The sequence below is a fragment of the Spirosoma lituiforme genome, assembly GCF_054776635.1.
This window is the reverse complement of record NZ_BAAHBO010000010.1, coordinates 57,672-115,342: the sequence shown is the minus strand read 5'-3', so window position 1 is coordinate 115,342 and position 57,671 is coordinate 57,672. Positions and strand designations below refer to the sequence as shown.

General features: G+C 51.6%; 49 protein-coding genes and 2 tRNA genes (2 of these 51 cut by a window edge). 27 read left to right on the top strand and 24 right to left on the bottom strand.

Annotated elements, in window-relative coordinates; genetic code table 11:
* Positions 1 to 945, top strand: partial view of a DASH family cryptochrome gene (locus ACYU87_RS24850; RefSeq protein ID WP_461136713.1) — the 3' portion only. 525 nt of this gene lie to the left of the window's left edge; 945 of the gene's 1,470 nt are visible here — the last part of the coding sequence; the start codon falls outside the window, past its left edge; the stop codon is at positions 943 to 945.
* A gap of 96 nt (positions 946 to 1,041) precedes the next feature.
* Here ACYU87_RS24850 and ACYU87_RS24845 read toward each other — a convergent pair whose 3' ends face one another.
* From ACYU87_RS24845 to ACYU87_RS24835, 3 genes are all read right to left on the bottom strand, one after another.
* Positions 1,042 to 3,243, bottom strand: a complete 2,202-nt coding sequence (locus tag ACYU87_RS24845; RefSeq protein WP_461136712.1) for a S9 family peptidase — start codon at positions 3,241 to 3,243, stop codon at positions 1,042 to 1,044.
* Positions 3,244 to 3,338: 95 nt separating this feature from the next.
* On the bottom strand, positions 3,339 to 3,923 hold the full coding sequence (locus tag ACYU87_RS24840) for a YcxB family protein (RefSeq protein ID WP_461136711.1): 585 nt from the start codon (positions 3,921 to 3,923) through the stop codon (positions 3,339 to 3,341).
* A gap of 99 nt (positions 3,924 to 4,022) precedes the next feature.
* A complete protein-coding gene (locus tag ACYU87_RS24835) occupies positions 4,023 to 4,427 on the bottom strand; it encodes a DUF4783 domain-containing protein (protein WP_461136710.1) in 405 nt (134 codons plus the stop codon).
* Positions 4,428 to 4,562: 135 nt separating this feature from the next.
* Here ACYU87_RS24835 and ACYU87_RS24830 point away from each other — a divergent pair, with 135 nt between their 5' ends.
* Positions 4,563 to 5,075 (top strand): phosphoribosyltransferase family protein, encoded by a 513-nt coding sequence (locus tag ACYU87_RS24830; RefSeq protein WP_461136709.1) that lies wholly within the window; start codon positions 4,563 to 4,565, stop codon positions 5,073 to 5,075.
* Between the two features lie 169 nt (positions 5,076 to 5,244).
* Here the strand turns inward: ACYU87_RS24830 and ACYU87_RS24825 are convergent, their stop codons facing one another.
* The 6 genes from ACYU87_RS24825 to ACYU87_RS24800 all read right to left on the bottom strand — a co-directional run bounded on the left by ACYU87_RS24825 (position 5,245) and on the right by ACYU87_RS24800 (position 12,548).
* Complete coding sequence (locus ACYU87_RS24825) at positions 5,245 to 5,421, bottom strand: hypothetical protein (protein WP_461136708.1); 177 nt, start codon at positions 5,419 to 5,421, stop codon at positions 5,245 to 5,247.
* Between the two features lie 93 nt (positions 5,422 to 5,514).
* The gene (locus ACYU87_RS24820; RefSeq protein WP_461136707.1) at positions 5,515 to 8,526 is read right to left on the bottom strand and encodes a DEAD/DEAH box helicase; all 3,012 of its coding nucleotides are present in this window, start codon (positions 8,524 to 8,526) and stop codon (positions 5,515 to 5,517) included.
* Between the two features lie 630 nt (positions 8,527 to 9,156).
* Positions 9,157 to 9,241: transfer RNA gene (locus ACYU87_RS24815), tRNA-Leu, on the bottom strand.
* A 67-nt stretch (positions 9,242 to 9,308) separates the two neighbouring features.
* Positions 9,309 to 9,381: transfer RNA gene (locus tag ACYU87_RS24810), tRNA-Gly, on the bottom strand.
* A 144-nt stretch (positions 9,382 to 9,525) separates the two neighbouring features.
* On the bottom strand, positions 9,526 to 11,277 hold the full coding sequence (locus tag ACYU87_RS24805; RefSeq protein WP_461136706.1) for a hypothetical protein: 1,752 nt from the start codon (positions 11,275 to 11,277) through the stop codon (positions 9,526 to 9,528).
* A 26-nt stretch (positions 11,278 to 11,303) separates the two neighbouring features.
* Entirely contained in the window at positions 11,304 to 12,548 is a 1,245-nt protein-coding gene (locus ACYU87_RS24800; protein ID WP_461136705.1) for a hypothetical protein, read from the bottom strand.
* 273 nt (positions 12,549 to 12,821) lie between these two features.
* On the opposite strand from ACYU87_RS24800, the gene ACYU87_RS24795 reads away from it, so the two are divergent.
* From ACYU87_RS24795 to ACYU87_RS24780, 4 genes are all read left to right on the top strand, one after another.
* Positions 12,822 to 13,448: a hypothetical protein gene (locus tag ACYU87_RS24795; protein WP_461136704.1), complete on the top strand. Its 627-nt coding sequence runs from the start codon at positions 12,822 to 12,824 to the stop codon at positions 13,446 to 13,448.
* 109 nt (positions 13,449 to 13,557) lie between these two features.
* The gene (gene nfi / locus ACYU87_RS24790; protein WP_461136703.1) at positions 13,558 to 14,241 is read left to right on the top strand and encodes a deoxyribonuclease V; all 684 of its coding nucleotides are present in this window, start codon (positions 13,558 to 13,560) and stop codon (positions 14,239 to 14,241) included.
* 140 nt (positions 14,242 to 14,381) lie between these two features.
* Positions 14,382 to 16,424 (top strand): hypothetical protein, encoded by a 2,043-nt coding sequence (locus ACYU87_RS24785; protein WP_461136702.1) that lies wholly within the window; start codon positions 14,382 to 14,384, stop codon positions 16,422 to 16,424.
* Between the two features lie 45 nt (positions 16,425 to 16,469).
* Entirely contained in the window at positions 16,470 to 16,814 is a 345-nt protein-coding gene (locus ACYU87_RS24780; RefSeq protein WP_461136701.1) for a winged helix-turn-helix domain-containing protein, read from the top strand.
* 23 nt (positions 16,815 to 16,837) lie between these two features.
* Here ACYU87_RS24780 and ACYU87_RS24775 read toward each other — a convergent pair whose 3' ends face one another.
* Entirely contained in the window at positions 16,838 to 17,347 is a 510-nt protein-coding gene (locus tag ACYU87_RS24775; RefSeq protein ID WP_461136700.1) for a hypothetical protein, read from the bottom strand.
* Between the two features lie 264 nt (positions 17,348 to 17,611).
* Between ACYU87_RS24775 and ACYU87_RS24770 the strand changes: the two genes are divergently transcribed.
* Positions 17,612 to 20,191 (top strand): TonB-dependent receptor, encoded by a 2,580-nt coding sequence (locus ACYU87_RS24770; protein WP_461136699.1) that lies wholly within the window; start codon positions 17,612 to 17,614, stop codon positions 20,189 to 20,191.
* Between the two features lie 18 nt (positions 20,192 to 20,209).
* Here the strand turns inward: ACYU87_RS24770 and ACYU87_RS24765 are convergent, their stop codons facing one another.
* Both ACYU87_RS24765 and ACYU87_RS24760 read right to left on the bottom strand, forming a co-directional pair.
* Positions 20,210 to 21,868 carry a hypothetical protein gene (locus ACYU87_RS24765; RefSeq protein ID WP_461136698.1) on the bottom strand — a complete coding sequence of 553 codons (1,659 nt, stop codon included), beginning with the start codon at positions 21,866 to 21,868 and terminating at the stop codon, positions 20,210 to 20,212.
* Between the two features lie 139 nt (positions 21,869 to 22,007).
* Complete coding sequence (locus ACYU87_RS24760; protein ID WP_461136697.1) at positions 22,008 to 23,381, bottom strand: PQQ-dependent sugar dehydrogenase; 1,374 nt, start codon at positions 23,379 to 23,381, stop codon at positions 22,008 to 22,010.
* Between the two features lie 297 nt (positions 23,382 to 23,678).
* Between ACYU87_RS24760 and ACYU87_RS24755 the strand changes: the two genes are divergently transcribed.
* The 11 genes from ACYU87_RS24755 to ACYU87_RS24705 all read left to right on the top strand — a co-directional run bounded on the left by ACYU87_RS24755 (position 23,679) and on the right by ACYU87_RS24705 (position 37,149).
* Positions 23,679 to 24,020, top strand: coding sequence for a tRNA-binding protein (locus ACYU87_RS24755; protein WP_461136696.1), 342 nt, complete (start codon positions 23,679 to 23,681; stop codon positions 24,018 to 24,020).
* A 143-nt stretch (positions 24,021 to 24,163) separates the two neighbouring features.
* A complete protein-coding gene (locus ACYU87_RS24750) occupies positions 24,164 to 24,697 on the top strand; it encodes a hypothetical protein (RefSeq protein WP_461136695.1) in 534 nt (177 codons plus the stop codon).
* Between the two features lie 313 nt (positions 24,698 to 25,010).
* Positions 25,011 to 26,339, top strand: coding sequence for a M28 family metallopeptidase (locus ACYU87_RS24745; protein ID WP_461136787.1), 1,329 nt, complete (start codon positions 25,011 to 25,013; stop codon positions 26,337 to 26,339).
* 38 nt (positions 26,340 to 26,377) lie between these two features.
* On the top strand, positions 26,378 to 27,646 hold the full coding sequence (locus tag ACYU87_RS24740; protein WP_461136694.1) for an aminotransferase class V-fold PLP-dependent enzyme: 1,269 nt from the start codon (positions 26,378 to 26,380) through the stop codon (positions 27,644 to 27,646).
* 40 nt (positions 27,647 to 27,686) lie between these two features.
* Positions 27,687 to 29,684 carry a S9 family peptidase gene (locus ACYU87_RS24735; protein WP_461136693.1) on the top strand — a complete coding sequence of 666 codons (1,998 nt, stop codon included), beginning with the start codon at positions 27,687 to 27,689 and terminating at the stop codon, positions 29,682 to 29,684.
* A gap of 147 nt (positions 29,685 to 29,831) precedes the next feature.
* The gene (locus ACYU87_RS24730; protein ID WP_461136692.1) at positions 29,832 to 30,293 is read left to right on the top strand and encodes a hypothetical protein; all 462 of its coding nucleotides are present in this window, start codon (positions 29,832 to 29,834) and stop codon (positions 30,291 to 30,293) included.
* A gap of 126 nt (positions 30,294 to 30,419) precedes the next feature.
* Complete coding sequence (locus tag ACYU87_RS24725; RefSeq protein ID WP_461136691.1) at positions 30,420 to 31,604, top strand: glycoside hydrolase family 172 protein; 1,185 nt, start codon at positions 30,420 to 30,422, stop codon at positions 31,602 to 31,604.
* A gap of 208 nt (positions 31,605 to 31,812) precedes the next feature.
* Positions 31,813 to 32,985 (top strand): pyridoxal phosphate-dependent aminotransferase, encoded by a 1,173-nt coding sequence (locus ACYU87_RS24720; RefSeq protein ID WP_461136690.1) that lies wholly within the window; start codon positions 31,813 to 31,815, stop codon positions 32,983 to 32,985.
* Between the two features lie 105 nt (positions 32,986 to 33,090).
* Complete coding sequence (locus ACYU87_RS24715) at positions 33,091 to 34,680, top strand: flavin monoamine oxidase family protein (protein ID WP_461136689.1); 1,590 nt, start codon at positions 33,091 to 33,093, stop codon at positions 34,678 to 34,680.
* Between the two features lies 1 nt (position 34,681).
* Positions 34,682 to 35,689, top strand: a complete 1,008-nt coding sequence (locus tag ACYU87_RS24710; RefSeq protein WP_461136688.1) for a Hint domain-containing protein — start codon at positions 34,682 to 34,684, stop codon at positions 35,687 to 35,689.
* A gap of 251 nt (positions 35,690 to 35,940) precedes the next feature.
* Complete coding sequence (locus tag ACYU87_RS24705; RefSeq protein ID WP_461136687.1) at positions 35,941 to 37,149, top strand: acetyl-CoA C-acetyltransferase; 1,209 nt, start codon at positions 35,941 to 35,943, stop codon at positions 37,147 to 37,149.
* A 4-nt stretch (positions 37,150 to 37,153) separates the two neighbouring features.
* Here the strand turns inward: ACYU87_RS24705 and ACYU87_RS24700 are convergent, their stop codons facing one another.
* Entirely contained in the window at positions 37,154 to 37,495 is a 342-nt protein-coding gene (locus ACYU87_RS24700) for a PIN domain-containing protein (protein ID WP_461136686.1), read from the bottom strand.
* A 334-nt stretch (positions 37,496 to 37,829) separates the two neighbouring features.
* On the opposite strand from ACYU87_RS24700, the gene ACYU87_RS24695 reads away from it, so the two are divergent.
* On the top strand, positions 37,830 to 39,998 hold the full coding sequence (locus ACYU87_RS24695; RefSeq protein ID WP_461136685.1) for a 3-hydroxyacyl-CoA dehydrogenase NAD-binding domain-containing protein: 2,169 nt from the start codon (positions 37,830 to 37,832) through the stop codon (positions 39,996 to 39,998).
* A 220-nt stretch (positions 39,999 to 40,218) separates the two neighbouring features.
* Here the strand turns inward: ACYU87_RS24695 and ACYU87_RS24690 are convergent, their stop codons facing one another.
* From ACYU87_RS24690 to ACYU87_RS24665, 6 genes are all read right to left on the bottom strand, one after another.
* Positions 40,219 to 40,545, bottom strand: a complete 327-nt coding sequence (locus ACYU87_RS24690; RefSeq protein ID WP_461136684.1) for a hypothetical protein — start codon at positions 40,543 to 40,545, stop codon at positions 40,219 to 40,221.
* Complete coding sequence (locus tag ACYU87_RS24685; protein ID WP_461136683.1) at positions 40,542 to 40,760, bottom strand: hypothetical protein; 219 nt, start codon at positions 40,758 to 40,760, stop codon at positions 40,542 to 40,544. Before ACYU87_RS24685 ends, ACYU87_RS24690 begins: the two co-directional genes overlap by 4 nt.
* 58 nt (positions 40,761 to 40,818) lie before the next feature.
* Entirely contained in the window at positions 40,819 to 41,394 is a 576-nt protein-coding gene (locus tag ACYU87_RS24680; RefSeq protein WP_461136682.1) for a ribonuclease HII, read from the bottom strand.
* Between the two features lie 98 nt (positions 41,395 to 41,492).
* Positions 41,493 to 42,572 (bottom strand): VWA domain-containing protein, encoded by a 1,080-nt coding sequence (locus ACYU87_RS24675; protein ID WP_461136681.1) that lies wholly within the window; start codon positions 42,570 to 42,572, stop codon positions 41,493 to 41,495.
* A 3-nt stretch (positions 42,573 to 42,575) separates the two neighbouring features.
* Positions 42,576 to 43,592, bottom strand: a complete 1,017-nt coding sequence (locus tag ACYU87_RS24670; RefSeq protein ID WP_461136680.1) for a hypothetical protein — start codon at positions 43,590 to 43,592, stop codon at positions 42,576 to 42,578.
* Positions 43,592 to 44,455, bottom strand: a complete 864-nt coding sequence (locus ACYU87_RS24665; protein ID WP_461136679.1) for a DUF58 domain-containing protein — start codon at positions 44,453 to 44,455, stop codon at positions 43,592 to 43,594. Before ACYU87_RS24665 ends, ACYU87_RS24670 begins: the two co-directional genes overlap by 1 nt.
* A gap of 84 nt (positions 44,456 to 44,539) precedes the next feature.
* On the opposite strand from ACYU87_RS24665, the gene ACYU87_RS24660 reads away from it, so the two are divergent.
* The 4 genes from ACYU87_RS24660 to ACYU87_RS24645 all read left to right on the top strand — a co-directional run bounded on the left by ACYU87_RS24660 (position 44,540) and on the right by ACYU87_RS24645 (position 49,955).
* A complete protein-coding gene (locus ACYU87_RS24660; RefSeq protein WP_461136678.1) occupies positions 44,540 to 44,914 on the top strand; it encodes a DUF4296 domain-containing protein in 375 nt (124 codons plus the stop codon).
* Complete coding sequence (hemG, locus tag ACYU87_RS24655; RefSeq protein ID WP_461136677.1) at positions 44,911 to 46,287, top strand: protoporphyrinogen oxidase; 1,377 nt, start codon at positions 44,911 to 44,913, stop codon at positions 46,285 to 46,287. Before ACYU87_RS24660 ends, hemG begins: the two co-directional genes overlap by 4 nt.
* Positions 46,288 to 46,359: 72 nt before the next feature.
* Entirely contained in the window at positions 46,360 to 47,175 is an 816-nt protein-coding gene (locus tag ACYU87_RS24650) for a polyprenol monophosphomannose synthase (protein ID WP_461136676.1), read from the top strand.
* Between the two features lie 380 nt (positions 47,176 to 47,555).
* Complete coding sequence (locus ACYU87_RS24645; RefSeq protein ID WP_461136675.1) at positions 47,556 to 49,955, top strand: mechanosensitive ion channel family protein; 2,400 nt, start codon at positions 47,556 to 47,558, stop codon at positions 49,953 to 49,955.
* A 20-nt stretch (positions 49,956 to 49,975) separates the two neighbouring features.
* On the opposite strand, the gene ACYU87_RS24640 is transcribed toward ACYU87_RS24645, so the two are convergent.
* The 4 genes from ACYU87_RS24640 to ACYU87_RS24625 all read right to left on the bottom strand — a co-directional run bounded on the left by ACYU87_RS24640 (position 49,976) and on the right by ACYU87_RS24625 (position 52,637).
* Positions 49,976 to 50,239 (bottom strand): DUF167 domain-containing protein, encoded by a 264-nt coding sequence (locus tag ACYU87_RS24640; RefSeq protein ID WP_461136674.1) that lies wholly within the window; start codon positions 50,237 to 50,239, stop codon positions 49,976 to 49,978.
* Positions 50,240 to 50,263: 24 nt separating this feature from the next.
* Positions 50,264 to 51,163, bottom strand: coding sequence for an SDR family oxidoreductase (locus tag ACYU87_RS24635; RefSeq protein WP_461136673.1), 900 nt, complete (start codon positions 51,161 to 51,163; stop codon positions 50,264 to 50,266).
* Between the two features lie 89 nt (positions 51,164 to 51,252).
* Positions 51,253 to 51,957, bottom strand: a complete 705-nt coding sequence (locus ACYU87_RS24630) for a peptidylprolyl isomerase (protein WP_461136672.1) — start codon at positions 51,955 to 51,957, stop codon at positions 51,253 to 51,255.
* Positions 51,958 to 52,010: 53 nt separating this feature from the next.
* Positions 52,011 to 52,637 carry an ATP-binding cassette domain-containing protein gene (locus ACYU87_RS24625; protein WP_461136671.1) on the bottom strand — a complete coding sequence of 209 codons (627 nt, stop codon included), beginning with the start codon at positions 52,635 to 52,637 and terminating at the stop codon, positions 52,011 to 52,013.
* Between the two features lie 115 nt (positions 52,638 to 52,752).
* Between ACYU87_RS24625 and purN the strand changes: the two genes are divergently transcribed.
* Both purN and ACYU87_RS24615 read left to right on the top strand, forming a co-directional pair.
* Positions 52,753 to 53,337: a phosphoribosylglycinamide formyltransferase gene (gene purN, locus ACYU87_RS24620; RefSeq protein ID WP_461136670.1), complete on the top strand. Its 585-nt coding sequence runs from the start codon at positions 52,753 to 52,755 to the stop codon at positions 53,335 to 53,337.
* Entirely contained in the window at positions 53,334 to 53,714 is a 381-nt protein-coding gene (locus ACYU87_RS24615) for a hypothetical protein (protein ID WP_461136669.1), read from the top strand. Before purN ends, ACYU87_RS24615 begins: the two co-directional genes overlap by 4 nt.
* A gap of 315 nt (positions 53,715 to 54,029) precedes the next feature.
* Here ACYU87_RS24615 and ACYU87_RS24610 read toward each other — a convergent pair whose 3' ends face one another.
* The gene (locus tag ACYU87_RS24610) at positions 54,030 to 54,860 is read right to left on the bottom strand and encodes a sugar phosphate isomerase/epimerase family protein (protein ID WP_461136668.1); all 831 of its coding nucleotides are present in this window, start codon (positions 54,858 to 54,860) and stop codon (positions 54,030 to 54,032) included.
* 148 nt (positions 54,861 to 55,008) lie between these two features.
* Between ACYU87_RS24610 and ACYU87_RS24605 the strand changes: the two genes are divergently transcribed.
* The gene (locus tag ACYU87_RS24605) at positions 55,009 to 55,407 is read left to right on the top strand and encodes a hypothetical protein (protein WP_164044055.1); all 399 of its coding nucleotides are present in this window, start codon (positions 55,009 to 55,011) and stop codon (positions 55,405 to 55,407) included.
* Positions 55,408 to 55,502: 95 nt separating this feature from the next.
* Positions 55,503 to 57,671 carry the beginning of a CusA/CzcA family heavy metal efflux RND transporter gene (locus ACYU87_RS24600; RefSeq protein WP_461136667.1) on the top strand. It continues 2,193 nt past the right edge of the window, so the window shows 2,169 of its 4,362 coding nt (coding positions 1–2,169); it begins with the start codon at positions 55,503 to 55,505; the stop codon falls past the right edge of the window.

Genomic DNA, 57,671 nt, shown 5'->3' with positions numbered 1-57,671 from the left:
GCGGTATCATTTGTGCCCGATGTGTTGCCCGGCGATATGCCCACGCTGGCAACACTTGGGTTTAGTAACGAAGCCCGTCAACAGATCGAACAGCCGGACTCCCGACGGGCAGTGGCATTTACCGGGGGCGAACACGCTGCGCTCGAAAGGCTCAATCATTACCTGTGGCAAACCGATCTGATCACCACGTATAAAGAAACCCGCAACGGGCTCCTCGGCGACGATTTTTCGAGCAAATTTTCGGCCTGGCTGGCCAACGGATGCCTGTCGCCCCGATTTATTTATACCGAACTAAAGCGTTATGAAAACGAGCGGGTTCAGAATGAGTCGACCTACTGGATGATTTTTGAGTTGATGTGGCGCGACTTTTTTCGTTTCGTTGCCTTGCGGTTTGGTACCCGCATCTTTAAAAGTAGTGGCATCAAACATGACCTCAACCGAAAATTCATCCAGGACGAAACGCTGTTTCAGCGTTGGACGGATGGACAGACCGGCATTCCGTTTATTGACGCCAACATGCGCGAACTGAATGCCACCGGATTTATGAGCAACCGGGGCCGACAAAATGTAGCCAGCTTCCTGGTCAGCGACCTTGGGCTTGACTGGACCTGGGGAGCCGCTTATTTCGAAAGCAAACTCATTGACTACGACCCATGCAGTAACTGGGGTAACTGGAATTACGTGGCCGGCGTGGGCAATGATCCACGCCAATTCAGCAACGGGCAACCTCGCTATTTCAACATATACAGCCAGGCCGTGCGGTACGACGAGTCAGGTGACTACGTTAAACACTGGCTACCGGAACTAGCTCAGGTGCCTTCGGATCAGGTGCATCTGGTATCGAGCCTGAATGCTGCCCAGCAGGAACAGTCCGGCGTGGAGTTGGGTACCGACTATCCGTTACCGGTTATCGATCCGACAAAATGGCTGACAAAGCCTTTGTAACAGTCGTCGGGTCAAGAAAAATAGGTTTTTGTATCCTCGTTCGTATCCTAACTGTCCGGCCAGCAAATCTGGCTGACCGCAACGGCGATGTGCCCGCTACAGATTTTTCTCGATGAAATTGGTCATCATCTGGTAGAGATGGAGCCGGGTGTTGCCGCCGTAGATACCATGATTGCGATTCGGATAATAAAAGGACTGGAACTGTTTGCCAGCAGTAATGAGCGCATCTTCGAAAGCAACGGAGTTCTGGAAATGCACGTTATCGTCGCCGGTGCCGTGGATGAGCAGATACGGCCCGCTTAGTTTGGCCGCATGCGTGACTGGCGAATTATCATCGTAACCCGATGCGTTTTCCTGTGGACGTTTCAGGTAACGCTCGGTGTAAATCGTGTCGTAGAAGCGCCAGTTCGTGACGGGAGCTACCGATATACCCGCTTTGAATACATCAGCGCCCAATGTCATGCAGAGCGCACTCATGTAGCCACCATAACTCCAGCCCCAGATACCAACCCGGGCCGGATCGACGAAGGACAGGCTTTTTAGATAACGCGCTGCGGCAATCTGATCGTCGGTTTCAAGTTTACCAAGCTGGGCGTAGGTGGCCGTACGAAAGGCTGCCCCCCGCGCCCCGGTACCGCGCCCATCCACCGATACGATGATGTATCCTTTTTGGGCCAGTGTCTGGTACCAAAAGAAATCGCGGTTGTCCCACTCGTTTTTAACCGTTTGCGAACCGGGACCACCGTAAACAAACATCAGAACCGGGTATTTTTTCGCGCCAGTACTATCGAAATTCACTGGCCGGATCATCCAGCCATTTACGGGTGTACCATCGGCCGCTTTGGTTTGAAAAAACTGCTTCGGGGCCAGCGCGTAGGTCGTCAGACGCGTTTTCAGGGCATCGTTCGATTCCAGTACACGCTGGTCTTTACTCGTTTGGGTATTCCGTAACCGAACCGTTACAGGGGCATTGGCCGCCGTGTGGTAGAGCAGGTAGTAGGCAAAATCAGGGCTGAAATTGGCCGTGTACGTACCCGCATCGCCCGTGAGCCGTTGCTTATCTTTCCCATCCAGTCCAATACGGTACAACTGGCGGTCGAGTGGCGAAGCCTCCGTTGAGGTAAAGAAAATGGTGCCCGTCTTTTCGTCAACGCCCGACACGGTGGCTACCTCAAAATTACCCCAAGTAATGGGCTGAATAAGCTTGCCAGCCATGTCATAACGATACAAATGCTTGTAGCCGCTCCGTTCGCTACTCCACAGGAATGAGTTACCGTCGTTCAGGTACGTCAGGTCGTCCGTAAATTCCAGATCAACGTAGGTCGTGCTGGTTTCGGTCAGGATCGTTGCCGCCTGCCCGGTGGTGGCGTTAACATGCAATAGGTCAAGCTTGTTCTGCAAGCGATTCATCCGCCGAATGGAGAGCAGATCAGCGTTTTTTGTCCATTGAATCCGGGGCAGGTAGCCGTCCGTTTCGCTACCCGTTTGTGCCTGTACTTTTTTACCCGTCAGCACATTGGCTAGCCAGACCGTTACAATCGAATTTGCTTCGCCTGCTTTCGGATATTTGAACCGGTACTCGATCGGATACAAGTTACCCCAGAGCTGCATATCGTATTCGGGAACGCGACGTTCGTCAAACCGTATCCAGGCCAGGCGCTTGCTGTCCGGAGACCATTCGAAGGCGCGCGCCATGCTGAACTCTTCTTCGTAAACCCAGTCGGCTCCACCGTTAATGATGGCATTCTGTTTTCCGTCGGTGGTTAGTCTGGTCTCCTTTCGGGTGCCAAGGTCAACGACAAACAGGTTGTTTTCGCGCATGAACGCAACCCGCTTCCCATCGGGTGAAAAAACCGCATACTGCTGTTTACCTCCCTTACTTAAGGCCACTAGTTGTTTAGTGCCGAGATCATATACATAATAGGCGGCCTTGCTCGATCGGCGGTAGATAGGCTCTTCCTGCGTAGTAATGAGCATTTTCTGCTCGTCCGCCGAAAGCTGGTATCCATCTACCGTAATTTTTTGGCTACTGCCCAACACGGTTGCCTGCTGAGCATCAAAAAGCGTTTCGACCGCTGTGCCGGTGGTAATGGCGAACTTAACGACCTTACCCCCATCGAGCGTAGTATAAAACCCACCGGTTTTCATCCAGTTAACCGCGTCTACCGTCCGCGGGCTAAACACACCCTGATTGCGCCCCCAAACGTCATCGAGCGAAACGGTTTTCAGTGCCTGACTGCTGGCAGGGAACACGGTAAAAAAAAGGGTAAAGCTCGTCAGGAGAAGCCGGATGGTCATACTGTTGACTGTTGATGATGGGCGACAAAAAGAGCGGTTCGCCGTTGCCCTAGCGAACCAGGGCTGCGACGAACCGCTCTATACTATACTATTTTTTATTTTACCGTTTCGGCGGGAACGCTGCCCGGCAAGAGACCCTTCCGTTTCAGCAGGGCATCGGTAAAGCGCAGGTCGTTGTCGCTGGTAAAAATATTGAATGGCAGGTACAAAAACTGCGCTTTCGAGAGGCCTTTCGTAACGGTTCTGGCAATCCAGTTGGCCTTCACGTTGGCCATGGCTTCGGCATTATCCAGGAACAGGATGTAGGCGTCTTTATCTTTGATGACGCTGTCGATCTGACTCCATTTCAAAATACCACCTTCTTTCACATTGATCCGCATCAGAATCTGGCGGCTATCAATTTCATAAACGTACTTTTGAAACAACGCCTTGCTCTGTTCCATCTGCGCAATGCCGGTAATCTGAACAGCCCAGAAAAGCACGTACAGAATCGTAAGCAGCACCACCACAATGTAAATCCAGTAATTAGGATACACCTTCGTCAGGTTCAGCACGACGTTCAGCACGATGAGCGCCAGGGGCACAAATGCCCATTTCCAGTTATCCTTTACCCACTGCCGAAGGGCGATATTGATATACGTTTTTTGATCTAACGCGTATTTTTTAGTCTTAACAATCATAGTACTTCTACATGAAAGTGCAAAGATAAGAGATTGTGTGGGATGTAGGATGTAGGATATACTATGTATGACTTACGGTACCCTATATCCTACGCTCCTTTACTCTTTCCTGAAATGCAGGGCGTTGATTGCGTAGTGGCGATCGGGCGTCTGGCACATGAGCACGTAGACCGAAAATACCTGCCCATTGCTCTCGTAGATACCGGTACTGTGCCGGCGTTTGTCGGACGAGCGTCGATAAACGAACTGGAAACGCTGAGGTGGGTATTTGCGAAAGAAAACGCGCAGAATCAATTCGGCGTGGGTAGCCTGCAACGCCTGAAAGTCAATGTTCTCAGTATCAATGACCAGTTCAATGGTTTCGGCAAAACGCGCGGATAACTGGCTGGCATCTCCATTCCGCAAGGATACGCCCACAGCCTGGGTAACATCTATCACGGAGGAGACCTCACCGGGATGCCCCCATACGAACAGGGTAAACAGAAAACTGATAACTGTATTCATGGATAGAATGGCGGAAACTATACTGGTTTTCGACACTAAGGGCGAAAATTATGCCAAGTGAATAGCTTACCTACATTTCATTGGCTATTCGCTTTTCTCCATCTTTACAGCGCCAAAAATTTCGTTGATTTATCCATGAATACCGTCCAGCCGACGCTTATCCTGAATGCAGAGCAAATCCGCCAGAAAATCAGACGGATAGCGTTTCAGATCTACGAGAATAATTTTGAAGAACCCGCTCTCCTGTTAGCCGGTGTATCGGGAGAAGGCTATGTACTGGCGGAAGCGTTGGCAAGAGAATTGCGGGCAATCGCTCCGTTTTCAGTCAACCTGCTTAAGCTTGAGCTCGATAAAACGCAGCTGGCCCAGCCCCTTGTGCAGGCTGACCAGCCAGTTTCGGCTTACACGGATACGGTTGTTATTGTGATCGACGATGTGCTGTACACCGGCCGTACACTGACGTTTAGTCTGCAGCCTTTCCTGAATGTGCCGGTGCGCAAGCTACAGGTAGCCGTTCTGATTGATCGCAATCACCCCCGCTACCCCGTTTCTGCCGATTACAAAGGGTATGAACTAAGCACGACGCTCACCGAACACGTTGATGTAGTGCTCAGCGACGACAGCCGAATGGGTGTTTATTTGACGTAGTAGTTCCTCTACATCAGGCGATCAGGTTATTCCAGAGACTGTATCCGTGATCCTGTTTCCGAGGTCTGTTTCGTCAAAGACCTTTTACTGACTGGACAAATTTACCTGCCGGAACTCATTTCCGGCAGGTAAGCGAATGACAACGTAGCGTTCATGTATTCGCTTTGATTCACGCTCTTGTACTGCGGATAAGGCCTACGCCGGCGAAGAAGAAAATACCGCCCAGAATGACGTAAACAAACGAGGCCTGAGAAACACCGCCTTTGGTGAAGTCGATACCACCGTAGACAAGACCGATCAGACCGACAAGTGTCAAAACAATACCCAATAGACTTTTGGCATTCATACGTCGAGTTTTTTAGTGAATGTGACAGATTATTGAGTGAATAACTATCCTCAACTAAAACCTTCCCAAAAATCATATCTACCGCGCCACGTTTTATTCCAGAAGTACCATAATATCCTCTTTTGTGAGCGATTTCATAAAGTTTTCCTCCGTCGTAATCAGGCTCCCGGCAAGCTGCTGCTTGGCCCGTTGCAGCGACAGGATCTTTTCCTCGACGGTGTTTTTGGCGATAAATTTATAGGTGAACACCGTTTTTAACTGCCCGATTCGGTGCGCCCGGTCGACGGCCTGTGCTTCAATAGCCGGATTCCACCAGGGGTCCAGAATAAATACGTAGTCGGCTGCGGTCAGGTTATGGCCCAGGCCGCCCGCTTTGAGCGAAATTAAAAACAGCTTTACCGAATCGTCGGTCTGAAACAACTCCACTTGGCTTCTGCGGTCAACGGTCGACCCGTCCAGGTAGGCATACTTGATATTTTTCTCTTTCAGGTACTGCTGAACAACACTCAGGTGTTTTATAAACTGACTGAATACCAGAATCTTGTGATTTTCAGCCATGGCCGTTTCCAGCCGCATCAGCATATCCTCCAGCTTGCCCGAATCCCCTTCATACTCCGCATCGACCATCCGGGGGTGGTTGGCAATCTGCCGAAGTTTGGTTAATCCCTGCAAGACGATCATCTGCGATTTGGCAATGCCTTCTTCTTCAATTCGCTCCAGAATCAGGTTTCGGTAGTAGGATTTTGCTTCCTCATACTGAGCCGACTGGTCGGGGGTCATGTCACAATACAGAACGCTCTCTACTTTGGCCGGCAGATCGGTGGCCACCTGCGACTTGTTTCGCCGGAGCATAAACGGCTTGATCAGCGCATACAGTTTCCCGGTTTTTGCTTCGTCGTGCCGTTTCTCAATGGGAATTTGAAACTCATTCCGGAAGAATGACTGACTACCCAGCAAACCCGGATTAATGAACGACATCTGCGACCAAAGATCCATCGTACTGTTCTCGAGGGGCGTTCCGGTCAGAATAAGGCGGTGGCTCGTGTTCAGTTGCATGACCGCCTTCGTAATATGCGACGACGGGTTTTTAACCGCCTGCGACTCGTCCAGAATAACGTAATTGAACGGGTAGTCGCTTAATAAATCAATGTCGATTCGCACGATGCCATACGACGTCAGGATCAGATCATACCCATCGAACTGAGCCGTGTTTTTGTCACGGTACGTACCCGTATAGACCATCACCCGCAGATCGGGCGTAAACTTTCGGGCTTCTAACTCCCAGTTATACAGCAACGAGGTGGGCATAACCAGCAAGCTCGGTCGGATCGTGTTCGGTTCAGCAGCACCCGCTTCTTTCTGACCCTGGAGCATGGCCAGCGTCATAACTGTTTTGCCCAGACCCATGTCATCGGCCAGACAGCCCCCAAATCGGTATTGCCGCAGAAAGTTCATCCAGTCGTAACCCGCCTGTTGATAGGGCCGCAAACTGCCGTTGAATCCTTTGGGCAACGGAAACCGCTCGATCTCCTCGAAGTTACGCAGACGTTCGAGCTTCCGGCTGATGATGGTGGTGGCCAGATTTTCCCGCTCCAGTTCCTGCACCAGCGCCAAATGATATTTCTGCAACACCAGCCGATCAGTATCATCAAGGCCACCCGCGTGCTCCATAAACCCAAACAGTTCGGAATATTTGGTAAACCAGGCATCGGGAATAACGGCTATTTCACCGTTGGGCAGCGAGAATTCGTGCTTCTTGTTAAGAATAAGCGTCCGCAATGTCAGAAACGGAATCTCGAACTCGCCAAAGCGAACGTTGGCATAAATATCAAACCAGTCGCGTCCTTCTTCGATGGAGACCTTAATGCTCGAATAACCCAGAAAATACCGTTTGGTGTCCTGCGCATCCTGCCGGAGTAAAAACCCCGCTTCCCGAAGTTGGCTGTTGTTGTTCGAGAGCCAGGTAAAGGCTTCGGCCTTCGACACGGCCAGTCTGCCATGCCGTAAATCCAGCCCGGAGTCCTGCAGAAAGGTGAGCTTGGTTCGCTCCAGGCGCTGGTCACGGCGTATTTTATGGAAGATATAGTCGTCGTTTTTCTTTTCCAGCCGTACGTTCGCCGACGCTCCGGAACTATCGAAACGAAACATAAAATCGCCATATTGAAACGACAGGTCAAAAACAATACGCTGACTGGCCCCTTCATCGCTATCGTCTGCGTCGGGGCTTCCCTGAAGCACAGGTACAGAACGGCCGGACGACACCATTTCGGAAACGGTTAGCACAGGCACGGGCTCAACCGCTTCCGAACGAATATCAAAACCTTTGGCATATACGTCATACGACGCAATGAGAGGAGTAACGAAGCGTTCGTAATACTGCTGTTCGATATTTCGGGGAATGACGATGTGATTTTTGGTGAAGAATGGCCGTAATTTTTTACCATCTACATTCTTGCTAAAGTGATAAAGCCGGTTGCCCACCATCAGGTAAGCCGGTTCGTCACAAATCATTAGCGCGTCCTTAAACTGAAACTCAACCCGCTCCGTTTCGCTGGTCTGGCCATCTTTCGCACCCCCTTCGCGCGACGCAATCGGGTACCGAATAATGGGGAAATAGTGCGTCGACTCCGTATTACGGACGAAGTGAAAATGCACACGGGCCGGTTCAGGCATCCAGATGATTGGCTCCCAGGCGGGATTACCATCATTCCCCATAATATAGAAAGGCTTACCCGGCAGCAAAGCCATGATTTTGGCCTTAACCGTTTCCAGATGCCCGCAAATCTTCTCCTGAATAAGTTTGTCGCCCTTCTGAGGGTCATATATTTTCAGAAAGAAATCGACGGCGGGTAGCTTCTTGCTATTAAATTTTTTGACGATAAAATCCTGCTGAATGCTGTCAATGAGTTTTACCAGCTCAAAGTCCCGGTTATCCAGCCCTTTCGCGAACTCGCTGACGTTCTGGGTAGATAATGTCTGGTTTTGCAGGGTCAGTTCACCCTTACTGTTGCGTTGCACCACAAAAGCCTCAATCAGGTAACCCAGAAACTCGTGATCCAGTAACGAATACACGATTTGAAACGGCTGCAAAGGCGATACTTTCATGACAACAGTACCATTCAGGGCCAGCCCGTTGGAGACTGGTCAGATGGTCGGGTATAGGTGAACAATTTCAGGAAAGAAACTGCGTGGATAATAGAATCAACAAGCAAAGAAAGACCAATCAAAGCTGCTCATAGTGAGCCATTTAACGTCCGTCTACATTTATCAAAGGTGTCAAATATACGAATCAAACCAACACGCACAAGGGAGAATCTGACAAAATAAGTAAATGGGGAAATCCGCTGGTAAACTCGGCGAAAGGGCATGATGACACACCTGAATTCAGGGCGTTGGAGATGGTGCAGAAAAGGGAAATTCTACGTCAAAGCCAGAAAAATCAGGAAGATTGAACCGATCAGCAAAGCGCAGAAACTTAGGGAAGCTATGTTTCAGCATAGAGTAACCGTTGATCAACTAACCGAACACATATACCAAAGTTGTGTATGGCGTGGGCTTTTCGAACGCAGAAACGTTGCGCGTTATCTTCGAAAAACCATTGGTATAGTACCCGTTGATTATGGAAACAAGTACAATAAATGAATTATTTTCCTCAGGCGGCTTTGTAGCGAAACTGCGCCCGGACTAATAGAAACGCAAAAAGGACACTATCAGTAGTGTCCTTTTTGCGTCTTGTACCAGGAGCGGGAGTCGAACCCGCACGGGCTTGAGGCCCACAGGATTTTAAGTCCGGCGTGTCTACCAATTCCACCATCCCGGCATTCTATGCCTCACATTTGTGAAGCGGCATTTACAAAAAAAGCACCGGGTTCGGTGCCTTTTTGTAGAGCGAAAGACGGGGTTCGAACCCGCGACCTCGACCTTGGCAAGGTCGCGCTCTACCAGCTGAGCTACTTTCGCGTTTTACTTTCGCCTGCCTAGTGGCGAATTGTGGATGCAAAGGTAGCCTATTTTTGGCGCTTGTCAAGAGCTGGCCTCAAAAATATTTTAACAAAAAACTAAAATATCTAACCAAAACCTGATTCTGAACGAGTTAAGGCCTATTTACAACAGGGGCTCGTTAACTTGTGTGTCGAACACCCCCGTCAATACCTGCCCGTTTCGCTTGACCTGCACCCAGATCCGGTAATGACCCGCACGCGGAAAGGCGTAGGGAAACTCGACCATATTGTTCGTCTTCATCGAATGATTCATACCCGGCATGGCAGCCATCAGCAGCTTATTCCGTTCGGCTTCTGGAAGGGCTTTGAGTCTGGCAACATACGTGTCGATGCTATCACGAAACTGGACGGCATTGGGATAGTGAAATGTTCGGGCGGTGTCAGCAATGCGGTTGACCAACGACTTCTCGGCTGCCATAGAGTACGTACCAACGGGATGCAGGTGAATGTAGACCGTACCATCGGAGCGTAAAATGACGGCATGACCACCCATGCCCAGATAAGGCTCCAGCGGAGCCGATTTTCCCTGTGCGTCGGCCACCGCAAATTTCAGTGTGTACAGCTTACCTGCTTCCAAAGCCTGTGGTAGAGCATCCGCGCCCGGCGTGGACTCGCCGGGCGAATCCACGCCGGGCCTATCCATCCAGAGCATAGTAGAGCCATCGGCCAGTTTAACGCTGGCACCAGGCTTGCCACAAACCACCATGTCACTGTCCAGATGAGGCACGTTTGCCGCACCGGCTTTTACGCCCATCGGTTCGGCCACAAGCCAGCTATCATCGGCGTCGGAAAGCTTGGTGGCGCTGGCAACTTTCACACCGGCCGAAGAAACGGTGGCTTGGCGAACAGGTAGGTTAATGGTATCTGTAAGGGTTTCAGAAAAACCGTTTCGGTACACCACATCGGTGTAGAGCAGGTATTTACCCCCCGGAAGAGGAGGCAGCGTGGCATCGTAGGTCAGCGTGTCCCGCCGGTTTGGGTGCAGGTGAGCAAAGGCATCCAGTCCCGGCACGCGCACCAGAAACGTATGCATCAGTTTACCGTGATCGGGCAGGACATAACTCAACGTCCGTCGCTTTTGCCGGTCATTGCCGAAACCCGTCGTATCCAGTTGAATCGTGAGTTGCGGCTGGGCATCCGTACCCTTTATGGTCGAGCGAATAGGCGTTGGGCGATACAATTGAACATTCCGGTAATCCTCAGCGGTGCTGTTCCACCACGACCGCCATCCGGCCAGGATCAGGACAATGACGACCAGCCCGACGCTCATGCCAGCCACTCGCCGACGGCCAATTTTTACCGGAGGGGCCTGGCCGGGCGCGACCATACCATCGGCGTTGCTGGCTCCGATAATAGTGATGAGCATGACGACAAGTAGCAGCCCCATAGCCGCTAACCCAAACCCTGTACCTGCTGGCATGTCGCGGAGGGCGGTGGCTACGGCCATAACGGGCACCACAACCTGCTGTTTCCCGTCGGGACCGTCTATACTCAATTCGATACTTGATGAGCCGGACCCCATCAACCACAGATCACCTTCATAGCGATTTTGCCCGGTAGCAGTCAGCATGTCATGGGTGGGTGCCCCTTTATCGCCAGAACGAAAATATATCGGTCGGGCACCAATGTTGCCTACCCGCCCCTGTTCGACGAATACGGTCACGTTAGCCGTTCCGGGCACCACATCCGGTGGCTTGATACTGATCAGGAGTCTATACTTTCCGGCCTGTTTTTGTACGATCACCCCCGAACTGCCGACATGGGCCGATGCAACGGGTGAACAGGCAAGTACCAGAAGAAGTGAATAGACGGACAAGAAGCCTTTCATCCAGCTGAACGTTCTGTTAGTAGTCATGTGCTTGTATCGAATAGCTTCTTTTCCTAGCGTACAATTCGTTTCATCCAGTTACCCCACAACAGGCCAATGCGGGCCGATAGAGTAGCATAGAGCAATGCTTTGGCAAAACCAATCCAGAAATTCGCAGCCGACTGGATATTCCAGGGAGCAAAGGCAAACCGATACTGCCAGTCGGGTTGGCTATCGTAGGTCCAGGAATACGACAGAAAAAAACCGTTCTGCGCATAAGGCGAGGTGAGCAGGAATTCGCCAAAAGGCCATTGAACCACCAGTAAGACAAGCATAAAGGCAACAGCATATAAACCGGATAGTATCCAGTCGTTCAGTTTCTTCTTGCCTTCTTTGCCCGAATCGAAGCGATGCATCAGCCAGTCGAGCACGACGCCCGGTACGATCAGCAACAGCGGAAACATAAATGGCTGGTAGTGCGTAATTGGGTTCAGCACCGGGCCAAGCCGTGGTGTTGCCGGAAAGTTCTGAAGCACCCAGCTTGGCAGAAGCATGCCCAGTATATAAATTCCGGTAATGATGGTAATCGGCCAGCGCAGCATGGACGCCCGCCCCATGGCCAACAAATAAAATGGAAAAATGATAGCGGCTGTCGCATAATACCCGGACTGGTGTGTCTCGCGCATACCCATCGACTCCGACATCAGCGTATAGAGCGTAATCAGGAGCAGCCCGGCAGCCAGCGCAAACAGCCATTTTAATCGAGCTAATTGCGGTGCTCTATCAAGAATAGTCGCTTGCGTACGATACTGATTTTGCAAGGCCAGAACACCGGCCATGGCCCCAAATTGTACGGTCATGATACCGATCGCCAGGATGGTATGGGGAGGAGTCAGAATCTGAACGTCGAGGCCATACGTATTGTGCCACCAGTCATCGAAAGGAGCGGACGTCAACATAGCCAGTGCGCCCCAAACACTGAACATAGCGCCCAGGGGTCCATAGAAAACACCCCAAAACGGTACGGCACTGGCCCGCCCCGGATGATTTCTGGTCAACGTCAGGCTGAGTATCTGATAGGCAGAGAATAGGCCTGATACAACAGCACCAACGTAAATGACAACGTGGGGCGGGGCCAGCAAACCATCGCGCCCGATACTCATGTGCCACATGATGTCCCAGAGAAGACCCATAATGACGCAGAATGACGAGAAAACCACCGCATAGATGTACGTGGGTATGCCCAGGTGCCAACTACCCGAACGGGCATCCGAATGCCCAAACCTGGCCTGAAAGGAGGAAGGAAATGATGATTCCATGAGAAAAAGGTGGTATAAAAAGCGATGTGGTAAAGAATGCCAAATTTACCTAAAAGTTGCACACGTTACCGTAAATTTAGTGTGTACGGTTACCAATTCTACTCAACACATAGCCCTGTTAGTCAAGCTTGTATCATTCTATCCATAAAGTAGTCAATAGAGTCGTCCGTACGCTGACCGAGCGAACTGAAACCGGTCAACTTGAGCCAGCGGGACACCAATTCGCTGGTTTATACCGTTATTTGCGAAACCATTCTGCTCCTTCCCATTCCCATGCTACGTATAACATCATCGGTACGCACGTTCCTCTTCTCGGCAAAAGCACTTCTATTTCTGGGACTCGGTCTGTCGATGAGCGCATGCGTTCCTGACTTTCTCTTATCCGAGCCCGATTGGGTGGTGATTGAAGCGGGGGAGCACGAGCCCAATCCGAAACGAAAAGTAGGCATCGTTATCAGTCCTAAGGAGGTATCGGCAACGGTTACTTTCGACAGTTCCTGTGTTTACGATGTCGGCGCTGTTGATGCCGATGACTGGAATAAAGTGATTGGCCTGGGCTTCGTTGGGTCTAAGGATCAGGACATTACAACCGGCGTTCCTCCCCACCAGGTCGATGGAGTCCGGGTGGGCTGGCGCTGGAATCCACAACGGGGTCGCATCGATCTAGGCGCGTATATTTATGTGAGCGGTGTACGTACTGATTTCAAAGTTGCTGAAGCCGCGCTGAACACACCCACCAGATTAACCATCAAAATCGACTACGACCGGAAGGTGTATCAAGTTCTGGGCGGTAAAACTGTATCGTTCACCCACAACAAGTCCTTTGCCTACAATACTGGCCTTTACTTCGGCGGTAATCAGGTAGCCCCGCACCGAATTCGGGTGAAAATTGTGGATTAGGCTCACATATCCACAATGACCCATGACCCTTGCACCAGGCGTTTGAGGAGTTTCGACAAACCCTCCTACAGTCTCGTTCGTTAGGTAGTGGTCATCATTAATTAGCCCAATGGCCAATTACCAATCTCTTCACGACTGGAACGTTTCGCCCAGCGAAGCCGTCGCGTTGCAACAGCAGTTACGCACGCAGATTCGAATTCAGCCGCTGGCCGAGGTACCCCGAACCATTGCGGGCTGCGACATTTCGTTCAATAAGTTTGAGGAAACGGTATATGCAGGAATCGTTGTCTTACGGCTCGATACCCTCGAAACAATTGACGAAGCGGGTGTCGTGAGTACGGCCCCGTTTCCTTACATTCCGGGCTTACTATCGTTCCGAGAAATTCCGTCGTTGCTCGAAGCGTGGCAGAAACTAACCATCGAGCCGGATGTGGTCATGTTCGATGGGCATGGCACAGCACATCCACGCCGGATTGGCATTGCCTCCCACGCGGGCCTGTTCCTGAATCATCCTACATTCGGCTGCGGAAAATCGGTGCTGGTGGGCAAGTACGACGAACCCGCACCGGAGCGTGGCAACTGGTCGCCCATGACGCATTATCGAGACGTGATTGGCGCAGCTCTACGCACAAAGAACAAGGTCAATCCGGTCTATGTATCGCCGGGTCATTTAATCGATTTGGATACGGCCATTTCCCTCACTCTGGCGTGCAACGGGGGCTACCGAATTCCCGAGCCTACGCGTCGGGCACACAATCTGGTGAATGCATTACGACGGGGTGAGCGGCTATAAATTCAGGTGCTATTACCCGTAAGCCACCAACACGATGAGGGCGGTACAACAGATTTTTTGCTAAAATTTAACAGATACGGTATGCGTTGGCAACCCCCAAAGGCGTATCTTCAGCCTATTGATGCATCAATCCTGTTTCTGTGCAGCCCGCCCGTAGCCATCCCCTTCACCAACGATTCAGAGACTATACCATCGCGTTTTATCAGACGCAGCGGAACGCGTTTGTTATCATCGTCACACTGCTCCTTTCGCTGTATATTCTGACTGTTCCCGACCAGGCAGCCGATATGATCAATGCGGTTATGGACGGTGGCGTTTTCAACGGTCTTTTTCAGTACATTCTGCTCAGCACCTTTGTCTGGAGCTGGCTGGTGTATGGCAGCACACGTATGATTCTGCACATCTCACCCGTTGGGCTTCGCATCAACGAAGCCTGTGATCGCTTACTCCGATGGCTGCCCAAAATTGGCGGCATGATTCCCGCGCTGATTCTGGCGTACGCTTTCTGGAAACCAGATCGCCTGCAACCGTATATGCTTCTGGCAGAAAGCGGCCTGATGGTTGTGCTGTTTCGTTGGGTAGAACGGAACCTCCCCGTTTTTGCGCTACCTGACCAATGGCGATTTTCGGACCGGTATACCAGTTTTTCTCAGGATATTCGGGAGCTCTGGCGGCACCCGCTGGGGCGATTGGTTAGTCAAACCGGTATAGTCCTGACAATCTTTCTGATTTCGCTGTTCAGCCTCCCCGTCGAATGGGGCATTGCACGCGGGCTACGACCTACGGCCGTCATCATTTTCGGCATCACGATGTACACCTTCTGGGGTAGCCTGCTGGTCTACTTCAACGATTACCGCTACCGTCCGCTTGTTTTGCTGTTTGTCGGGTATCTAATCATCATTAGTGCGTTTAACGACAACACGAGCGTGCGGCAGGCCACGGGTAGACTGGTTGCCCCCATCTGGCAGCGACCAACGGTTGAGACTCACTTTTCCCAGTGGGTCGACGCCCGCCGACAGGAAGATGGCGATACGATTCCGCTGGTGCTGGTAGCCGCCGAAGGGGGTGGTATCCGGGCGTTGAACTGGACGGCCGAAACGCTCATCCGACTCGATTCCATTATTCCGGGTTTTAGCCGCCACGTGTACGCCCTCAGTGGTGTATCGGGCGGGGGCGTGGGTACGGTTTTTTACACCGCCTTTCTGCGCGATGTGGCTGAACTGGACCGTACACATCGATTTGAGCGGTTTCGGAACGTAATTCGGGACGATTATTTATCGGCGGTATCGTCTGCCCTGCTGTTTCCGGAATCCATTCAGCGACTGGTGCCGGTGCCGGTACCTGCGCTGGAACGGGCCAAATGGCTCGAAGACTCCTGGGCGGGCTCCTACCGGGCAAACCTGGCTTTATCGACCCTCGATTCGGCGCTTACCCAATTGTACCAGACGCGGGCGGGCTACAATTATAATCTGCCCTCGCTCCTGCTGAACGGAACCCTCGCCGAGTCGGGTCAGAAAGCCATCACGTCCAACCTGCAACTCGATCCGCGCTATTTCAAGAATGTTGTCTCAACGCTGGATGTACTGGGTACGGATGTCCCACTCAAAACGGCCGCGTCGTTGTGCAGCCGCTTCCCGATCGTGACCAACGGCGGGCTTATTCAGAAAGATACGCTGGTGGGTGATGGTCGCCAGCAACGGTACGGTGGCCACGTAGTCGACGGTGGTTATTTCGATAATTCGGGGGTCGAAACCTGTATTCAGCTACTAAATAATCTGGTTCCATCCATTCGTCGTCTGGACACAGCCGAACGGGTCGTTATTATTCCGTACATTCTCTTTATCCAGAACAGCAACACCATTGGCCGATTACCCAAGAAACGGTCTATTCTTCAGGAGATGCAGATACCCTTACTGGCCTTTTTCAATGCCTGGGACAATGGCTCTACCACCCGAGACAACATGTTCAGTTCGTTTATGGACCGATTTACAAACCCGAAGACCAACTACGTGACGCTCCGCCTGTCGTACAACGAAAAGTATCCGCTGGGCTGGTTCATGTCCGACAGTGTAGCCCACAACATCAGCCAGCAGGCCAAAGATTCGATTAGCTTGAAGAACCCGGCGTTGGTTCAGTTGAAAAGCGCGTTCAGGCGGATGAATGTGAAGCGGGTAGCGAATTAGCCGATCGGTTGTACTTTAGTGCCCTGAACAACCTTTGCTTGCGCCATGCATCTGCGAATAAACGGCCGTATCTGGCTAGAAACCCTGTCAAACGATACCGCAGAACGGTTTATGGGCATCGGGCGGCTGGAGTTACTGGGACATATTCAGCGTACCGGCTCCATCAATCAGGCCGCCAAAGCCATGAACATGTCGTATAAACGGGCCTGGGAGATGGTACACTCCATGAACACCCAGGCTGACGAGCCACTCGTTACAACTCAGACTGGCGGAGAAAAAGGCGGGGGAACCGTCGTGACGGCCGAGGGCGAAAAATACCTAACCTATTACCGCAGCCTGCAGGAACGATTTCAGAAGTTTATGGCCGACGAGCGGACCTATCTTCCCTAGAACAGGTCAGTTTGGTCTATCCTTTACCGGCTGAGCAAGTTTAATTTCCGTTCCTGAAACGCATTAAGCTGCTTCAGATAAGCGTGGTAATAATCATGAACGGCCCTGTAATGAGACAGTAACCGGGCCTGTAAGGGAGTTGCGTTGGCCGATAGTTTTGCCCGAGCTATAAGCGAGCCCATGGTGCGTATGTGCTGAAGCGTTGCTTCTATCTGGCGCTGATTGGCAGCAATCGCCTTGTGTATGCTTTCTCTCTTGTTCTCGTCTACTCCACTTCTCTTAACTGCCGGTCTGGCTAATGCTTCCTGCCATTGCTGCTGTAAACCGCTCAGGGGCGACTCCATACATGGGCGGCTCGGTACGTTGACCACCGGTACAGTATCCTTGTTGCTGTCCGACGAGAATGTGCCAATGGTATTCAGTAAGCTAATCAATAAAGCCTGATTCTGGGAAGACGCCCGATTGATGATTCTTGTCGAAACATCAAACACGTACGATTCCAGCAATGTCGTTAGGGGTTGTCCAGGAAGCATTAAATAAACTATTAGGCTAGGTAGGTAGACGGCAATTTTACACTTTTCCCTATAAACATACACTAGTTTATAGACTTTTCCCAAAAACCTTTATTATTGGAATAAAAAGTTCATTATTAGGCTAAATGGCAACACTATATTCTTAATTTATACTCCGAAATAAACACTTGCATTGGCCGTATTATCAGTTTTTACGGCAATTCAACAGCGCTATTTTCCAAAGAATATATCGATCGTTATATTTGAAAAGAAATAACGAACTTTATGAAACATTTTTTCCTGCTTTTTTTTAGTATAAGTCAATTTGCCCACGCTTACGTCTTTCCCGACAGTACCATTACCCCCAGAGATTCGGTCCGAAAAATACAGCTGAATGAAATCATTGTAACCGCTTCCCGGATTCCGGAGAGCGTCCTGAAATCTCCGGTAAGTATCGAATTGCTTGATGCCCGGCAAATCCGGCTATCGGCGCAGCCGTCCTATTTCGATGCCATCGAGAATCTTAAAGGCGTTCAGCTGCTGACACCCAGCCTGGGCTTCAAAGTCTACAACACGCGCGGCTTTGCCAACCCGACCAATGTACGCTTTGTGCAGCTAGTGGATGGGATGGACAACCAGGCCCCCCACATTGGCGCGCCCATAGCGAACGCGCTGGCCCCGTCCGATCTGGATATTCAACGGGTTGAGATTGTGCCGGGAGCGGCATCGGCCCTGTACGGCCTGAACGCGCTGAATGGGATTGCCCAACTGATCACAAAAGATCCCTTTACATCAACGGGCCTTAGCGTCAGCCAGAAAACGGGCCTTAATCATATCAACGATGCCCTTTCGCCGGCAAAAGTATTCAGCGAAACCAGTCTGCGCTACGCCCAGGTAGTTGGCTCCCGGTTGGCCGTTAAAATTAATCTTACCTACCAGCGTGGTTATGACTGGATTGCCCGCGACGTAACGGACCTGAACCCCAACGCCAATGCATCGCTGGGGCTAACCGGAACCGATAATCCTGGCCGGGATCTGGTGAACAACTACGGTGACGAATCGGCCAACCGGCGAACGCTGACCATTGGCGGCAAGAAATATGTTGTCGCTCGAACGGGCTATTTCGAGAACGAAACCACCGATCTGAGTCTGAATAACCTTCGGGGTGATATTGGTATTTTCTGGCGCCTTCGGCCCACACTGACCCTTTCGTACCGCTACAAAGCCGCTACCCTCGACAACGTTTACCAGCGTACCAACCGGTTCCGGCTCGATAATTACATTCTCGATCAGCATGGCGTAACGCTCGAATCACCCTCGGTGCAGATTCGAGCCTACCGGACCCGCGAGAATACGGGTAATTCCTACAACATCAGGTCAATGGCGGAGAACATCGACAAATCATTCAAGTCAGACAATCAATGGTTTACCGACTTTACCAACCAGTTCACAGCCAGTACGACGGCGGGGCAGTCCGTAACCGATGCGCTCACCAGCGCCCGTACGCAGGCCGATGCAGGCCGTCCGCAGCCCGGTTCGGCGCCGTTCAATGAGCAGGTTGCCAAACTCCGCGACATCAACAACTGGGACATTGGCGCGGCTTTACGGGTGAAATCCTGGATGTATCATATTGAAGGACAGGTGGAGCCGACGCGCGTGTTGTGGTCCTCTTTCCGGCAGAAGACCGGCATCGATTTGCTGGCGGGTTTTGACTACAGACGGTATGTTGTTTACCCGGATGGCAACTATTTTATCAACCCCGACCGATCCACAGATCATAACCTGATCTACGATAAAACCGGCGGTTTCGTACAGGCTTCCCGCTCATTTTTCCATGACAGGCTAAACCTGCGCGGCTCGTTGCGCGTAGACAAGAATCGCTACTTCGATCCGCGAGTCAATCCACGTATTTCGCTGGTGTTCTCGCCCATCGAAAACCACAACTTCCGGGCATCGTACCAGACTGGCTACCGGTTTCCTTCACTGTTCGAAGCTTTTTCCAATGTCAACTCGGGCGGGGTGAAGCGGGTTGGCGGATTACGAATCATGTCGCAGGGAATTTTTGAGAGTTCGTATTTCCGGACGTCCATCGATGCGTTTCAGGCCGCCATCAATACCGATGTCAACACCAACAAACTAACGACCGATCAGGCCATTCAGAAAAACAAGGGGCTACTGAAGCCAAACACCTATACGTATCTGAAACCCGAGCAGGTCAACAGCATGGAGGTTGGGTATAAAGGGCTATTTTTTACCAGAAAATTGTACGTCGATGTCGATTTTTACTACAATGTTTACCACAATTTCATCGCTCAGGTAGAGGCTAACATACCCAGGGGAAAGAACCCCGATTCGCTGGCCTACTACCTGGCCGATCGCAATCAGCAGGATCGCTATCGACTCTGGACCAATTCCAAAACGACGGTCTACAACTACGGCTCCAGCCTGGGGCTACGGTACTCGGCGGGGCGAAACTGGGTCTTGTCAGGCAATGCGTCGCTGGCCCGACTCGACCGAACCGACCAGGGGGATGGGCTGGAAGAAGCGTTCAACACCCCGAAATGGATTACAAACGTGGGCCTGTCGAACGCTGATTTGTGGCAGAACGTAGGCTTTTCGGTGAACTACAAGTACCAGAGTTCATTTTTGTGGCAGTCGTCGCTGGCCACCGGGATTGTCCCGGCAATCAACACGTTTGATGCTCAGGTCAGCTATACGCTACGGAAATCGGCCACCGGAAGCGGTCCTTTTTCGATCAAATTTGGTGGCACGAATCTGCTCAATCGCCCTTACACTACCTTTACGGCCGGGCCGAGTGTGGGCGCATTTTACTACACAACAATCGTTGTTAGCCCAATGCTGTAGCGCTGATACGGCGTCATCTCAGCGGAGTAAATCTTTCCGGATGAAGCTGTATGTATTTGGGTCGAAGCCGGGTTTGCGGATGAATGCCTGCGGGGGCTGCTCGATGAACCGCTGCATACTGGTATCGTTCTTGTAATACTGAGCGATCTCGGTACGGAAAATAATCAGGTTGATATCGTTCTGCTCGACGAACGTATAAAAATCGGAATACCGCTTGTATCGGTCATAGGAAATCGACGTGCCAGTGAGGTGCGTAGGCAATTCGTCCGGGTTGTCGAAGATGCGAATCCTGGTTTTGTCGGGTACGGGCGCAATCAGCTGCTGGGTGTACTGAAGTAATCTACGACCGTTCGTGGTAGCGGGGGTTTGGTGTTGCCATTCCCAGACCATCCACGCCCCTGCTCCAACCAGCAGTAAGCCAGTTAACGCAGTACCTGCCAGACGGATAAGCGGTCTCCGGGGAATGATGATGGCATTCAGCCACGGACGAAACACGAGGTTCATGGTAAGAACGCCCACCGCTACCGGAATGAAAAAATAGAAAGCAGGCAGATACCGAATCTTGATTCCCATCGAATAAACCGAACTGACAACGGGCGGAATGATGGCCGTTGTGGCAACGATGTAAGGCCAGGGATTAGCCAGCACCGTACGACTCACCGCCAGCGCCGTTTTCCGAATGGATACCAGCGCAAGAAAACCAATGAGCAGTATAAGCCAGGTGATTTTTCGACTCAATACCGAGAGCAGGGCATTGCCGCCCGGCAGGTAGGTCAGTGGCTGAAAGTAGGTTTCGACCACGGTGCCCAGCAGCACGCCAAAGTTGTATATGTTCGGCAGCAAGTGGTCGGTCAGTACAATTTTGGGGTGTTTGATCAAGGCGTCGCCAAACCCTTTCACCCGCTCACCGAAAATGATCTGCGACATTACCTCCGAATCGACCCAGTTGCTGTACGTACTGAGTCGTTTGTCTTCGGGGTGGCGCATGGCATAGTTGTAGGAAAAATCCTGCTTGAAGGCTTTTTCTCCTTTCTCGGACAGGGGGCTTCCTACGCCGAAAAACAACACCAGAACAATGGCCACGATACCCGCAACCGGATAGAACGACTGCCGAAACCAGACTGTAGCCCCAATCAACAAAACCAGACACAGGCCAAACGGCACCACAAACTCCGGCCGGAAATAAGCAAACAGAAAGTAGGAAAGCGTTAGCAGAGAAAACGACAAATGCAGGCGATTCCGCAGGTAACGGGCGCAGAGGATGAACAGTAGAAGCGTCAGCAGAAAGAGCAGAATAGACACTTTCACGCCCTCCGGAAAGTTCATCCGGGAGAAATGAAACACCAGCGTCGCATACAGCGACCAGTACCAGCGGAAGCCAGCCAGCCGGATCGCTATATACAAAGCAATCGTCGGCAAGGACGAAAGCAGGACCATATTCAGGTAGTAGAGCCGAATGGTATCGGACTCGAATAAGGAAAGAAACTTGTACCAGAGCGAATAGGCAGGTCCCCAATCGGTTTGCAAACCCAGACGGAAATTGCTGATTCCCTGATACATATAGAACCCTTCATCGCCCATCTGCACATCGGATATGGTGGTGAGCTGGTGGTCGAGAACGTAGATGGCAAGGGCAATCAGGAGCAGGCTTATTCCGTCGAAAAGTTTATCTTTCATTAAAGCAGAGGAGTCATCATCAGCCAGCAAAGGTAGGGGTAAACTGATAAAGCAAAAAAAAACGCGTATTACCATCCGATAATACGCGTTTACAGAGATAGCATCCCGGTTTCTGACTCGACTAGGGGTTACGGCTCGCTTATTTCTTTGCGGTGTACATCACCCGCCAGACCTTTCCTTTCACGGAATCGGAAATGTACAGGGAACCATCCGGGCCCTGCGCCAGACCCACCGGGCGAGCTTTGGCATCGCCGGGACTGGCCAGATCAAGTTTACCCGCGTTCACATCCGTACCGGGTTTTCCCTGTTCAGCGACCCCCGCAAAGTTCTCGGCAAATACTTCATACTTACCCGATGGCCGGCCATCTTTTCCGAACGGAATGAAGGCCACAAAATAGCCACCCTGCTTCAGCGGAGCCCGGTTCCAGGACCCGTGAAAACATACGAACGCGCCGTTTTTATACCGGGCCGGGAAGGCGTTCGCGCCCCCACCGGTGTAGAATAGCAGATCATTGGGTGCCCAGTGGCCCGGAAACGCCATGATGGGCTTCTCTTTCCCGGCGCACCGGTCTATTTTGGTACCATCGCCCCCATATTCGGGGGCCAGGAATTTCTGGTTTTTGTACTGGTTGTTGTAACAATAAGGCCAGCCAAAATCAGCGCCTTCTTTCACCATCAGAAATTCTTCCGAGGGCAGTTCGGCGCTCATTTCGTCGGTAAATACGCCCCCCCAGTTGTTAAGGTTATCGCGGCCGTGCTGAAGCGCGTACAGCGAATTGGTCGCCGTGTTCCAGTCGAGGGCCACGGCATTCCGGATACCGGTCGCGTAGCGTTTGCCATCGGCTTTATGCTGGTTCAGCTTGTTGGCGTCAAACTGCCAGATGCCGCCGTACTCTTCCAGAATTGGGCAGGGGTCCATGCCTTTCGATCCTTTCTGGCGGTCTTTCTCCTGACAGGCGTTGGAAGGCGCGCCGAAGTTGACAAATAGTTTACCGTCGGGCGAGATGGCGAATGACTTGCTGGCGTGCTGACGCTGGAGCGTTAAACCGGCAATGATCGGCTCCATAGGAGTCGTCTCCATCACTTTGCCGTTGGTCAGTTTGTAGCGATAAACCGACGTGTCGGATGAGGCATACAGATAGCCGTTGTAAATGCCCATCCCCGTGCCGGTATTGTCGCCAAACCGGATCGTCTGGTCAGCGCGCCCGTCGCCGTTGCCATCAACCAGTTCAACAATGCCTTTACCCTCATTGAGTTTTTCCAGCTTTACGAATACCGTTCCAACATTGTCGACGGCTATGTGCCGCGCTTTGCCGAGGTTATCCGCGAACGTTAGGGCGCCGAAGCCGGACGCTAATTTAAGGCCCCCATTGTCCGGATCAGGGGCAATAGCGCTCTTGATAACAGCCATTTTAACTGAGTTTGCCTTGCTGTGTCTGATAGGCGGTATCGTGGCCGGGCTGGCCATCGCCCCGGCGGCAACGGCCGTTAATAAAAGTAAGGTAGCTTTCATCGATAAAATAGGAATTGGTTTACGAGAACATTGGGGTAACGGGAGGTGACAGGCAAAAGTTTTTACCCTCTTTCATGAATCAATGGTCTTGTATTAATTTTAATGACAGGCCTAGCCCGGTTAGTATCGTACCTCCGGTTCGTGCGAGCGCCGAATGTGTGACTCGTGGCGATACGCACCACGGAGACGCAACCAATTTCCGCTCAGCCTGACGACTAAACGACTGGTAAAAAAGTCCCTTTTTATTTCTACTCTTATCTTTATAGCCGCCCTGTTAGTAGTTCTACTCGATACCCCATGACACAAAACACGCTTAGCTGGACGGATTTCAACAACGTTGACATCCGTACGGGAACCATCATCGCCGTTGAGCCTTTTCCGAAGGCCCGCAAACCAGCCTATAAACTAACCATCGACTTTGGTGCGCTGGGCATCAAGCGCAGTTCGGCCCAGCTTACAGTCCTGTATCAGCCCGACACATTGCTCGGCAAACAGGTGGTAGCCGTGGTCAACTTTCCGCCCAAACAAATTGCTACGTTTATGAGCGAATGTCTGGTACTCGGCGCGGTTGCCAGCGACGGAACCGTAACGCTGCTCCAGACGGAACGTCTCACCGAAAACGGCCAGCGGATAGGGTAACAGATAGCCCGGACAACAAACCCGTGCCTGTCGGGCGTTTGGCTAAAGCCTACCGCTTATCCATTCGTAACGATACTTTATGCCGGTGTGTGCTTATTTTTACGGCATACAGATGCCCAAGGCCCGTTTTTCGTTCTACCCGTATGCGAACCGTTCTACTGCTTACAACACTCCTGCTGCTTACGTTATCCGTTAGCGCCCAGCGCCGACGGGACGATGACACATCGCACTACCGAAGCGCGTCCGTTCCGGCCCATCTGCTCCCCATTGAGCGGGCCTACGGATCCTCGTCGCTGGGGAGTCTGTACTTCTACGGGGGCAAAAAACTATCCTCAACCTATTCGCTGGAGATTCCGTTTTTCGAATTGAACGACCCCATCGTGAACCATCGCTTCCAGACATTCCGCACATTAACGACCCTGAGCCGCCTGACGGCACTGGTGCCCCTGGCTTACATTGTCTTGAGCACGAATCGTACGGGTGGCACGTACTGGACCGTTTACGGCGGGTCCATCGTCGCGTCCCTCACCCTGTCGATTATCGGCAATGGGCAAATCAACAAAGCCGTAACCCGCTACAACGACTTGCTGCGCCAGCCCCGAATGGGTGTGTCGCTCGCACCCATTCCTCTGACGGGCCAGCTAGCCGCCGGGGTAGGTCTATCGTACGGCTTCTGAAGCTGATAATTTTTAGTAGCCAGGTACAATATGTTGCGCTGGTCAATTTCGTCTCTGTATTCGAACTGATCGTCTTCGTAATTGCCTTTGGCGTTACCACTTACATGAGCAGCTGATTGACTGACTGATTTTGCATGAGTGCAGATTGGCAAAATATAAATCGGTATTAACCACATAAAAAAGCGCAAACTAGGCCCGTTTGCGCTTTTTTCGTAGCTTCGCTTAGTCAATCAGCAAACTCAGGCAACCAAAAACGTTACTTCCTCTTTTACTCGCATCCGTTCTCGTTTCTCCCCTACTCAACGCACAAACCATTCTCAACCGCGATCCCCAAATTGCGGACCTGGTCAGTCAGATTTCTGCCGATAGCCTGCGGGCACACGTCAATGGACTGGTCAGTTTTGGCACGCGTCATACCCTGAGCGTACCCGCCGATGCCACCGCGTCAATCGGTAAAAAAGGCCTCGGAGCCGCTCGTCAGTGGATTTTGGGCAAATTCAACCAGTACGCAAAACAGTCGGGTGGACGTATGACGGCCACGCTCGATACCTGGACCCTTCAGCCCGATGGTCGGCGCGTTGACAAGCCCGCCAACATGGGCAACGTGATGGCAACCCTCAAAGGCACGGACCCGAATGATAGCCGCATTTTTATTGTACAGGGCCATATGGACAGCCGCGTCACCAATGTCATGAACCGCGAATCCGACGCGCCGGGGGCCAACGACGATGGTTCGGGAACCGCGGCAGTGATTGAGCTTTGCCGGGTCATGAGCAAGTCATCATTTCCGGCTACGGTTATCTTCGTAACCCTGACCGGCGAAGAACAGGGACTACTTGGCGCGGAGCATTTATCTGAGCGGGCGTTGAAAGAGAAGTGGAATATAGAAGCTGTGCTCAATAACGACATTATGGGTAGCAACAACAGCAGTGCATCCACGCCGGGCGATCCCCGAAACATTGATAACACCCGGCTGCGGGTATTCAGCGAAGGTCTTCCGGGTGTACTGCTCAAAGATACGACTGGTCGTATTGGGCAGATTCGGCAGTTTGGTAACGAAAACGACGGCAAATCCCGCACGCTGGCCCGTTACCTAAAAGAAGTTGGCGAACGCTATGTCGATAATCTGGAAGTCGTGATGGTGTATCGGAATGACCGCTACCTGCGCGGGGGCGACCACACACCCTACGTGCAGCGTGGCTTTGCGGCCGTTCGCCTGACGGAGATGAATGAGAATTACGAGCACCAGCACCAGGATTTACGCACGGAGAACGGGACTGAATTCGGCGACTACGCCAAGTTCATGGATTTCGAATACCTCCGCAAAAATACAGCGGTTAACCTGGCTACGCTAGCCAACCTGGCTAAAGCCCCGATCGTACCCCAGAAAGTCACAGTCGACGTTCGGAACCTGACCAACGCAACCGCCCTGTATTGGCAGGCCCCGACCGCAGGCAAGGTAAAAGGCTATTACGTACTCATGCGCGAAACGTACTGGCCATTCTGGCAGAAGAAGTTTTTCACGACGAAGCTGGGCATGACCCTTCCCTACTCGAAAGACAATTACTACTTCGCCGTACAGGCCGTGAGTGACGATGGCAACGAAAGTTTACCCGTTCTGCCCGTACCCAACCTGCGGTAAAATTTTGTCATTGACCCAGTTTATTGAGTTGAATTTCTATGGCTTCTCTCTCCAAGCGACAGTTTCTGAAATCCCTCATTGGTACAGCCGCCTTATCGACCTGGACGGGTCTGGATGAGGCACTGGCCAGCGCAGCGACAACACCGGCCCTGGTTCTGGCTCAACAGGAAGACTTCTGGGCTACGATTCGGGCCGCGTATCCCGTTACGACCGAGTTTATTCAGCTCGAAAACGGCTACTATTCCCTGACTGCCCGGCCGGTCATGGATAAGTACCTGAAACACATTCAGGCGGTGAATTCGGTATCGTCGTACTACATGCGAACACGTCAATACGATGACAAACGGATTTCGCAAACCCAGCTGGCAGAACTACTGGGCTGTTCCCCCAATGAACTGATCATCACCCGAAACACCACCGAATCCCTCGACACTGTGATTGGGGGACTGAGCTGGAAAGCAGGCGATGAGACCATTATGGCCCGGCAGGATTACGGCGCCATGCAGGATATGTTCAAACTCCAGGCCCGCCGACACGGTATCATCAATCGGGTGGTATCGCTGCCGAATAATCCCCAGTCCGATGCGGAGATTGTGAGCCTGTACGAGAAGGCCATCACACCAAGAACCCGGCTGCTGATGGTTTGCCATATGGTCAACATTACGGGTCAGATTTTACCGATCCGCCAGATCACAGACATGGCGCATAAACATGGTGTCGAGGTATTGGTGGATGGTGCCCACGCGTTCGGGCAGCTGGCCTTTACGATGAGCGACCTGGGGCCCGTCGATTATTACGCCAGCAGTTTGCACAAATGGCTTGGTGCCCCCCTGGGCGCGGGAATTCTATATGTTCGGCGGGATAAAATTGCGGGTCTCTGGCCCCTATTTGCCGACAGTACTATGGCCGATACGGATATTCGCAAACTGAACCATACCGGCACCCATCCTGTAGCCACCGACCTGGCCATTCAGGACGCCATTGCGTTTCACAACCGGATTGGCATTGAGCGCAAGGAAGCCCGGCTGCGTTACCTGCAACGCTACTGGACCGATCAGGTGCGGCACCACCCGAACATCAGACTGAATACACCCGACGCACCCGCCCGTTCCTGCGCCATTGCGAACGTGGGGGTAGCCGGAAAAACACCCGCTGAACTGGCCAAAATCCTGTTCGATAACTACAATCTATTTACCGTTGCCATCGACTCACCGCCTGTGCAGGGTGTACGTGTGACGCCCCACCTGTACACGACTACAGCCGAGCTGGACGCCTTCGTGCGAGCACTGAAAGAAGTGGCAGGATAGCGCCATCACTACACTGCCTTACTCACAACCTCTGATAACCATGACGAACCGATCTCTTCTTTCAATCTTTCTCATTCTCTCGACACTCGTTGGTGTGGCGCAGACGCCGGCAAAAAAGCGGCCTATCAACACAAAGGATATTTACCGGCTCCAAACGATCAGCGATCCGCAGGTTTCGCCCGATGGGAAATGGGTCTTGTATGGTCTGTCGACGGTGGACACGACAAAAGACAAACGCAATTCAGATGTCTGGATGGTGAGCTGGGATGGCAAAGAATCCGTTCAATTGACCAACACACCGGATGGCGAATCGAGAGCGCGGTTCAGCCCGGATGGAAAATACATATCGTTCGTGTCGGCGCGGCAGGGTGCCACCAAAGGACAAATCTGGCTGATGGACCGGCGGGGTGGTGAGGCTAAAAAATTGACCGATCTGAAAACCGACCTGGAAGATTATGCCTGGTCGCCGGATGGCAAAAAGATTGCTATGACGCTGCGGGACCCGGACTACGCCGACTCGGCCAAAACGAAAGTTCGGAAGCCGTTTGTCCTCGATCGCTACCATTTCAAAGCCGACATTAAAGGATACATCGAAAAAGGCTCCGTTCATTTGTATGTATTTGACATTACGAGCAAAAAGCTGGACACGCTCACCACGGGTCTGTACGACGAAAGTTCACCTGCCTGGTCGCCGGACGGCTCGCAACTGGCCTTTGTCAGTAACCGAACCGAAGACCCGGACCGGAATCAGAATACCGATATTTACGTCATCGATGCCAAACCCGGCGCCACCCCCAAGCAACTGACCACCTGGGCCGGCTCGGACAACAACCCGGAATGGAGCCCGGACGGGAAGCGCATCGCCTATACGCGCTCAACGGCGTCGGGCAATTTCCTGATGTACGACCAGCCCGTTCTGGCCGTTATTAGCCGCGAGGGTGGCGAACCAACCCTATTGTCAAAAGCATTGGATCGGCCGGTGCGAAACCCACGCTGGGCCAAAGACGGCCAGACGATTGGTGTGCTGGTACAGGACGACCGTCAGACGTATGTTGGTCAGTATGCCCTCGCCGACGGTAAATTTACGAAACTCGTTAGTGGCAACCGGGTATTTGGCGATCTGGAAGCTGTAGCGGGTGGTAACTGGCTGACGCTGATGAGCGAGCCCCAGACGCCCGGCGAATTATATGCCGTAGAGAACAAAACGCCCCGTCGGCTCACCCATACCCACGATGCATTCCTGGCCCCGATTGAACTCGCGTCGGTCGAAGGATTCACGTCGAAAAGCAAAGACGGCGCGCAAGTATCCAACGTATTGTACCGACCAGCCAACGCCCCCGCCAATAAAAAGCTACCCACCATTTTCTACATTCACGGTGGCCCGGTCTCGCAGGACGAATTCTCCTTTGACCTGACCCGGCAACTGCTGTCGGCGGGCGGATATGCTGTCGTCGCGGTCAACTACCGGGGCAGCAACGGCCGGGGTCTCGACTACACCAAAGCCATTTATGCCGACTGGGGTAACAAAGAAGTGCTGGACATTCTGGGCGCCACCGATTACCTCGTTGAGAAAGGCATCGCCGACCCTGACCGGCTGGGCATTGGTGGCTGGAGTTACGGTGGCATTCTCACCAACTACACCATTGCCACCGACACCCGATTCAAAGCCGCGGCCAGCGGAGCGGGTAGCTCGTTACAACTGTCCATGTACGGGATCGACCAGTACACCAATCAGTACGAAACGGAATTGGGCGCTCCCTGGAAAAACACCGACAAATGGCTGAAGTTATCCTACCCATTCCTGAAAGCCGACCGGATTAAAACGCCGACCCTCTTTATGGCAGGCGAGAAAGATTTCAATGTACCCACGGCGGGCAGCGAGCAAATGTTTCAGGCGCTGCGGTCGCTGGGCATACCAACGCAGCTGATCATTTATCCGGGTCAGTTTCACGGCATTACCGTTCCCAGCTATCAAAAAGATCGGGTTGACCGGTACCTGCAATGGTTCGATAAGTATTTAAAACCGAAGACGTTATAGAAACGTTGAGTAACCAGGAAAATTCAACTAATGTGTATCCCTGCATCAGTAAGCAGGTATTTTGCGTAACATAGGTATTGCACTATCTGTTTTTTCTGTAGTTTACAATCTCATTCGTTTAAATTCGACTCAAAAAATCAACAGCTTATGAAGCCCTACGTGTATGTTGTCTGTTTTTGTTTACTTGCTTTAATCGGCCTGGATTCCTGCTCCAAATCAAATGATCCCGTGGCTGCTTCGCCTGTCGTTGGCCGTTGGCAATTGAACAGGGGTGTAGCAAGTAGTTTTCCTGCTTCTTTAAGCAGTATTAATGGTGTTCCACTAGATTTATATTATGTGAACTCAGAAGGTTCGACAATAGATGTATACTCAGATAATACGTTTAATGAAAATTTTCGTTCGGGTGCGGTAACTGATGCTTCAGGGACATGGGACTTCTCTAACAATACACTAAATTTAAAGTATGATGTAGGACAATCAGATGTATATACCTATTCAAAAAATAAAAACATAGAAGAACTTACTCAAGTTACGCCTTCAAATTATAGTATTTCAATATCCAACACAGAGAAAGTCTCTGGCAAAATGCAGTTGATTTATAGAAAGTGAGTTAGTTTCAAGTATAAGTAACATTTATTTACGGCTAGCCGATGCACCCGCATCGGCTATTTTTATGCGTAGAGTGGTAAAAATCAGCATCGTTTCCTTTTTTTAAGAAACAAACGCCTTACCCTAATGCAAGCGATTCGTTTACTTCTCACGGGTACGCTCCTACTCGTTTTCGCCGTTGCCAGTTCACTCCTCGCCCAGTCGCGTAATGCGGGTTCGTTCAACGGACTGGACATGAGTTTGGGCAACCTGTCCCGTCTATCGAATGCCCGAACCCGCTCCATCAGCCCCGAGAATTTTACAGGCGAAAAAGGCAAAGGCGGCATGGACGAGCTATCCGATGCGCGGCCCAACCACGCCAATGCCAAAGATGCCGCCCGTGATCTGGGGCGGGGCTGGAAAGTGAATCCGTTTATCCGGATCAAAGCCGGTGAAACCTTTACACTGGCCGATGTTCAGGGGCCGGGTGCCATTCAGCACATCTGGATGACGCCCACCGGCAACTGGCGCTTTTCCATTCTGCGGGTTTATTGGGATGACGAACCGACGCCATCCATCGAGGTACCCGTAGGCGATTTCTTCGGTATGGGCTGGGGCGAATATGCGCCCCTTAACTCATTACCGGTTAGCGTTAATCCGGGGAGCGCCTTCAACTGCTACTGGCAGATGCCGTTTCGCAAACGATGCCGGATCACGATGGAGAACATCAACGAAAAGGATGCGATGAGCCTGTATTATCAGATCGATTATACACTCACCGACGTACCCGATGATGTGGCCTATTTCCACGCACAGTTCCGACGAACGAACCCGAATCCGTACAAGAAAGACATCACGTTACTGGAAGGTATAAAAGGAAAAGGGCACTATGTGGGCACGTTTCTGGCCTGGGGTGTCAACAACAATGGCTGGTGGGGCGAAGGTGAAATCAAGTTCTTTATGGACGGCGACACTAATTTTCCAACCATAAACGGGACGGGTACGGAAGATTATTTCTGTGGCTCCTATAATTTCGACCGGGGCGGTCAGTACGTTCCTTTTTCGACGCCCTATGTTGGTCTGCATCAGGTTACCAAGCCCGACGGCACCTATAAATCCCAGCAACGTTTCGGTATGTATCGCTGGCATATTATGGACCCTATTCGGTTCGAAAAAGATTTACGGGTTACCATTCAGGATCTGGGCTGGCGGAGTGGCGGTCGTTACCTGCCCCAACTGTCGGACGTATCCAGTACGGTGTTCTGGTACCAAGCGGAGCCACATGCTCCATTCCCTAAGCTCCCCACGAAAGATGAGCTGGAAGTAAACTAACATATAACTTTTTTATTTGGCATCTACTGCAATACGTATTCTATAAATTTCGACTGACCACTAATCAGCAAAATATTTTAAAAGCGTTTTCGATCGAAGACGCTTTTTTATTGGCATTAATTCGTACTTTCACAAAACCCTATCTACTAAGGAGTTATACTTTGCTTTACTTTTATTTAATCCTAGATAAGTACAAAAACTTACCAACATGTCGTCACAACTAACTCGCCGGGACTGGCTTCGCGCCAGCGGTCTCCTAACAGCTGGTCTCGGATTGAGCCGGTTCACGCCTGCTGCTGCCAGCCAACCTAAAGCACCCTTTGTTTCGGGCTTCACCAACGAGTTTGCCTTTACCGATGACCCGTTTGACAAGATGCCCAAACTGAAGGCTCGCTTGCTGGCAAACGAAAACCCGCTGGGTATTGCACCCAGTGCCAAAGAAGCGCTGGTGAAAGCGGCCGACTCAGGCAACCGATACGCCTGGACAGAATTTGCGCAACTAAAATCGCTGCTGGCTACAGACGAAGGGGTAAAACCAGCCAACATTATGATGTCGCCCGGTTCGTCGGATATTCTGATGGCCGCTGCGGATTATTTCGCGAAAGGAGGAGGCACCATCCTGACCAGCACCATGACGTACGACGACCTGCTCCAGCGGGCCGAAAAGTTTGGGGCAAAGATCAAGGCGCTGCCCATGACGAAAGACTACAAATTTGATCTCCCGGCCATCAAGGCGAACATTACGCCCGATGTGAAGATGGTCTATATTGTTAATCCCAACAACCCGACCGGCACCATTATCCCAACGGCCGAACTGGAAGCCTTCATCCGTGAGGTAGCGCCCAAAGTACCCGTGTTCATCGATGAAGCGTACATCGACTTTTTTGAACCCAACGAGCGCCCGAAGCTGGGCAAACTGGTCAGCGAAGGCATGAACGTGATTCTGGCCCGCACCTTCTCCAAGATCCACGGCTTTGCGGGTCTGCGTTTGGGGTACGCCATTGCCCAGCCCGAGATGCTGAAAACCCTGCACGCCTATACCAATGGCGAGTTTGCCGTGAGCATCACCACCCTGATGGCCGGTATTGCCAGCTACAAAGACATCGACTGGCAGAACCACTGTCGGGCCGAAAACGCCAAAGCGCGCGCCTACACCACAAAAGCCCTGACCGATATGGGCTATGACGTCATTCCATCGTCGGCCAACTTTATCCTGTTCCCCATTCGCATGAAAACGTCGGCGTTCAGTAACCAGATGTTTGCCAACGGCATCGGTATCCAGACCCGCGACTTCAGCGGACAGCCTTATTGCCGGGTTAGTGTTGGGACGATGGATGAGATGGCCATGTTTATGGATAGCTTCAAAAAGGTAGTCGGCTAACCGGCGAATCCGGCACTTGCCGGGCCCGTCGTCTGACCAATTTATTACTCATCTTAGCCGTAATGACGGCTGATACGGCCTCTTGCCGTACCGCATGGATATAGTATGACAAGAAGAGACTTTATTAATTCGACCAGCGCCAGTTACGCCAGCCTGTTGGCGTGGGGCATGTTGCAACCCGCCCCGGCATCGGCGCTAAATTTGCCAGCCAATGGCAAAGCCGGCGATGGTAAAGGCCGGAAGGTGATCATTTTAGGGGCGGGACTAGCCGGTATGGCAACAGCCTACGAGCTTGGTAAACTCGGTTATGAGTGTACCGTACTAGAAGCCCGGTCTCGCTCGGGCGGGCGCGTCTGGACCATTCGGGGGGGCACGAAAGAAACGGAACTAGGCGGTGGTACCAACCAGACCTGCCAGTTTGGCGACGGGCTGTATTTCAACGGTGGAGCTGCCCGTATTCCGCACCATCACCAGTTGACCCTGCACTACTGCCGGGAGCTGGACATACCGCTGCAAATATTCAATGGCAACAACGAAGCTGCGTATCTGTACAACGACCGCCCGGCCGATAAAACCGGAACCGATACCCTAGCCAACCGGCGGCTGCGCATCAAAGAATATCATAACGATATGCGCGGCTACACCGCCGAGCTACTAGCCAAAGCGCTCGATCAATCAGCGCTGGATCAGCAACTGACCAAAGAAGACGTCGAAAAACTGATTGATTTTCTGAAAAACGAAGGAGATCTCAACACGGCTCATCTGTACAAAGGCACCAACCGACGTGGGTACAAAGCTAAAGGAGAACCCGGTGCCGGAACAATGCCCGGCAGCATGACCGATCCGTTCGGCCTGACGGATTTACTACGATCGGGGTTTATGCAACCTGTTTTCTACAATGTCGGGGATTACATTTACGAACAGCAAACGACCCTGTTGCAGCCCGTTGGCGGTATGGATGCCATTCCGAAGGCGCTAGAAAAAAAGCTGGCCGGTAAAATCATATTCAGCGCCCCCGTTTCTGAACTTCGCAAAACCGAAAACGGCGTTCGGGTCGTGTACCAGAAAGATGGTAAGCCGGTAGAACTGACGGGCGAATTCTGCGTCTGTACGCTGCCTTTACCGATGCTCAAGAACCTGGAATCCGACTTATCGGGTACCATAAAGCGGGCCGCTGACTTTGTTCCGTACATTAAAACGGGCAAAATTGGCTTGCAATTCAAGCGTCGATTTTGGGAAGAGGACGACTGGATTTACGGCGGCATTTCGCGCACCAATATGGATATCAACCAGATCTGGTATCCGTCGTTTGGTTTCCAGGGTAAAAAAGGAGTGCTGATCGGCTATTACAATTTCTACAGCCGGGCCGAAGCCGTGGGTGCCATGCCCGTGGCCGAACGGGAGAAACTGGCCCTGACACAGGGCGTTAAAATTCACCCACAGTATCCGGCGGAGTTCGAAAATTCATTCTCGCTGGCCTGGCACCGGGTACCGTACAGCGGGGGTGGCTGGGCGACCTACGATGATGCGACCCGAAAAAAATATTACCCTTCGCTAATGGAACCCGATGGCAACATTTATTTTGCGGGCGAGCACACCACGTACCTGACCGCCTGGATGGCCGGGGCCTTTACATCAGCGCACCGAACGGTCGAAGCAATTCATGCCCGAGTGGGCGAGTACACAAAAAAATAGTATGAAAAACAACCTGCTACCCATTCTGATTTTCTGCTGCTGCGCAATCGCAACGCAGTTTCTGAGCCAACGTGTTTCGGCACAAACGGCATCGGCCAGCGCGAGCATGACCGTTGACCAGCTCAAGGCCATCAAAGCCATTAAAGTGGCCAACCTCGACAAAGACACCTATTTTAAATCCGGTGGGTTTATTCTGGATCGTTACGAAGAGCGCCCTGCCTACGTGTTCACCTACAGCGACGGCATTACCCGTAAAATTTACCTCTACAAAGTGTTCACGGTTGAAGACACCAAAGAGCTTGGCTTACTGGCGATCTACCAGAACACGAAAACAGCGGACATAAAACCATTCGTCATTCCCGGCGCATCGGCCGACCGTAAAGCCTGGGACGCCTACATTGATGACCTCAAATACGTTGGCGAAAAAGAACCCGGCCTGATGTCGACGCTGACGTTTGTGTTATCGCGCGAAATGGCGGGCCTATTATCAAGTGGCGGGGCCAAATCCGATGACGGAGGAGGTAAGAAAAAAGAAGAATACAATTTCTGCTTTGCGCCCGATGCGCCCGTAACCATGGCCGATGGCTCGTCGAAAAACATCAGCGATGTAGCTGTGGGCGATAGTGTTCTGGGCTACGATGCAGCGACTAAAACACTTGTTCCAACAGCAGTAACCCAGTTAGATACCCACCAGGGCAACTTCGATATGGCGGGCGTATGGCTGTCTGCTACCAATGACGTTACTGCCGACACGCGCAGTGCCCTGACGGCTCCGGTGCTGCTCGAAGCAACCGCGAATCATCCCATTATGACGGCGGCTGGCCGCAAAGCCCTGGGCGACGTAAAAGCAGGTGACGTTTTGTACCGCTACGACCCCACGACGAATGGCGTAACGACCTACCATGTAGTGCAGACGCAGAAGGTCATTCGTTCGGTGAAAAACGTATACAACCTGGCTACTCAATCGGGCGCTTATCTGGTTGATCAGACGGTGGTTATGGACAAGTAAGTCCAGTTACTATCAGTTGATTTGATCTGGTAGCGTTTACAAAAAGGTCGGGCTCATCATTGATGAGCCCGACCTTTTTGTTGTTTACAGGCCCTTTCGGTCTATAGTAGCTAACCAATGGGTTAACCCCATACTTTCTGTTTATGAACACATTATCACTTTTACCCGAATTTATTGCCTCGTTCATCTTTTGCGACTACTTTTGCCCTATTGAAAACCGTATGCATGCATACTAATTTTTCACCAACATTATGGCTGAAGCCTTCATTTACGACGCCGTACGAACCCCTCGGGGGCGAGGCAAAAGCGACGGTTCGCTGCACGATATGCAGCCTGTTCAACTCCTCACAAGCGTACTGCGCGCACTCCGCGATCGCAATCAGCTCGACACGTCGCTGGTCGATGACGTGATTATGGGTTGCGTCACACCCATCGGTGAGCAGGGTGCCGACATAGCGCGTACGGCTGCTCTTGAAGCCGGGTACGACGAATCCGTATCGGGGGTACAACTGAACCGATTTTGCTCATCGGGTTTGGAAGCCATCAACATGGCCGCGGCTTACGTTATGTCGGGGCAGATCGACGCCATTGTAGCGGGTGGAGTCGAGTCGATGTCACGGGTACCGATGGGCTCCGACGGGGGCGCTCTGTTCATGAATCCACAAATTGTGGCGCGTCATCATATCGTTCCACAGGGCATTTCGGCCGATTTGATTGCAACCAAATATGGCTACTCCCGGTCCGATGTGGATGGCTTTGCGGCTGAATCGTACCGCCGGGCTGTTCAGGCACAAGCCGACAACCGCTTTCATAAATCCCTTATTCCGCTAAAAGACGAGATTGGTATCACGGTCCTTGATTACGACGAAGGGGTACGTCCCGGCACAACCGTCGAAAGCTTAAGTAAACTCAAACCGGCTTTCGAAGCCATGGGGCAACTGGGGCTAGATGCGCTTGCGCTGCTCAAATACGCACAATTTGATAAAATCAACCATGTTCACCACGCCGGGAACTCATCGCAGATTGTTGATGGAGCGGCTGCCGTATTGGTGGGTAGTGCCGCGTTTGGCGAGCAATCGGGCCTGAAACCCCGCGCTCGTATCAAAGCTTTTGCCATGGTTGGTTCCGAACCGACGATTATGCTTACGGGTCCGATTCCGGCCACGCACAAAGTGCTCAAGCGGGCCGGTATGCACATCCGCGATATTGACCTGTTTGAAGTGAATGAAGCTTTTGCGGCTATTCCGATGCTGTTTATGGATGAGTTCGACGTCGATCACAGCAAGCTGAACGTAAACGGAGGGTCCATTGCACTGGGGCACCCGCTGGGGGCAACCGGGGCCATCATTTCGGCCACCCTGCTCGACGAGCTGGAGCGTACGGGCAAGCAGTTCGGCCTATCGACGCTTTGCGTTGGGGGCGGCATGGGCGTCGCCACCATTTTCGAGCGTGTCAATTAGCTTATTAATTCATCGACTGATTGGATAAGCTGTATAGTCTCGCCAAGGCAGGCTGATTCAAAATCAGCCTCGTAGCTAGGGTAGCCAGAATAAGTGCATCGTTGGGTAATAGGTTGTACTTTTCCATGTAGCTCAAATAAAGGGGAATGATCCCCGGCCCTGTCTCTAGGGAAATCATTTTACTCAGAAAATCAGCCGGATTATGCTGCTCAATAATGGGAGGTATCGCTTTATCACGTTTGAGTGTCAGCGGAGCTTTACCACCTTCGATAATAAGCAAGTAAAATGTGTACTCACTTAGAACAACCTGGCTGATAAACAGATCGTAATGATCATTTGAAATCAACTATTCAAATAAATCAGTTTGGGTTCCTTTCGTGCTTTCAACTAAAATAGAACTGTCCAAGAAGATTCTACTGTTCATAAACATTGTAATCTTCTTCTGTAAAATCAATTTTAACCCGATTAAGCCTTGCAAAAAATGCCCTGGAAGCGTCAGCTAGTGTTGTATCCATCGTTGATGACTCTTCTCTAGCCGGCTTAAATTAAATAATAATAGGTTCGTCCCGCATCTCGGCAGGTACACTAAAAGTAATCTGGCCGTTTTCCGGCTTTTGAATAAGTCTTGTAGCCCCCATATCAACGTTGTTTTTGGTGAAAATACAACAAACTTCCCAAGCATGATTAAGTATAGCATTGATCAGCATATAGCCATTATTTCGTGGGAGATGACCTCATCGCCGATGAACGTTCTCAACGACGAGTCGATACCGGCATTTGAAGCTGCTTTGCAGCAGGCCATAGCCGATGAGTCGGTTAAGGGATTGATTATCACGTCGAATAAACCCGAATTTGTGGCGGGTGCCGACCTGAGAATGATCCTGCGGAACAACGACAAAGCACCGACGGAGATGCTGAACGTTTCTTCGGAGCTGAATCGCATTTTCCGCAGTATTGAAACCTCAGGGAAGCCGACTGTAGCGGCCATTAATGGAACGGCGCTCGGTGGCGGTTACGAAATCTGCCTGGCCTGTCACCACCGCATTGCGCTTGCTAACCCTAAAACAATCATCGGCCTGGTCGAGGTAACCCTGGGTCTGCTACCTGGGGCGGGCGGTACACAACGCCTACCCCGCATGATCGGTATTCAGGCCGCGCTACCCTTACTGCTAGAGGGGAAAAAGGTGGGGGTTCAGGAAGCGAAAAACCTGGGAATGATCGATGATATTGCCGATAGCCCGGCCGATATGATGGCTAAAGCACGGGCATGGATCGAGGCTAACGGAACGGCTGGCCAGCCGAAACCACTTAATCCCTGGGACGAAATCGATCGTAAATCGGGGAAGATTGTCGGCAAAGATAATTTCAAAGTGCCCGGCGGTGCCGTTCAGAGTCCGGTGGGCGCACAGGCATTTGCGGCCGGTACCGCCATGCTGATGGATAAAACCAAAGGCAACTACCCAGCTCCGCTCGAAATTATGGCTTGTGTATACGAAGGTCTGCAGGTCAATATCGACCGGGCGCTGATAATCGAAGCGCGCCATTTCGTGAAGGTCGCGACCTCTAAAGTGGCCAAAAATCTGATTCAGACCATGTTTCTGGGCCTGAACGAGGCTAATAAAGGAGCCAGCCGCCCGAAAGATCAGGCAAAAACGGATGTCAAAAAACTTGGTATTCTGGGGGCAGGTATGATGGGCGCAGGCATTGCTTACGTTTCGGCGCAGGCCGGTATTCACGTCGTATTGAAAGACGTTTCCGTCGAAGCGGCCGAAAAAGGGAAGGCTTACTCGCGTGGACTGCTTCAGAAAGGCGTCGACCGGGGCACCCTTGACTCGCAGAAAGCAGACAGTGTTCTCGATCTGATTAAGCCAACAGCCGATGCAGCCGACCTGCAGGGTTGCGACCTGATCATTGAAGCTGTGTTTGAGAATCGGGAGTTGAAAGCGCAGGTGACCAGAGAAGCCGAGCCCCTACTGGCCCCCGATGGCCTGCGCGTGTTCGGCTCCAATACTTCTACCCTACCCATCAGCGGTCTGGCTAGTGCCTCAGCAAATCCAGCCAATTTTATTGGCATCCACTTCTTCTCGCCGGTCGACAAAATGATGCTGGTAGAAATTATAGTGGGTAAACAAACGTCCGATTACGCGCTTGCCGTTGCGATAGACTTCACCCGCAAGATTCGCAAAACGCCCATTGTCGTCAATGATGCGCGGGGCTTCTATACATCGCGCTGCTTCGGCACGTATTCATCGGAAGGAATGGAGTTACTGAAAGAAGGCGTTAATCCGGTTTTGATCGAAAATGGCGGAAAAAATGCCGGTATGCCCGTTGGGCCCCTGGCCGTCACCGATGAAGTAGCGCTGGACCTGGTCTATAAAATCGCGGGGCAGGGTATTCTGGATGGGGTCGTTCGCGACGATGACACGCGCTATGTGGTAGCCAAGCAATTCGTTGCTCTTGGGCGTTTCGGCAAGAAAGCGAAAGCCGGTTTTTATGACTACGCCGACGACAGAAGCAAGAAACTATGGCCGGGGCTGCAAGATCTGTTCCCGAGGACTGAGCAACAGCCTACGCTCGATGAGGTGAAAACCCGTCTGCTCTACCGGCAAGCTATTGAAGCGGTACGCTGTTTTGAGGAAAACGTAGTACGTACGAAACTGGATGCCGACCTCGGCTCGATTCTGGGCTGGGGTTTCCCGGCGTATACCGGCGGGGCCTTGTCATTCGTCGATTTTGTTGGCATCGACACCTTCGTCCGCACCTGCGATCGTCTGGCCGATCAATATGGCGAACGTTTCCGGCCAACCGACCAATTGCGGGAGCGGGCAGGGAAACAGGAATTGGTGTAAAATGCAAAAGCTACTTAACTAATAAGGGCAGGCTCTTAAACCTGCCTGATGAGAATCGCAACGGCGCACCGTCCTCATCAGAGTCAGATTCTCAAATCTGACTCTGATGACATAAAAGGTTCCTGTTACTTCAAACAGGAACCTTTTATGTTAACCGAAAACTCATCCGGTGGTATTTGGTGGGGCCGAACTGGCGGATGTAAGGAGAGACAATTAGACATCAGGGCAATTCGGCAAGTAAACGATCCAGCATTTCATGACTAATATCCGTTTGCTCTGACTTATCATAGATCGATACCAGATAGACAATCTCATCGACAACACGTACACAGGTTATTACGCGGGCTCCGCTTCGTTTTCCCTTCCCTTTGGAACGAATGCCCAAACGAATCTTGTAAAATTCATCCCGCATGGCAACGCCATGAAAAGGATTTGCTTCCAGATCATCGACCGGTTGGCCTATTTCCGCTTTCAGCGATTTGTATTTTTTTACGAGTCGTCTGGCTTCACGCTCAAAATTATCAATCGTTTGGACGCTGTAACTCATAAATCGTTCAGAAACTCACGGGCAGGTCTCGACTTCACACTGCCCTGTTCTACAGCGCGTAACTCGTTAATTCCCTGCCGAATGTTATTGACGACGGCTTCATCGGAATCTTCACTATCCCCCTCATTCTGAATTCGGACGAACGGTAAATGGTAGATGAGATCTTTAAAGAAGTTAACTTCTTTATCATCGATTTCAAGGGTTAAAACAGCCATTATAGTCTATTTTTAGCTTTAGTAAAGATAACTGATTTACCCTATACTTATCACATTCTCACACCAATCGAAAACTCATCCGATGGTATTTGGTGGGGCCGAACTGCCGGATGGCCGCTCGGTGAATAGAGGTTGGATAACCGACGTTTCTGGCCCAACCGTAGGCTGGAAATTCCAGACCAAGTTCTTCCATCAGATTGTCGCGGTAGGTTTTAGCCAGTACCGATGCTGCGGCAATGGATAAGTAATGCGCGTCGCCTTTGATGATGCAGGTGTGCGGAATCATCGGATAAGGTACGAACCGGTTGCCGTCTACCAGCAAATGCTCCGGCTTGATAGTTAATGTATCTACCGCCCGATGCATGGCCAGAAAACTAGCGTTCAGGATATTGATACGGTCAATGTCTTCGTGAGAAACTTCGGCAACAGCCCAGGCCAGGGCATCGCGCTCAATGTCTTTTTTCAGACTATTACGCTGAAGACGAGACAGTTGCTTCGAATCAGTGAGGATTGGGTGGGTGTAGTGCTTCGGTAGAATAACCGCAGCTGCGACCACCGGACCGGCCAAACAGCCCCGCCCCACTTCGTCCAGCCCCGCTTCAATAGCCTCGGCGTTATAATAGGATTTCAGCATAATTTATGGTTTACGGGTTGTGGTTCAGGATTTATAAGCACTCATCCAGAAACAGCTTCTGTACGTTGGAAAAAACGTAAACCACACCCCATACATCGTCAGTCTTCCAGCACGTTACCAAAAATCGTGGTTTTCAGGAGTAAGGCGATCAGCAGAAACAGGATGCCCCAATACACGTAAATTCGGTAGTAATCCTGAACGTCTTCGTAAATCTGTACCCGTATCGGGGACTTCTCCAGACGGCTGATCTGGGCAAATACAGCTTGTAGACGCCCGGCATCCGTGGCCCTGAAAAAACTTCCGTTACCAAGGGTGGCAATGGTTTTTAAAACGCCTTCATCGACCGTTGTCGCCATGGTTGCCGACGCAGTCGGACGACCTACCGCAATCGTATAGAGTTTGATACCAAAGGCCTTAGCCAGTTTCGCAGCGGTAATGGGGTCGAGATTTCCCGCCGTGTTATCGCCGTCGCTCAGGAGAATAATCACTTTGCTCCGCTCCCGTTTCGAGCCATCCTGATTGCTCAGCACCGTATCGGCAGCGGAGACGGTATGATCGCGCATACGGTTGATACAACGCGCCAGTGCGTCGCCAATGGCGGTGCCGGATGTCCGGATCATACGGTCATTCAGGTCGCTCAAATACTGTTTCAGGAGGCCGTAGTCTGTCGTGAGCGGGCAGAGCGAAAAGGCTTCTCCTGCAAAAACAACTAGTCCGATGCGGTCATTTTTACGACCGTTCACGAATGCCTGGGCTACCCGCCGGGCTACAGCCAGACGGGTAGGACGCAGGTCCGTTTCGCTCATCGACTCCGATACGTCCAGCGCCATCATAATATCGATGCCTTCTGATTGTTCACTTCGCTGCTGCTTGATGATTTGTGGACGAGCCAGCGCAATCAGGAGACAGGAAAGGCCAAGAAATACACTGACCGGTACTAAATACCGTCCGATGCTGACTATCGACCGGGACGCCTGAAGACGGCTGGCCCTGCTGTTGCGGACGCTGATCTGCCCGATTGACATGTTCAGACGCTGTTGCGCATTTCGGTACAAATAGTAACGCAGGAAAAATAAAAACAGAATACCCGGAATCAACCACAGTGCCAGTGGCTGCGCCAGTTGAAACTGCTGCCACTGCGCCAGGCTGAACCAATGAAGTGAATACCAGGGGTGCATAGGTCAGGATAAAGTAGCTGATTCAGTCGAACGGATGGCTGGTGACTCATTCCTTCGGCCATCTGACTGAATTAACGTGGTTCGGCACTGAAGGTACATCTGGGTAGCTACCTCTTTCAGCACCTGCAGAGCCGATTGCGACTGGGGCGTGTAGCTACCGCCGTAAATCATCCGATCCGCTTCGTGAAGGGCTACCCCGACACGCTCATCTTGGAGCCGGGTAGCCAACTCCGGCGTGGTCAGGGACATATAGGGCTGGGGGTCCAACTGCTCAAGATACGCTTTCCATAGGATAACAGCCTGGTTGGCTGTTTCGGCGGCTGTGAATGAACTAAGCCGATCATTTAACCGGGTGTATTCGAGCAGAAAACGAACATGCCGCCGATTAAGTAAATACAGTCGCCACTGCCGACGTGCCAACCGCCCAAACAGCAGATACAGCACACCCAGCCCCAGGCTGATACTTATAAAGCCAGCCGCCAGCGCCATGTAGTTGAACTGCTGTTGCAGGGGAGCCAGCTTGGTATCGGTAGCCAGCCGAAGCGTCTGCGAAGCCAGTGAGTCGGGCAGAGCCAGCGGCAATTTCGATCGCAGAAAAACGGTATCGATCTGGGTCCATCGGGCTGTACAGTCGATGGTATTGAGCAGGCGGAGGGGCACCCGCAACAACTGGATGGAATCCGTTTCGAACGAGACCAGTGTGTACACTGCGCTGTCCCGGCTAACGGCCGTTGGCCCGGTTCCAACGGTATTGGTGGCAAATACCGTTACTTTCTGCACCCGGTACGGGGCAAAATAGCGGGCTGTATCGGGAAACAGTACGTCAATAGTAGCCGGGTGATGATACGTCAGCGAATACCGAAATGGCCGACCGATTTCGATACTATCTACCAGAAAATAGCCTTTTATAGCGGGCTGGCCCGGCGAATCCTGCCGCAGCAGCGACGGCCCTAACAGGGGCTTGGCCTGACATAAATCAGCCAGAAAGCAGACAAAAATGAGAAGGCCGAATTTTTTCATCAATATTTCCTGACTCTGAATAATTCGACAAGTTTCGGCACAAAATCCTCCTGTGAATCGAGCGCCAGGTAATTCGCATTGTATTGTTTGCAAAGCCGTTCGAGTCGGAGTTGATTCTGGCGGAATGTATCGTACAGCTCCGTCCGAAACGAAACGGACGAGGTATTCACCCATACCGTACGACCGGTTTCGGTATCGTGTACCGGAATGATGCCCAGTTTGGGCAGTTTCACCTCCCGCTGATCGTATAGATGAATGACAACCAGGTCGTGTTTTTTGGCCAGCGCCTTCAGGTTATGTTCGTAACTCAGATCAATAAAGTCGGAAAGTAAGATAACGACACTACGCCGTTTGAGGGCATTGAGGGTAAAGAGCAGCGCATCGGCAATACTGGTTCTGGCCGACTGAGGCTGTAGTTTATGCAAACTCATAATCAGTTGATAGCCCGTCTTCAGCCCATTGCCTGGCTTGATGTACTTCTCTTTTTGGTCCGAAAAGCAATACATGCCTACGTGACTGGCCTCCCGAATAGCCGACAGGGCCAACACGCCACAAACCTCCTTGGTTGTCTTCAATTTGTCGCGATGACGAGCCCCCACCTGCTGCGATGCGCTGACATCGACCATAAAAAAGACGGTCTGGTCTTTCTCTTCCCGAAAAACCTTCACGAACGTACCATGTCCTTTCGATGACACGTTCCAGTCGATGGCCCGTACATCGTCGCCATACTGATACGTCCGTAAATCGCTAAATTCCAGCCCGGTTCCTTTAAACACCGACCGAAAACTACCGCGCATCTGCGAGTTAACCGCCTTGCGGATGCGGATATCGAAATTACGGAGCCGGGCCAAGAACTCGTCCATACAGAACAGGCGTTATACTTTTTTAACAGTCAATTCCGAACTTTGCTACCGGAGATTACCTTACAAAGTTACCCAATTCAGCGTATGCATCGAAACCTATTTCAACGGTATCTGTGGAGCCTGTTGCTCATCGGTTGGCTGGTATCGGCTTGCACAGCCCCTGAAAACAAGCCGCCGGACAACCTGCTCAGCGAGGCCAAAATGGCCGATATTCTGACGGAAGTACACCTGGCCGAAGCCCGCATCAGCCGCGTCAATTTGCGGTCTGTCGACTCTTCGCAGATCGCCTATAAACACCTCGAAGACAAGATTTTCAAAAAGTTTGGCGTCGATACGGCCACCTACCGGAAAAGCTATATTTTCTATTCCTCGCACCCGGCCAACATGGAGGTAATTTATAAGCAGGTCACGGAGAAATTGCAGAAGAAGATCAGCGCAAAAACAAAGAAGCCCTTATGACAATCGGTATTATCGGGGCAGGTATCTCGGGCTTGACAGTCGCTTACGAATTGCAAAAGCGGGGCGTTGATTACCGGCTTTGGGAAGCGTCCAGCCAGCCAGGAGGCTACATTCAATCCCAGTGGGCAGGCCCTCCCGCAACCGGCAACCCGGCGCATGGAAAATACCTGTGCGAAATTGGGCCCAACTCTCTGCTGGGCGACGCCGATCTGCTGGCGTGGCTCGATGGTCTTGGCCTGACACCTGACCTAACTTTTAGCCGTCCCGTTAGCAAAGCCCGTTATATTTTCCGAGCGGGCAAATATCGGCAACTTCCTTCCGGTCCGCTCTCCCTGCTATTTGGCACCTTTGGCGAACCCTCGTTTTTTAGCTGGAAAACCAAACTCGCCATTTTCCGCGAACGTTCTAACAAAACGTTGTCTCCCCCCGGCGAAACGCTGGCCAATTTTTTCAGACGGCGGTTTTCCAGCGAGATTGTCGACTACGCCCTGGGACCGTTTGTGGCAGGCATCTACGCCGGCGATCCGGAGCACCTTCTTGTTTCGGAGACATTCCCTGTACTACTTCGTTACGAGAAAGAGTACGGTTCTGTGCTGCGGGGGCTGATCAAGAACCAATCGGCTACGGGCCGACGGCAATCCTTTAGCTTCCGGGAGGGTATGCAAATGCTGCCTAACGCGCTGGCGGCCGCGTTGAAGGGCTTGTTGCTCAATGACGCAGTCAAGTCCATTAGCCCCCTCAACGGCGGTTGGCAGGTTGAAACAAACACCAGCACTCAGTTTGTCGATAAACTGGTTCTGGCCGTGGGTACCGATGCTGCCGCCCGCCTGGTGGAACCCCATTACGCCGATTTTGCCCGCTCGCTTCGCCAGGTTATTTACCCACCCATGACAGCCGTTCATTCGGTGTACAAGCGCGCTGATGTCCGGCACCCGCTGAATGGGTTCGGGGGCCTTAATCCGAAAATTGAAGGTCGGTTTGCCGCCGGACATATCTGGAGCAGCTCAATTTTTGAGGGACGTTGCCCGGCCGACGAGGTACTTTTTACCACCTTTGTGGGTGGCCAGACGAATACCCGCAACGCCCAGCTTCCGGATACCGTATTGGCCGACAAGGTGCATCAGGAGCTGGTCGATGGCTTTGGGATTACAGCCGACAAGCCCGTTTTTCGGAAAATTGCCCGTTGGGAACGCGCCATTCCGCAATACGATGCCAGTATTATAGCCGTAAAACAACCCGCTAAAACTGCCGAAGCCGATCAATTGTTTGTGTGCGCCAACTGGTATGGTGGTGTTTCCCTATCCGACTGCATCGGAAAAGCCAGGAAATTAGCGACTCAACTAGCTGACAGCCCAAGGATTAACAATTTTTAATGATTTTATTAGACAAAAAGGGAGTACTTTGCTGTTGTAGTCATATACCCTCCCTATTTTATTCAGAATCCTGTGAAAGAGCGCCTGGTCGTTATCCCAACCTATAATGAAATCGAGAATATCGACGCCATCATTCGGAAGGTGTTCAGCCTGTCGGAGCCTTTCGATATTCTTATCGTGGACGACGGTTCGCCGGATGGAACGGCCCAGCGTGTCCGCGATTTGCAAGACGAGTTTCTGGTACTGGGCTCTTCGCCACGAGGGTCGATGGCGCGGCTTCACTTGCTCGAACGACGCGGTAAACTGGGCTTGGGTACGGCCTACATCGACGGGTTCAAGTGGGCGTTATCGCGTGGTTATCAGTACCTGTTCGAGATGGACGCTGACTTCTCGCACAGCCCCGAAGATCTGATCAAGCTGTATCACGCCTGCGCCGATGAATCTCCCAACCGGGCCGACGTGGCCGTGGGGTCGCGTTACATCCGGGGCGTCAACGTCGTTAACTGGCCAATGGGTCGGGTGCTGATGTCGTACTTTGCGGGGGTCTATGTTCGCTTCGTAACGGGCATGTCAATTATGGACCCAACGGCCGGCTTCATTTGCTACCGGGCCGAGGTGCTGGAAGTGATTCTGCATAATCCGATCAAGTTTGTCGGGTACGCGTTCCAGATCGAGATGAAGTTTACCTGCTGGAAATACGGCTTCAAGATCCGGGAGGTCCCCATTATTTTCACCGATCGTACACGGGGCGTTTCCAAAATGTCGTCCAAGATCTTTAAAGAGGCCGTTTTTGGTGTTCTCCAGATGAAAATCAGCAGTTTCTTCCGGCATTATATCCCCCGCCGGGAATCCACCAAACGAATAGAAGAGCCGGTTGACGCCGTGTAGTGTACATTCCAACTGCTGTCAGGGAAGTTCGTGAGGACAAAAACCAGAGAGCCTGTACCACGGAGATCGTATATGCCCTTGGCCCGTGTCCTCACGGATCATTGTCGTATGCCATACGTCAGTGTACAGATCACATCAGACAAACCACTCACCGTCAACCCGTTAATTTTCGAGTTATAACAATTCGGGCGCTGGGCAGTATTAACTTAGGTACCACTCCGGTGTGTGAAGGGCAAATGTGAAGAGAAGTGATGATAGCTGCTGCCACGAATTCGTATCGTTTTCGTGTTGAGTAACCTATCTTAACTGTGTGGCCATACCTGATACCTGTTACGAAAAGCCCGATGGTCATCAGCACTTCCAGTTAATAGTGGATTGCCATGATGCAACAAATTAATCGTCCGTCTGCGTGGCAGTTTCCCGCGCAGCTTCCTCTTTTTCTTAGTAGATTTTTAACGATTTTCTTCCTCTTTACGTCGGCGAGTTACGCACAGAAGGTCACTCAAGCAGCCCCGACCGATAGTTTACCCGTTATTGCTCAGCCGGGCATTCCCATCGATAGTATCATTGCCCGACTCGAAAAAGGGCATACGGCGCTCAATGATATCAATAATCGAACGCGCCGGGGGTTTAATACCTGGCAGATTGATGAAAATCTGCCCGAAGCGCAGGCCTACATAAAGACCATCCGTACCAACCTGGCGCTGTACAGCAAAGTGCATGACATGAAAAACATGCTCATGTTTCAGGTCCTGCTGGGTGACATACAGAAACAACTCAAGACTTGGCGGGAAGGATTGTCGGACTACGAAAAACAACTGTCGGCCATGAACGGCCAGCTTATTGGTCTGGCCAGAGATTCGGTTCTGGTTATTCCAGCCGATAGCAACTACCGGGCATTATACACCAAGTCGCTGAAGGAGTTGCGCCAGCAATGGATCACCGCCAGCCAATCAACCAACAAAAACCTGACCCGGATCAACAAGCTACAGGCCGCCGTTTCGGATGGTTATTTCGAAACAGCCGAACTAACCAACGTTGTCAACGAGCGCATTCGAGAATTTAACGCCCGAATAGTTGGGAAAGAATACGACGTTATCTGGTCGACGCCAAAGAGCGAAGGGTCCGATGAAAAGCTAAACAACCTGATGGCCAAATCCTACGAAGGCCAACGAGATATGCTGGCTTACTACATCAACCGAAGTGCCGAAAACTGGCTCTATATGCTTGTTATCGGATTGGTGTTTTTTGGCTGGGTCTACACCAGTTTCAGCCGGATCAAAACCCACCAACCAATTGACGAGGTTCTTGCCGAGGAAAAAATCCGCTACCTCAAACCGGTTCCCGTCTTTGCCGCACTGGTCGTTGTCTTCAACATTGCTCCCTTCTTCGATTTGCGGCCACCGGCCGTTTATGTCGAACTGATGCAGTTTATTCTGCTCATTGCCCTCACGTTTCTGTTTTTCCGAAGCTGGACAAGGCAATTGTTCTACCATTGGCTGGCCATTGTGGGGCTGTATATTCTGGTCATCATAACCCGGTCGTCGATTATTGATCCCGGGCTGCTGTTCCGGCTGTGGTTCCTGTTTCTGAGTCTGGTATCCATTCTATTTGGCTTCCTTTTTTTGTTCCGAATCCGGAAAGCGCTGGCCCTGACCGGCTTCATCAAACAGGTATCTATTCTGTACATAATACTGAACGTACTGGCCGTATTCTGCAACGTATTCGGACGGCTCAGTCTGGCCAAAATTTTTAGTACGGCGGCTATTTTCGGCTTGACCCAGGCTGTTGGTTTGTTCATCCTCGTGCAAGTCATCAATGAGGCATTTGCGCTTCAGGTTGTCAGCGGTCGGTTGTCGAAAGGCGTTGCTTCACGCATCAATTATGAGAAAATTAAGGTTGGTCTGCACGCCTTTCTGAGCTTCGTTTCCCTAGTTGCCTGGGTTATTATTTTCACGAATAACCTGTATATCTATAACGCCATTTACGGCCGTATCGAGCATTTCCTGGTTACTGAACGCAGTGTGGGCAGCACCACATTTACCTGGGCCAATATTATCATGTTCGCGATTGTGCTGTATATCTCCAGCACGATGCGAAAATACATCGGGTACTTTTTCGGCGAAACCGAAGACGAAGTGGGCGGATCGGTCAGTCGTTCTGACTCTCGACTGGTCATTATTCGGCTTGTTATTCTGGTCGGTGGGGTATTTCTGGCGGTAGTAGCCTCCGGGATTGGACTAGATAAGGTGACGGTTATGGTCGGGGCGCTGGGCGTAGGTATTGGTCTGGGCCTCCAGAACATTGTCAATAATTTCGTTTCCGGTATTATTCTGATCTTCGACAAGCCTTTCCAGATTGGCGATTTTATTGAAATTGCGAATAAGAAAGGTCGTGTTAAAACGATTGGTATTCGCTCCAGTCGACTACTGACAACGGAAGGATCGGAAGTGATCATTCCCAACGGCGATCTATTGTCTGGACAGGTCATCAACTGGACCATCAATCATAAAGCAAAACGCATTGAGCTAACCCTCAAAGCCAACGCCGAACATGATCTGCACACGCTTGAGCCACTTATTAAGGAAGAGATCATGAAGCAGCCCAACGCGGTAAAACGCATTGCGCCCGAAATTTTCCTATCGACCATTACCAGCGATGCCATTGAGCTGAAAGTAAGGGTCTGGATCAACTCGGTGAATAAGGAAGACCAATTCAGAAGCCAGGTGCTGCTGAGTATCTACCAGCGATTTAAGGAAAATGGCATCAAGATGATGTAAAAAGAGCGAGCCTAAGTCTTTTACTGGCTTAGGCTCGCTACAAATGCGGCATACACATCGGTTGCTACATCGACGTCTATTCGTTTGTGCGGGTTGGTAAATCCGGCAACGATCGTAACATTCGACTTGGCGACACCAAGCTGTTTCGCCAGAAATTCAACCAGGTAAGCGTTTGCTTTACCATCCTGCGCCGGAGCCCGAATTTTGGCGTTGAGCTGACCGGCCGCACCGTAAAACAGCTGGTCAACTTTGCTACCGGGCTTCACCTTTAGGTGGATCGTCATAGCCTGAATCCGTGATGGGCTGGTTTAATTGAGTTGCCCGGCCAGCACGGCAATACCTTCCGCAAAGCTATGCGGGTTGTAACCCAGTACCGTTTGCGCTTTGTCCAGAATGAAGCCGGTACGCGGAGGGCGCCGGGCCACTTGCGTAAAGGTCGATGCATCGGCCTGAGCAATCAGCGATTTGTCAAGACCGAAATAATCGGCCGTTTGAATGGCCATCTCGTACGGCGTCAGCACTTCTTTACCCGAGATATTAAAGATGCCTTCTGCTTCCTGATCGGCAATTAGGTAGCAACCCATAGCCAGATCTTCGGCCAGTGTTGGACTGCGCCATTGATCGGTGACGACCTTGATATTTTTGCCGTCTTCCAGCGATTTTTTTACCCACAAAATAATGTTGCTGCGGCTCATGTCATGGGCGATGCCATAGACCAGCACCGTCCGGGCAATGGCCCACCGCAGAGTAGCGTGCCGAACGACCGATTCGCCCGCCTGCTTGCTCCAGCCATAAAAACTGATGGGGTTGGCTTCAGCCGTTTCGTCGTAAGGTCCGGCGGTTCCATCAAAAATGAAATCGGTCGATACGTGTAGCAGAAAGGCATTACTCGCCTGGCACGCTTCGACAATGTATTCGACGGCATGCACATTCTGCGCCCAGCAGGCATCTTTCTGCACTTCACACTTATCCACATCGGTCATGGCTGCCCCGTGGATAACGACATCCGGCTGCACCTCACCGATTACATCAAGCACCTGCTGGCGGTCCGTAATATCCATCGACCGATACGTGTAGCCATCCGAAAAGGGTAGCCGGTTTTCGCCCCGCGCCGTAGCGACTAGTTCGACGTTTGGTTGCTGCGCGAGCAAGCCAACCAGTTTCTGGCCCAGCAGCCCATTGGCCCCGGTGAGAAGAATTTTTTTCATATTTCGTTTATATGTAGCGATGCAACCCTTTGCGTCTCACTCGCGTCAGCCAAAGCCATCCGGGTTATGAGACGCAAAGAGTTGCGTCCCTACATGTATTTATATCCGTACTGTTTCGTAATTTTCTTTTTCCTTACCCAATCGCCGGTCATGGTCATGCGCACGTTTTTCTCGGGCCGGTCCATTTCGTTACGGGGTTGTCTGGCAATACTGTCGACAATAGCCAGGCCATCAATGACCTCGCCAAAAACGGTGTAATTTCCATCGAGATGGGGCGCACCACCGAGCGTTTTGTACACCTGTTTCTGCTCTTCAGTCGGCACGTGTCCTTTCATGGTTTGAATACGGTCGATCTGTTTCTGTAAGCCGGCATCATCCCAAACGCGGCCCTGCACGATATAAAACTGGCATCCACTCGACGCTTTTTCGGGATTATTATCCCGGGCAGCCGACAAGGCCCCCTTCTTATGAAAGAGGGCCGGGACCAACTCCGCCGGTATCTTATATCCCACGTCGCCATTGCCCAAGGGCTGGTCATCCTGCGCCCTCCGTGAATTGGGATCACCCCCCTGAATCATGAACAGCGGAATGATGCGGTGAAACAACAGGCTGTCATAGAACTTCTGATTGACGAGTTTGATAAAGTTCTCCTTGTGCTTCGGCGTCTGGTCATACAGCACGAGCCGCATGGTTCCATACGATGTATTGAGCGAAACAAGGTAGTCCTTTTTCCGGCGGTTTTGAGCCATCGAAAAAACGGGAATCAGTAATAAGATAAGGACAAGTTTACACATACGTTTTTGTTATGCTGACCGGGCCGCCGGTGCGGAAGGAAGCATGATTCACATTACAGATTTACGCGCTTCTGAAAAGCGTCTTTCAATCGCTGGTCGTGGGTAACAACAATCAGGCTGGCCCCAATTTGCTCCGACTGCTGGCGCAGCAGTGCAACAACACGACTGGTATTTTCGTCGTCAAGGCTGGACGTGGGTTCATCGGCCAGAATAACATCCGGCTGGTTCATCACGGCGCGGGCAATGCTAACCCGTTGCTGCTCGCCCTGGCTGAGCTGGTTTGTTTTTTTTGCCAGATGATCGGCAAAGCCCAGTTGTCCGGCCAGCTCCCGTGCCCGGATTTTATCCTGCGGCTTATTGGCTAAATAATTCGCCATCAGCAGGTTGTCCAGTACCGACAATGAACTGACGAAGTGAGGTTTCTGATAAACGATTCCCAGGTGCTTGGCGCGGAAAGCCGCCGTTTCGGCCGCACTGAGCTTGGTCAGGTCCGTTTGGTCAATAATGACCGATCCACTCTTTGGCTTAAGTAATAAGGCCAGCAAATGCAGGAACGTTGTTTTTCCGGTACCGGACTGCCCCAGAATCAGAAAAGCTTCTCGATTGGCACAGTGAACATCGGGAAACGTAAACTGCTTCGCAGGGCTATAGTCAAACGTGAGTTGATGGGTTGCCAGCATTGGATTTGAGCAAGTACCGACAAAAATAGGCAAAAGTTGTAATTTTGACGGTGTCCTGTGGTATCAGGTTTGAGACACCGGCACTGCCTACCAATCCTTACTTATTTTACCTGTCTTGAAACGCATCGCTCTGTTTGCCTCCGGTTCCGGCTCCAACGCCGAGAAAATTGCTGAATACGTTGCCGATAGTACCGACGTAAAGATCACGCTCATGCTGTCGAATAATCCCAAAGCGGGGGTAATCGAGCGCGCCCGACGACTACATATTCCGGTACTGCTTTTTGACCGGACCACCTTTTACAACACCAGCCAGATCACCGAAATCCTGCTCAATCAGAACGTTGATCTGATCGTTCTGGCCGGTTTTATGTGGCTGATGCCCGCCGATCTGGTAAAGGCCTTTCCGAACCGGATCGTTAATATTCACCCGGCTTTATTGCCTAAATTTGGTGGTAAGGGCATGTACGGGCATTTCGTTCACGAAGCCGTTGCAGCAGCTGGCGAAACAGAATCCGGCATTACGATCCATTACGTAAATGAGCATTACGACGAAGGACAGATCATTTTCCAGGCTACCTGTCCGGTTGCTCCATCGGATACGCCCGACGCTATTGCCCGTAACGTGCAGGCCCTGGAGCACAGGCACTATCCACGCGTTGTAGCCGAGGTTTTAAGCACACTCCCCTCCGAAAAACCATGAGAAAACTATCCGTGGCGGTACTCCTTCTGGGTTTGACCGGCTGCTTTCAGCCAATGGTATACCTGCAGAATAAACCCAGCTACCCGGTGGATGTATTTTACGAAAATCAGCGGCCCGAGCGTCCGTTTGACCCGTTGCAGGATCTGGAAGTAAAGGGAGAAGTTCCTTTGTCTGATCGCCAGTCAGCGAACCGCCGGATGCTCAGCCGGGGCAACGACATGCAACAGAAAGAACTCATGCTGTCCCGCCTGACAATACAGGCCAAAAAGCTCGGTGCCGACGCGTTGGTCGCGGTGCGTTATACCTATTACACATCCACAACCGATAACGGGTATATCATGACCGGGCTGGCCGTGCGGTATAAACAGGAGCACTGATTGACTGTAATTGTTTTTAACCGCGCTAGTGATCTGATGAAGCCACTATGAGTTTCGCTCCAACTTTCGTTGGTTAAACTTCTCGCAAACTCAGCTGCTTATGCAATCATGAGATGTTGATTCCTGAGATGGCAACTTGAGACTGTTATGTATACCTGGTGTTGACCATCTATCAACTAGTGTCGCTAGCTTATAAAACGGGCGTTAAAAGGAACTGCGTATATGACATTTCTAAATCTCTCTACTTCTGAAAGCCGTTCATCATCCTGGCCACCGCGTTAACAGACAGGTCAAACTTATATTCGATGTTTTGGGTTACCGCCCTAGTATTTTTGTAGCCTTAAAACTAGTCGTTAGACTGGACCAAACAGAAGGGTGGAAATGACCGTCCTGCTCCACGATCGAATACTGTAAACCCGCTTGCTTGGCGTGGTCAAAAAGCCGGTTGTAATCAATATTGCCTCTGCCTACCTCCGTATTGGCCGTACGATCCTGCTTATCCATATCCTTGACATGCCAGATGGGAAAGCGGCCCGGATATTTCTGGATGTAGCTTAATGGATCCACTTTCATTCGGGCAAACCAATACAACTCCATCTCCATGATCATCAGCTTAGGATCAATCTGTTTCAGAAACAAGTCATAAGGCACCACACCTTCGAAGGTCTCAAAATCATACCCATGGTTATGATAGCCAAATTGAATGCCATGTTTCTGGCATAACTCGCCTAACCGGGTATACTCGTCCACCGCTCGCTTGGTGGTTTCCAGACTAGTGAGCTCATTATACGGGACAACCATGTATTTGAGCCCTACGGCAGCGGCCTCGGTAATGGAGTTCTCTGCTGTTTTGCCCAAATTGAAATGAGAGGCAAACAGCGTCATGCCCAGGTCATGGGCTATTTTAGTAAACTCAGCAGGTTTCAAACCAAAATAAATGCCCTTGTCACCCTGATAGGATTCCAGCAGCGTATAGCCAATAGCCGCCAGTTGCTTGAGCGTGCCCACGGGGTCCTGATTCATCCATTCCCGAACGGTATACAGCTGAATACCAATGGGATACTTATCCTTTGCCTGAGAAGTCGCAGCAGGAAGACCGGTAGCCAGCGCCCCGGCGGCCAGGAGAAAATGTCGACGTGAAAACATGCGGTAACGCACCGGAGTAGGGTGCTGATGGGATAAAGCCCGTCAGCACCCTACTCCTACCCGGAAACAGATGCAAACACGCGTAGGCAATCATCCTGAAGTAGCGTTTCGTCTCGGAACTTACCAAAATGCGCTTTACCTTTGCGCCATGAAATCCACGTTGGCACTTTTCCTGGGCATCATCATGCTACTGGGTAGTCTGTTCCCGCAGACCGACGTGGAAGAAGTCTATAAAATCCCCGGCCTGATTGTCCATTATCAGCTTCACAAGAAATCAGCGGGGAGCGATTTCGATTTCTGGCAGTTTCTCGACATGCATTACGATGCGTCCTCGAAACACGCCAAACTACCTCATAAAGGCGTAAAGATTCCGCTCTACAATCACCTCTCGGCCGGTTTCGTCTTTACTTTGTCTCCCTTCCAGCCCCAGGCAGTACCCACCGAATTGGTGACGCTGATTCCCTGGCCACAGGTTCATTTTTCCTATGAGAACCTGTACGCGTACCAGAATCCTTCGTTCTTCTTTCAACCTCCGCAGGTAGCATAGCTCCGTTTTTGTGGTCTTGGCCCGTTGGCTGAGCATGTGCGTTTGCCCATGTCTTCGGCTCACTGGCTCTTGTTTCTCAACGAGTCTATACTATCATGCTGCATAAAATCATTCAGTTCTCTGTCCAGAACAAACTGGCCATTGGTTTATTCATGCTCGGTTGGGTCGTGTACGGCACCTATCAGGTTAGCCAGTTACCCATCGATGCCGTACCCGATATTACCAACAATCAGGTTCAGGTGATCACTACGGCCCCTTCGTTGGGGGCTGAAGATGTAGAACGACTGATCACCTTTCCCATTGAGCAGGCCATCAGCAACATACCGGGCCTGAAAGAAAGCCGGAGCCTGTCGCGCTTTGGCTTATCGCTGATCACGATCGTCTTTGAGGATGGCTCGGATGTGTATTGGGCCCGCCAGCAGGTTACCGAGCGGCTGGGCCAGGTCGACATTGCTGGCAATGCCAGCAAGCCTGAACTGGCGCCCGTCACCACGGGCCTGGGGGAAATCTACCAGTACGTCGTCAAGCCCAAAAAAGGGTTTGAACATACCTATTCATTAGCCGATTTACGCACCACCCAGGACTGGCTGGTGCGTCGTCAATTACTGGGCACACCGGGTGTGGCCGATGTCGCCACCTTTGGCGGTTCACTAAAGCAGTACGAAGTAGCGGTTAATCCGGCCCGGTTAAAATCACTCGGACTCACCATCAGTGATGTCTTTACGGCCTTGAGCCGTAACAATCAAAATACGGGTGGAGCCTACATTGAAAAAGGGCCGTCGGTGTTATACATCCGTAGTGTTGGACTGGCCAAAACGGGCGTCGATATTGGCCAGATCGTTGTCAAAAACACGACGGACGGAACCCCCGTCCTGATTTCGCAGGTGGCCGACGTCCGGCTGGGGTCTGCCATTCGGTACGGAGCGCTCACGATGGCGGGGCAGGGCGAACTGACGGGTGGTATCGTGATGATGCTCAAGGGGGGTAATTCCTCGGAAGTCATTAAGCGGGTAAAAGATCGTATCCAGGCCATTCAAAAAACCCTGCCCCTGGGCCTGGAAATCGAGCCGTTTTTAGATCGGACCAAAATGGTCAATAATGCCATTGGGACCGTCGAGCATAACTTACTGGAAGGCGCCCTGATTGTGGTGCTCGTTCTAGTTCTGTTTCTGGGCAACTGGCGGGCGGGGTTATTGGTCGCTTCGGTCATCCCCTTGTCCATGTTGTTTGCCATTACTCTAATGAACTGGTTTGGTGTTTCCGGCAACCTGATGAGTCTGGGTGCGCTGGACTTCGGTTTGATTGTCGATGGGGCCGTCATCATCGTAGAGGCCATTCTGCACCACCTGCATTCGTCTAAAAAGTATGCCGTCATCAACCAGCTCTCGCAGGCCGACATGGATGAAGAGGTTACCGATTCGGCTTCCCGAATGATGAATGCGGCTGTGTTTGGTCAAATTATCATCCTGATCGTTTACCTGCCAATTTTATCGCTGTCCGGCATTGAAGGGAAGATGTTCAAGCCCATGGCCCAAACCGTCGCCTTCGCCATTCTGGGGGCGTTTATTCTGTCGATTACGTATGTGCCTATGATCAGTGCCCTCCTGATCAGCAAACAGATCAATCACGTACCCACGTTGTCGGACCGGGTGATGGGCCGGATCGAGCATGGATACCAGACGCTGTTGATCAAGGCCTTGCGCATTCGGGTGATCATCGTAGGGTCGGCGTTTGCGCTGCTGGCCGTGGCGGTGCTGTTGTTTACCCGGATGGGCGGGGAGTTTATTCCGCAATTGGAAGAAGGTGATTTTGCGGTCGAAACCCGTCTGCTGGTTGGCACCAACCTCAGCACGACCATCGATGCGATTAGCCGGATCTCCGAGCGCCTGAAAGCGACGTATCCGGAAGTTGAAAAAATTGTGGCCCGGATCGGGAGTGCCGAAATTCCCACCGATCCTATGCCTATTGAAGGGGGCGATATGATCGTCGTGCTAAAGGATAAATCCCAATGGACCAGCGCCCATTCGTTTCCTGAACTGGCCAGTAAAATGGCCGCCACCACCCAGGAGATTATGCCGGGGGTAACGACGGGTTTCCAATTTCCCGTTCAGATGCGGTTCAATGAACTGATGACGGGGGCTAAACAGGATGTGGTCTGCAAAATTTACGGCGAAGATCTGACCAAGCTGGCCGCTTACGCGGAAAAACTGGGTGCCCTGAGCAAAACCGTTTCCGGTACGGCCGACTGGTACATTGAGAAAGTA

What these genes read in the sequence shown, in the direction of transcription:
- ACYU87_RS24845 (WP_461136712.1), bottom strand. Translation starts at nt 3,243, where the DNA reads ATGACCATCCGGCTTCTCCTGACGAGCTTTACCCTTTTTTTTACCGTG.
- ACYU87_RS24840 (WP_461136711.1), bottom strand. Translation starts at nt 3,923, where the DNA reads ATGATTGTTAAGACTAAAAAATACGCGTTAGATCAAAAAACGTATATC.
- ACYU87_RS24835 (WP_461136710.1), bottom strand. Translation starts at nt 4,427, where the DNA reads ATGAATACAGTTATCAGTTTTCTGTTTACCCTGTTCGTATGGGGGCAT.
- ACYU87_RS24830 (WP_461136709.1), top strand. Translation starts at nt 4,563, where the DNA reads ATGAATACCGTCCAGCCGACGCTTATCCTGAATGCAGAGCAAATCCGC.
- ACYU87_RS24825 (WP_461136708.1), bottom strand. Translation starts at nt 5,421, where the DNA reads ATGAATGCCAAAAGTCTATTGGGTATTGTTTTGACACTTGTCGGTCTG.
- ACYU87_RS24820 (WP_461136707.1), bottom strand. Translation starts at nt 8,526, where the DNA reads ATGAAAGTATCGCCTTTGCAGCCGTTTCAAATCGTGTATTCGTTACTG.
- ACYU87_RS24805 (WP_461136706.1), bottom strand. Translation starts at nt 11,277, where the DNA reads ATGACTACTAACAGAACGTTCAGCTGGATGAAAGGCTTCTTGTCCGTC.
- ACYU87_RS24800 (WP_461136705.1), bottom strand. Translation starts at nt 12,548, where the DNA reads ATGGAATCATCATTTCCTTCCTCCTTTCAGGCCAGGTTTGGGCATTCG.
- ACYU87_RS24795 (WP_461136704.1), top strand. Translation starts at nt 12,822, where the DNA reads ATGCTACGTATAACATCATCGGTACGCACGTTCCTCTTCTCGGCAAAA.
- nfi (WP_461136703.1), top strand. Translation starts at nt 13,558, where the DNA reads ATGGCCAATTACCAATCTCTTCACGACTGGAACGTTTCGCCCAGCGAA.
- ACYU87_RS24780 (WP_461136701.1), top strand. Translation starts at nt 16,470, where the DNA reads ATGCATCTGCGAATAAACGGCCGTATCTGGCTAGAAACCCTGTCAAAC.
- ACYU87_RS24775 (WP_461136700.1), bottom strand. Translation starts at nt 17,347, where the DNA reads ATGCTTCCTGGACAACCCCTAACGACATTGCTGGAATCGTACGTGTTT.
- ACYU87_RS24770 (WP_461136699.1), top strand. Translation starts at nt 17,612, where the DNA reads ATGAAACATTTTTTCCTGCTTTTTTTTAGTATAAGTCAATTTGCCCAC.
- ACYU87_RS24765 (WP_461136698.1), bottom strand. Translation starts at nt 21,868, where the DNA reads ATGAAAGATAAACTTTTCGACGGAATAAGCCTGCTCCTGATTGCCCTT.
- ACYU87_RS24760 (WP_461136697.1), bottom strand. Translation starts at nt 23,381, where the DNA reads ATGAAAGCTACCTTACTTTTATTAACGGCCGTTGCCGCCGGGGCGATG.
- ACYU87_RS24755 (WP_461136696.1), top strand. Translation starts at nt 23,679, where the DNA reads ATGACACAAAACACGCTTAGCTGGACGGATTTCAACAACGTTGACATC.
- ACYU87_RS24750 (WP_461136695.1), top strand. Translation starts at nt 24,164, where the DNA reads ATGCGAACCGTTCTACTGCTTACAACACTCCTGCTGCTTACGTTATCC.
- ACYU87_RS24740 (WP_461136694.1), top strand. Translation starts at nt 26,378, where the DNA reads ATGGCTTCTCTCTCCAAGCGACAGTTTCTGAAATCCCTCATTGGTACA.
- ACYU87_RS24735 (WP_461136693.1), top strand. Translation starts at nt 27,687, where the DNA reads ATGACGAACCGATCTCTTCTTTCAATCTTTCTCATTCTCTCGACACTC.
- ACYU87_RS24730 (WP_461136692.1), top strand. Translation starts at nt 29,832, where the DNA reads ATGAAGCCCTACGTGTATGTTGTCTGTTTTTGTTTACTTGCTTTAATC.
- ACYU87_RS24725 (WP_461136691.1), top strand. Translation starts at nt 30,420, where the DNA reads ATGCAAGCGATTCGTTTACTTCTCACGGGTACGCTCCTACTCGTTTTC.
- ACYU87_RS24720 (WP_461136690.1), top strand. Translation starts at nt 31,813, where the DNA reads ATGTCGTCACAACTAACTCGCCGGGACTGGCTTCGCGCCAGCGGTCTC.
- ACYU87_RS24715 (WP_461136689.1), top strand. Translation starts at nt 33,091, where the DNA reads ATGACAAGAAGAGACTTTATTAATTCGACCAGCGCCAGTTACGCCAGC.
- ACYU87_RS24710 (WP_461136688.1), top strand. Translation starts at nt 34,682, where the DNA reads ATGAAAAACAACCTGCTACCCATTCTGATTTTCTGCTGCTGCGCAATC.
- ACYU87_RS24705 (WP_461136687.1), top strand. Translation starts at nt 35,941, where the DNA reads ATGGCTGAAGCCTTCATTTACGACGCCGTACGAACCCCTCGGGGGCGA.
- ACYU87_RS24695 (WP_461136685.1), top strand. Translation starts at nt 37,830, where the DNA reads ATGATTAAGTATAGCATTGATCAGCATATAGCCATTATTTCGTGGGAG.
- ACYU87_RS24690 (WP_461136684.1), bottom strand. Translation starts at nt 40,545, where the DNA reads ATGAGTTACAGCGTCCAAACGATTGATAATTTTGAGCGTGAAGCCAGA.
- ACYU87_RS24685 (WP_461136683.1), bottom strand. Translation starts at nt 40,760, where the DNA reads ATGGCTGTTTTAACCCTTGAAATCGATGATAAAGAAGTTAACTTCTTT.
- ACYU87_RS24680 (WP_461136682.1), bottom strand. Translation starts at nt 41,394, where the DNA reads ATGCTGAAATCCTATTATAACGCCGAGGCTATTGAAGCGGGGCTGGAC.
- ACYU87_RS24675 (WP_461136681.1), bottom strand. Translation starts at nt 42,572, where the DNA reads ATGCACCCCTGGTATTCACTTCATTGGTTCAGCCTGGCGCAGTGGCAG.
- ACYU87_RS24670 (WP_461136680.1), bottom strand. Translation starts at nt 43,592, where the DNA reads ATGAAAAAATTCGGCCTTCTCATTTTTGTCTGCTTTCTGGCTGATTTA.
- ACYU87_RS24665 (WP_461136679.1), bottom strand. Translation starts at nt 44,455, where the DNA reads ATGGACGAGTTCTTGGCCCGGCTCCGTAATTTCGATATCCGCATCCGC.
- ACYU87_RS24660 (WP_461136678.1), top strand. Translation starts at nt 44,540, where the DNA reads ATGCATCGAAACCTATTTCAACGGTATCTGTGGAGCCTGTTGCTCATC.
- hemG (WP_461136677.1), top strand. Translation starts at nt 44,911, where the DNA reads ATGACAATCGGTATTATCGGGGCAGGTATCTCGGGCTTGACAGTCGCT.
- ACYU87_RS24645 (WP_461136675.1), top strand. Translation starts at nt 47,556, where the DNA reads ATGATGCAACAAATTAATCGTCCGTCTGCGTGGCAGTTTCCCGCGCAG.
- ACYU87_RS24640 (WP_461136674.1), bottom strand. Translation starts at nt 50,239, where the DNA reads ATGACGATCCACCTAAAGGTGAAGCCCGGTAGCAAAGTTGACCAGCTG.
- ACYU87_RS24635 (WP_461136673.1), bottom strand. Translation starts at nt 51,163, where the DNA reads ATGAAAAAAATTCTTCTCACCGGGGCCAATGGGCTGCTGGGCCAGAAA.
- ACYU87_RS24630 (WP_461136672.1), bottom strand. Translation starts at nt 51,957, where the DNA reads ATGTGTAAACTTGTCCTTATCTTATTACTGATTCCCGTTTTTTCGATG.
- ACYU87_RS24625 (WP_461136671.1), bottom strand. Translation starts at nt 52,637, where the DNA reads ATGCTGGCAACCCATCAACTCACGTTTGACTATAGCCCTGCGAAGCAG.
- ACYU87_RS24615 (WP_461136669.1), top strand. Translation starts at nt 53,334, where the DNA reads ATGAGAAAACTATCCGTGGCGGTACTCCTTCTGGGTTTGACCGGCTGC.
- ACYU87_RS24610 (WP_461136668.1), bottom strand. Translation starts at nt 54,860, where the DNA reads ATGTTTTCACGTCGACATTTTCTCCTGGCCGCCGGGGCGCTGGCTACC.
- ACYU87_RS24605 (WP_164044055.1), top strand. Translation starts at nt 55,009, where the DNA reads ATGAAATCCACGTTGGCACTTTTCCTGGGCATCATCATGCTACTGGGT.